The sequence below is a fragment of the Pseudomonas sp. PSPC3-2 genome (assembly GCF_049897085.1).
Lineage (GTDB): Bacteria > Pseudomonadota > Gammaproteobacteria > Pseudomonadales > Pseudomonadaceae > Aquipseudomonas > Aquipseudomonas paraveronii.
In genome coordinates, this window is record NZ_JAFCVO010000020.1 from 1 (window position 1) to 57,671 (window position 57,671).

Sequence of the window (57,671 nt, forward strand, 5' to 3'; positions counted from 1 at the left end):
TACGCGCGCGACACCATGCCACGCGGAGTACTCGGCATGAACGCGGCGATGATGGAGGACTACCTCAAGTTCATCGCTAACCGTCGTCTGTCGCAGATTGGCTTGAAGGAAGAGTATCCAGGGACGACCAACCCGTTCCCATGGATGAGCGAGATTATGGATTTGAAGAAAGAGAAGAATTTCTTTGAGACTCGTGTGATCGAGTATCAGACTGGCGGCGCGTTGAGCTGGGACTGATTGAAAAAACGGCCCCTGCAGGGGCCGTGTTGTTTCACCTGCCGATGTTTTTTATGCCCAATCAAACCATCAAGACCCCCTGCGTCGGCCTGTGCTCCACCGTTTACGGTGACCTGGTCTGCCGCGGGTGCAAGCGTTATCACCATGAAGTCATCCAGTGGAATGGTTACAACGCCGAGGAAAAGCACGCCGTGTGGTTGCGCCTTGAGCAACTGCTGGTGCAGGTGATGACCTCCAAGCTGGACGTGTTCGACCCTCAGCGCCTACGCCAGCAACTGGAAAGCCGCAAGATTCGCTTTATGCCGCACCAGTCGCCGTATTGCTGGGCCTACCAGTTGATTGCCCGGGGTGCGCGGGTGATTACCAAGCTTGATGCATATGGCCTGGTGTTGCTGCCGGAGTTTCGCGAGCACAGCCTGGCGGATTTGCGCGATGGGATTGACCGCGAGTTTTTCCTGCTGTCCGAGGCGCATTACCAGCGGTATATCGCCCCCGTGTTCTTGAAAGAGGCCTTTGGGCCAGCCCTGGTCGCCACGTTCTAAAACACACCACAACACTAAAATGCGGGAGGGGGCTTGCCCCCGATAGAAGTGTGTCAGTCAGCTTATGGGGCACTGACCCACCGCAATCGGGGGCAAGCCCCCTCCCACATTTAGACCCAGGAAGCTGCAGGCTCCGCCTGGAGGCCATAGCTCTCAATCGCCGCCCGCGTATCACTGCGACCGAAGCCGTCAGCGCCGCCATTCGTCCCGCTCGACTTGATCACCAGCGAGCTGATCCGTTGTGGTGTGATTCACTGCACTCGCGAAACCATTCATGGGCACCTCCAGGCTTTTTTTTCAGTTTATGTCGATGGCTGAGGATTTTTTGCCTGATGTAAGGCGCGACAAAGCGTATTTTGAGCATGAATCGCTGCCAATCAGACGTTTCCCAGCACGTTGTGCTCCAACCCCCCGAAACCCCGCCATTGTGTTTAAAATGCCGCCCGCTCAATGAACGACGCTCAACGATGAACCCAGACTCCCTCGCCACACTGCACGCCCACCTGCTGACCGCCCTGGCCAACGCACCAACTGAAACCCGGCGCCTGTTCCACGGGCGCGGCCGTTGCTGGCCGGGCCTGGAGCAACTGACCGTGGACTGGTTGCAGGGCGTGGTACTGGTCGCGCTGTTCAAGGAACCGGAGGCAGCGCAACTGGAAGCGTTGAAACAGCTGCTGGTTCAGTTCGAATGGGCGCAGTACGGCGCCCACACGGTGGCCCTGCAACACCGCTACCTGCCACAAAGCACCACCGAGTGGCTGGTGGGCGACGCCATCGATGAGCTGACCATTACCGAAGGTGGCCTGCGCTACCTGATCGACCTCGGTAAAAAACAGAACAGCGGGCTGTTTCTCGACATGCGCTACGGCCGCAACTGGGTGCGCGAACAGGCCAACGGGCTGCGGGTACTCAACCTGTTCGCCTACACCTGTGGTTTTTCCGTGGCGGCCATCGAAGGCGGCGCCGAGCATGTGTTGAACCTGGACATGGCCCGTGGTGCCCTGAGCCGCGGTCGCGACAATCATCGCCTGAATGGTCATGATCTGAGCCGCGTGACCTTTCTTGGCCACGATTTATTCAAGTCCTGGGCCAAGGTCATTCACAGCGGCCCTTATGATCTGGTGATCATCGATCCGCCGTCCTTCCAGAAAGGCAGTTTCCTGCTGACCAAGGACTACCAGCGCGTGCTGCGCCGCCTGCCGGAGTTGCTCACGCCACAAGGCACAGTGCTGGCGTGCATGAATGACCCGGCGTTTGGCGAGGACTTCCTGATCGACGGCGTCACCCGCGAAGCACCGGGCCTGCGCTTTGTCGAACGGCTGGAAAACCCGCCGGAATTCCCGGATATCGATCGGCAAAGTGGCTTGAAAGCCTTGGTATTCCGCCAGGGCTGATGCCGAAACGTCCCACGCTTGCTACGCTAAGCAATTACCGGGATGGTGAACCTTATCCCCCCCTTCCCGGTCGATACCTGCATTCCCTGGCCAGACTCGACGCTGTCACAGCGTCGGCTGGCCCGTTTCACCCTTTGGAGAACCGCCCGTGATATCGACCCTGCATGTAGCCAGACTGAAAGCCTGGGGCGCCCACGGCTTTACTGCCACCGGTGTGGTATTGGCCTTCCTCGCCACACTGGCGCTGCTGGAAAACTCGCCCAAGGCTTGCCTGCTGTGGCTGGGCCTGGCGCTGGTGGTCGATGGCGTCGACGGTTCCCTGGCCCGCCGCGTGAATGTCAGCACGGTGCTGCCTAGCTTTGACGGCTCGGTGCTGGACCTGGTGATCGATTACCTGACCTACGTGTTTATTCCGGCACTGTTTATCTACCGCTATATCGACCTGCCGGACTTTACCCACCTGTTCACGGTGTCGGTGATCCTGGTGTCGTCGCTGTTCTGCTTCTGCAATGTGAATATGAAAAGCAAGGACAACTACTTCGTCGGCTTCCCTGCCGCCTGGAACGTGGTTGCCCTCTGCGTGTATATCATCCAGCCCACCGCGTGGGTGACATTGCTGACGGTGATTGGCCTGGCGCTGCTGACCGTGACGCCGATGAAGTTCCTGCACCCGTTCCGGGTCAAGCGCTTCATGCCGATCAACATCGCGGTGACCACGATCTGGTTGCTGTGCAGCTTTTTGATGGTGGTGGATTACCCGAACACCAACCCGTGGACGTTTGGGTTGTGGTCGATGATGTCGGCGTACTTCCTCGGGATCTGCATCTGGCGCACCGCGCTGGAGTGGCTGGGCACCCAAAAATAGCCAGGCCGGCACCGTTTGAATGTGGGAGGGGGCTTGCTCCCGGTAGCAGTGTGTCAGTCAGCTAATGTGTAACTGACCCACCGCCATCGGGAGCAAGCCCCCTCCCACATTTGGATCTGCATACATCAGGCAGTAAGATGGCGGCCTCTCGCATAGCGCCCTGCCAACTATAAGCCCTGCCAAATGCCCTTCGAACTCAGCGTAGACCTCACCACCCTCGCCATCCTGGCCGTCGTCGCGTTCATCGCCGGTTTCATCGACGCCATCGCCGGCGGTGGTGGCTTGCTCACCACCCCGGCCCTGCTCACGGCCGGCATGCCGCCCCACCTGGTGCTGGGTACCAACAAACTCAGCTCCACCTTCGGCTCGGCCACCGCCAGCTTCACGTTCTACCGGCGCAAGCTGTTCCACCCGCGCCAGTGGGTACATGCCATCGTCGGTACGTTTGTCGGCGCCCTGGCCGGCGCCATCGTCGCCCACTACCTGCCTGCCGAAACCCTGAACAAGATGCTCCCGGTGATCGTCTTCGGTTGTGGCCTGTACCTGTTGTTCGGCGGCACGCCCAAGGCGCCGCTGGAGGGCGACGCACCGATCAAGAAGAAATGGCAAGCCACCCAAGGCTTCGGCCTGGGCTTCTACGATGGCGTGGCCGGCCCCGGCACCGGCGCGTTCTGGACGGTCAGCACGATGCTGCTGCACCCCATCGACCTGGTCAAAGCAAGCGGCGTGGCGCGCAGCATGAACTTCGTCAGCAACGCGGCGGCGCTGTCGGTGTTTATCATCAACGGCTCGGTGGACTGGATCGTCGGGCTGGCCATGGGCGTTTCGGTGATGGGCGGCGCGTTCTTTGGCGCACGCAGCGCAATCAGCGGCGGCGCCAAATTCATTCGCCCGGTGTTTATCACCGTGGTCCTCGGCCTGACGGTGCGCCTAGCCTGGCAGCACTGGTTCAGCGTGGCCTAAGCGGCGGGCCACGTAGAGGTCGATCAGGTAACGCGCAATCGAGCGTGACGCCGGCAGCGGCGGCAGGTCGTGGATGTTGAACCACTGCGCGTCCTCGATCTCATCGGCCTGGGGCACGATATCGCCACCGGCGTACTCGGCATGGAAGCCCAGCATCATCGAATGCGGAAACGGCCAACATTGGCTGCCCATGTACTGGATATTCCTGACCTCCACCTGCACTTCTTCGCGCACCTCGCGAATCAGGCAGTCTTCGGCCGACTCGCCCGGCTCGGCAAACCCCGCCAGCGTGCTATAGACCCCGGCGACAAAGCGCGGCGAACGCGCCAGCAGGACCTCATCGCCACGGGTAACCAGCACAATCATGCTCGGCGAGATGCGCGGGTAGCTGCGCAGGTCACAGGCCTCGCAGAACATCGCCCGCTCCCGGGGCACCTGGACCATGGCCTGGCCGCAACTGCCGCAAAAACGATGCTCCCGCGCCCAGGTGCCGATCTGCGCGGCGTAGCCCAGCACTTTGTACACGGTGTGATCACCTTGCAGCAGAAAGCCGCGCAGGCCCTGCCAACTGCAACCAGACACGTCACTGGCGGCGTTGAGTTCCAGCAGGTACACCGGCTCGCCGTCGAGATGGCCAATGCCGTGTTCGGCGAACACGGCCAGGTCCTGGCGCTTGAGCCATTCGCGGGGGAACAGCGGGCCGTTGGCGTCGTGTAAAAAGCCGTCGCGGCTACGGGCGACGGCCAAGCCGCCGGGAGTGTCGGTGTCCAGCAGTGTGGTGGTAATCCAGCCTGGGGTCATGTCAGTCAATCCACGAATTCGGGTTTCTGCTTGCTCATATGGGCCGCGATGGCCACGCGCAGGTCGTTGGATTGCAACATAGCTGCGTTCCAGGTGGCAACGTATTCCAGACCATCATTGACTGTATGGTCACGCATGTAGCTGATCATAGCCTTGGTGCCGGTCACGGCAATCGGCGACTTGGCGGCGATTTCCTGCGCGATTTCCAGTACACCGGCCAACAGGCTTTCCTGATCGGGGTACACGCGATTGACCAGGCCGATGCTGCGCGCTTGCTCGGCGCCGAACTGGCGGCCGGTGTAGGCCAGCTCGCGCAGCATGCCATCGCCGATGATGCGCGGCAGGCGCTGCAGGGTGCCGACGTCGGCGGCCATGCCGATGTCGACTTCCTTAATGGAAAACTGTGCGTCTTCGGCGGCGTAGCGCATGTCGCAGGCGCTGATCAGGTCGATGGCGCCGCCGATGCAGTAGCCCTGGATCGCCGCCAGCACCGGTTTGCGGCAGTTGTCGACGGCGTTGAACGAGGCTTGCAGTTCGAGGATCTTGCGCCGCAGCAGGCGCGCGTTGCGGCCCACGTCCTTACCTAAATCGTTGGCCACCGAGGCCAGCAGCATCAGGTCGATGCCGGACGAGAAATGCTTACCGGCACCGCTGAGCACCACGGCACGCACAGCGTCGGTGTCGTCGACCCACTGGAAGATATCGATGATCTCGGTCCAGAACGCCGCGTTCATGGCGTTGATCTTCTCCGGGCGGTTGATCTGCACATGGGCAACGTTGCCAATGAGTTCGACGACGAAGGCTTGGTATTCGGACATGGCAGTGATCCCTGACTGGCGACTGATAAGGCCCGAACTATAACAAGGGTGAGCAACGGCGCATCAGCCAAAAACGGGACTGGCAACAATCCTGCGCGGCGGGGTGCCGGCCTTGAAAACGCTGGATAAAAACCGCTTCAGGCGCCATCCTTCGCGCTTTAAGCCGCTGCAGCAGCGGCGCTCGACGTTTAAAGGATACGCCCCATGCTCACCCAACCTCTGGCCCCCGCCGATTTCGACCTGATCGAAGAAACCCTGCTCAAGTACGGTGACGACCACTCGGTACTGAACCTCGCCGAACTCGACGGCTACTTCTGCGCACTGGTGTCCAGCCCGGCACAAGTGGATATCGCCGAGTGGTTCCCGGCCATCTGGGGTGGGCAGAACCCGCAGTGGGAAAGTGCCGAGGAGGCCGAACAGTTCCTCGACCTGTGCGTTCGCCATATGAACAGCCGTGCCGCCCAACTGGCCACCGATGCCGAGGGTTTCCGGGCGCGCTTCGACGACACTGAACATCAGGGCCAGGCCCTGACCCTCGCTGAAGAATGGTGCTTTGGCTATATCCGTGGCGCCGCGATTGGCAAATGGCCTGAACTGCCCGCCGAACAGGCCGCACAGCTGGAGAAAATCTCCTGGTGCGCCGAACAGGACAACTTCGAATTGCCGGCGGACCTCGACGTGCAGGCGCATCAGCAGCGCGTCAGCGAAATCGAACCGGCGGCGCGCGCGCTGCATGATTACTGGCTCGCCAAGCGCTAAGCCTCGACAAGCCTGGCGTATATGCCCGATTATTCGGGTCCGCCCGTCGGCCACTCCGTACCACCTTGCCTTGAATCAGGAGCCTTGTACCTTGAGTTCGCAGAAAACCGTGACCGTTACACCGCCCACTTTCCCCCTCAATGGCAAGGTCGCGCCCCCCGGCTCCAAATCCATCACCAACCGCGCCCTGTTGCTCGCCGCCCTGGCCAAGGGCACCAGCCGCCTCAGCGGCGCACTGAAGAGCGATGACACCCGGCATATGTCGGTGGCCCTGCGCCAGATGGGCGTGACCATCGATGAGCCGGACGACACCACCTTCGTGGTCACGGGCCAAGGCAAGCTGCAATTGCCCGCGCAGCCGCTGTTCCTCGGCAACGCCGGCACCGCGATGCGCTTCCTCACGGCCGCCGTGGCCACCGTGCAAGGCACCGTGGTGCTGGACGGCGACGAGTACATGCGCAAACGCCCGATCGGCCCGCTGCTCGCCACACTCGGCCAGAACGGCATCCAGGTCGACAGCCCGACCGGTTGCCCGCCGGTCACCGTGCACGGTACGGGCAAGGTCCAGGCCAAGCGCTTTGAGATCGACGGCGGTTTGTCCAGCCAATACGTATCGGCCTTGCTGATGCTCGCGGCCTGCGGCGAAGCGCCGATTGAGGTGGCGCTGACCGGCAAGGACATCGGCGCCCGCGGCTATGTGGACCTGACCCTTGATTGCATGCGGGCATTCGGCGCGCAGGTCGACGTGGTCGACGACACCACTTGGCGCGTCGCCCCAAGCGGCTACACCGCCCATGACTACCTGATCGAACCGGACGCCTCCGCCGCCACCTACCTGTGGGCGGCTGAAGTGCTGACCGGCGGCCACATCGATATCGGCGTCGCCGCGCAACACTTCACCCAGCCGGACGCCAAGGCCCAGGCAGTGATCGCGCAGTTCCCGAACATGCAAGCCAAGGTGGTGGGTTCGCAAATGCAGGACGCGATCCCAACGCTCGCCGTTCTGGCCGCGTTTAACAACAGCCCGGTGCGCTTCACCGAACTGGCCAACCTGCGGGTCAAGGAATGTGACCGCGTGCAGGCACTGCACGACGGCCTCAACCAGATCCGCCCAGGCCTGGCCCGCATCGAAGGCGACGACCTGCTGGTGGCCAGCGATCCAGCATTGGCAGGCACCGCGTGCAATGCCCTGATCGACACCCACGCCGACCACCGCATCGCCATGTGCTTCGCCCTGGCTGGGCTGAAGGTCTCGGGTATTCGTATTCAGGACCCGGACTGCGTGGCCAAGACCTATCCTGACTACTGGAAGGCACTGGGCAGCCTGGGTGTTGCCCTGACCTACTGAGTCCACGGCGTCGAGATGGGGAGGGCTTGATTATGACCATTCGCCAACCCTGCCCACCCGGCGCCTGTGTCTGTGATCGCGAACAATTGCTGCAAACCCCAGGCGCGGACCTGCGCATCCTCAACCTGACGCGCCAGGAAGAAAAACGCCTGATCGAACGCCTCGAAGACCTGCAAAGCCTGCAGGATCTGGAACGCATGCAACAGCGGATGTATGCACTATTGGGTATCCGCGTGCATGTCGCGCCGGGGCACACCGAGGTCAAGAGCATGCGCGGGATTCAGATCGTCATCGACGAACTGCCCGGCCTGTGCCGCAAGACCCGGCAATCGATCCCGGCGGCAATTCGCCGAGGCCTGGAGAAACGGCCGGAGATTGCGTATCGCTTGCTCGATGCCCATGACCTGTTTCGCGAAGGGTGAATCACCCGGCGACCGCCGCCCTCTCGAACAACCCCTGCCCCAAGGCATTCGCCGTGCCCAAATGGGCCTGCGCGCCGCCACTCTCCGACTCCAGCAGCAACGCTGACGTCAGCACCTTCGCCCCACAGTAATCAAAGATCCCGTAGTCGATCTGCGTGTGCATGGCCTTGGCATAGCCATGGCGTTCAAACGCGCTTTGATCGGCGGCACCGAGTGCCAATAGGTGGACCTGCAAGTGCCGCAGTTTTTTCACCACCGGAGTGTCAGGGCCGTAGTCGATCGCCCAGCCGTTGACGAACACGCGGTCAACCCAGCCCTTGAGCAGGCCCGGCAGCGACCACCAGTAAATGGGGAACACCAATACCAGGGCGTCGGCGCGGTCGATGCGGGCTTGCTCGGCGAGGACGTCGGCCGGTGGTGCAGCGCGGGTACGGTGTACGCGCTGGTCGGCGGCGCTGTAGCGCGGGTCGAAGCCTTCGGCGGCGAGGTCGGCGATTTCGCACGTATGGCCGGACGCGCTCAGCCCTGCGGCGACTTGCGCGGCCAGGCCGTGGGTGAGGGATTGCGGGTCGTGATGAGCTACAACGATCAGTGCGTGCATGACAGTGACTCCCATTGGGTTTATGCTGGGCTTAAGTTACCTTTGGTAAGTTACTTTTGGTATATAAGCATGTCAAGCAGTCAATCCCCTGCCCCACGTCGCCGCCTGTCGCGTGAAGATCGTCTGCGTCAATTGTTGGACGTGGCCTGGCAACTGGTGCGTGAAGCAGGCACCGAAGCCCTGACCCTCGGCCACCTGGCGGAACGGGCGGGCGTGACCAAGCCGGTGGTCTATGACCATTTCGTTACCCGCGCAGGGTTGCTGGCGGCGCTGTATGAGGATTTCGACGGGCGCCAGAACCAGGTGTTTGCCGACGCGATCGAAGCCAGCAGCCCGACCCTGGAGAATCGCGCGTGGGTGATCGCCTCGTCCTATGTCGATTGCGTGTTACTGCAAGGTCGGGAAATTCCGGGGGTCATTGCAGCGCTGAGCAGTTCGCCGGAGTTGGAAACCCTCAAGCGCAAGTACGAAGCGATCTTTCTCGATAAGTGCCGCAATGCACTGGCCCCGTTTAGCTCCAGCGGTAGCGTGTCCCAGGCAGGTCTGCGGGCCATGCTGGGGGCGGCAGAAGCCCTGTCCCACGCGGCGGCCAGCGGTGAGCTCAGCCGTGAAGAGGCGCAGCAGGAGTTGCTGGCGACCATTCTGGCGATGGTCAATCGTGGGGCACGCAGCGGCAGGTGAAAGGCTTTTTTCAGCCTCGCCCCTGCACAAACAGCCGGACCTTATGCGCCAGTTGATCCAAGTGCCGGTCGCGCTGCTTCTCGGCATCCACCATGGCGCGTTTGCCGTGTTTTTGCAGCAGGTAGGTGTGAATCTGCCGCACTTCCAATGAGCTATAGATGGAGGCCACGTCCAGCACGCCCATCAAACCATCGGTGCCGTAGTCGCGGGTGTTCATCAGCACCTGCGTGCCGCGTGCGCCGCGCACCTGAAAGCCCATCGCCGCGAAGGCCGGGACTTTTTCCACGGCGCACGCCAATTCGGCGTGAGGGTAACGCGCCAATAGGTCTTGCATCATTCCCCGCGCCACGCCCTGGCGCCTGAAGCCTGCCTGTACGGCCATGAACGCCACACCACAGGCTTCAGGGTCGTCCTTGACCGGCAAGTACAGCAAAAAGCCAATGACGTGGTCCGGGTCTTGCGCAGACGTCGCGACGATCAGTTCGACCGCGATCCCCTTCGACCCGTCCAGCGCCTGCAGGTACAAATGCACCTCAAAGCCGATGGCATATTGGTAGACGTTGTAGAGCAGGTTACTCGGCGGCAAAGCGACGCTGCTGATGTCGGTGAGGTTGTCCACCACCATCTGCAGGATCTGGCTGTTGATCGGCTCGGGGCACGGCGTGGTGTAGCGGGTAAGGCTGAACATGCAAATTCCTGGGGTTTCGCGTCAAGACAGGCGCGATTGTACCTGTTGCAGCAGGTTCGGGATCGATAGGCTGCCATCCACCCGCACAGACGGCGGTCGCAACTGTGCAAACCACGCTTCATGGCGCGGCCGGCTGCGCCCGGCAAATGCGGCTGTTTCATAACCGGCGACCCATGCCATAAACGCCTGGTGGGTCGCATACATATCGCCCTGAGGCAGAATGCGCGCACCAAAGCGCTGGGTTTCCCGCGCCTTGACCCGCGCGAGCCGCACAGCGGTGGCGGTGTCGACAAACACCACCAACCCAACGTCTTTAATCACGTCATCGCCCCAGCCATCCAAAGACCCCGACACCACCCAGGGTCCTGCGGCCAACGCCTGGTTGAGCCGGCTGACACGCTCGTTCGGCGGACGTGCTTGCGTATACGGCGGATCGCTGGGGTACCAGTAATAGTCGTCGACATCAAAATGCGGCAGTTGCAGGGCAGACGCCAGCGCCCTACCCAAGGTGGTGACACCCGCGCCTGCTGCGCCGGTCAGATAGATTCGCAACGTCATTGCCCACAGACCTCGCGCAAACAGCCGCGCAGCCAACGATGGGCCAGATCGGCGTCCAACCGTGGGTGCCAGAGCATTGCCACGGTGAATGCGGGTAACGACACCGGCAGCGCAAAACAGAACAGATCGTGCCGGTCTGGGGTATAGCGTTCGGGCACTGAGGCAATCAGGTCGGTGTTGCGGGCCAAGGCGATGGCGGTGGAAAAGCTCGCGACGATGCTGCCGATCTGCCGCGTCAGGCCTTGGGCTTCGAGGGCGTCGTCGATCTGACCACGGTCCTGGCCGCGACGGGACACGTAGAGGTGTCGGCCCTCGGCAAACCGTGCAGCGCTGACGTCGCCCTGGCTCAGGGGATGGTCGCTGCGCACTACGCCGATCAGGCGATCGCGAAACAGCGCCTGGGTCAGCACTTCGGGGCTGGCCGCGGGGTCGACCACGCCGACTTCCAGGTCGACGCTGCCTTCGCGCAGCGGCGCATTGTCTTTGTCGGTCTTATTGACGAAACGCAGGCGCACGCCGGGGGCGTCCTTGGCAATACGGTCGAGCAGCGCCGGGCCGAAGCGTTCAACGAATTCGTCGCTGGTGCGCAGGGTGAAGGTACGCAACACCTGGGCCATCGCCAGAGCTTGCGCCGGGCGCAACACGGCCTGGGCGTCCTGCACCAGCCGACTGACCTGTTTGCGCAACTCCAACGCCCGTGGCGTCGGCACCAGGCCACGGCCAGCGCGTACCAGCAACGGGTCGCCGGTGGTGTCACGCAAGCGCGCCAGCGCCCGGCTCATGGCCGAAGGGCTCAACCGCAAGCGCTTGGCCGCGCGGGCGACGCTGCCTTCGGCGAGTAATACATCCAGGGTAATCAGCAAGTTGAGGTCGGGCATCAGCGCTCCATATAAGGCGTCACATGCAGGTATTTAGTGCAACTCATGCGCCTTCCGCCATGTTAGGCGACACCGTAGATTTGTGACAGTTGCGTTCATTCAAGGAATCTCCATGCACACATCCTCACGCGGCGGTCTTGTCAGCCTGTCCCTGTCCATGCTGCTGGCCGCCCTTGGCACCAGCATCGCCAATGTCGGCCTGCCTAGCCTCACGCAGACATTCAATGCGTCCTTTCACGCGACGCAATGGGTGGTGCTGGCCTACCTGCTGGCGATCACGGCGGTCATTGTCAGTGCGGGGCGCTTGGGCGATCGGCTGGGGCGACGGCGGCTGTTGATTGCCGGGTTGCTGCTGTTTGCGTTGGCCTGTGGGTTATGCGGTGCCGCGCCGTCCCTGCCTTGGCTGATTGCAGCGCGCACCCTGCAAGGCCTGGGTGCAGCGATCATGATGGCGATGACATTGGCGATGGTGGGCGACACCGTCACCCGAGCGCGTACCGCACGCGTGATGGGTTTGCTCGGCACGATGTCGGCCGTCGGCACCGCCATGGGCCCCGGCGTGGGCGGCCTGCTGCTCAGTGCGTGGGGCTGGCGGGCGCTGTTTCTGGTGGGTGCGCCTTTGGGGTTGCTGGCGGCCGCCCTCGCCTGTCGTTACTTACCCGTTGATCAGCCACCGGTACCGTTAGCCACCGGCGCGCGCTTTTGGCGGTCATTGCAGTCGGCATCATTGCGCGCCGGCCTGGCGATGAGCGCGTTGGTGTCTGCGGTCATCATGGCCACCTTTGTGGTCGGGCCGTTCTACTTGTCCCGTGGATTGGATCTCGATCCGGCCGCGATGGGCCTGGCAATGGCCGTCGGCCCCGGTGTGGCGGCGGTCACAGGCATTCCGGCGGGGCGCCTGACTGAGCGGCTTGGCAGCCAACCCGCGACGCTCACGGGGCTGGCCGTCATGGCCAGCGGCGCCCTGTCGCTGTGCCTGACATCCGGGCTGGTCACTTACCTTGGCTCACTGATCACGCTGACGGCGGGCTACAGCCTCTTCCAGGCCGCCAACAACACGGCGGTGATGAGCGCGGTCGATGCAGCACACCGAGGCACGGTCTCGGGCGTGTTGAACCTGTCACGCAACCTTGGCCTGATTTTCGGAGCGTCGGTATTGGGCGCGATGTTCGCCTGGACAACCCCCGATCTCACCCAGGCCACGCCTCAATCCGTGGCTGATGGCCTGCACGCCACCTTTGCCCTGGCATTCGGTTTGATCCTGCTTGCCACCGCCATGGCGTGGCAGCGACAGAACCGGTGTCGGCCGACGTGAACCGAACATCGTCGGCTATGGCACGGTGATCATCTTCACCTTATCCGCGCGGCAGTGGGTGGCCTTCGCCTTGTGCGACCAGGTCCGTAAACATTCGCCATTCATGAACTGAGGAAAAAAGTTCGGACCAACGGGTGCATGGACGCACCTACATCGCGCATCATGGGCGCTTTCAAGCTCAAGGGTAACGTCCATGCGCGTGCTGTCACTGATGATGAGTCTGACGACGCTGGCCGCCAGCCTGGTGTACTGCGCCAGCGCAATGGCGAATGAAGAAAGTCAGTTGGTGCAACAGATCAACACTTACCGCAGCCAGGTACAACGCTGCGGCGACCAAGGCTCTCAGGAACTGCCACCGCTGGCCAGCGATACGCGCCTGGTGCTGCCGGCCAGCAACGTCGGCGACTTGCAGCAGGCCTTGGCACGGGCGGCGTACCCGATGGTCAACGTACAGGCAATCAGCCTGTCCGGCCCCAAGGATGCGCTGGCCGCCATGAAAGCCGTGCGCGAGAGTTTCTGCCGCGTGGTGCTGGACCCGCAATTCGTCGATATCGGCGTGAGCAACAGCGGCCAGGACTGGCGCATCGTGCTCGCCCGCCCGCTGTTATCCAGCGGCCTGGGCGATTGGCAGACCGAAGGCAAGCAACTGCTGAACCTGATCAACGCCGCCCGTACACAACCGCGCCAGTGTGGGCCCCAGGCGTTTACCGCCACCACGCCACTGTCGTGGAGCGACACCTTGGCCAGCGCCGCCAACAGCCACACACGCAACATGGCCAATGGCAATTTCTTCGACCATCTGGACCACGACGGGCGCACCCCAGGTGACCGCGCCGAGCTGGCCGGGTACAGCGCGAAGAACATCGGCGAAAACATCGCGGCCGGCCTCGACACCCCGCGCAAGGTGGTGGACGGCTGGCTCGCCAGCCCCGGCCATTGCGCCAACCTGATGAACCCGCAGTTTCGTGAATTGGGCGCCGCCTATGCCATGGACCCGAAAAGCGATGCCGGCATTTATTGGACGGGGGTCTTCGGCACACAACAATAAGTGGACACCGGCGATGGATATCTATCCAGATGGATGGAGCATCAAAATGCCATCTCAGGGATAATTGCGCTGAACTGGGAGCAATCATTCCGGTCTGTAGCTTGTTAGCTTGACCGCTTCAGGTATCCAAAACAGACCGTGGCAAACAAGGTGTTCACCCGATGATGAATTGGCTGCAAAGCAGCAGCGACATGGCCGAGCGGGTACGCCAGCACGATTGGGCCAATACGCCCCTGGGGCCGCTGGAACACTGGCCGGATGTGCTCAAGACCACCGTGGCGCTGTGCTTTGCCTCAAGTTTCCCCCAGGCCATCGTGTGGGGGCCTCAACTGACGACCCTCTATAACGACGCGTTCATCCCGATCCTGGGCAATAAACCCAATGCCCTGGGCCGTCCGTTCAGCGAGATCTGGAGCGAAGTATGGGACGCCATCAGCCCCATCGCCGATGCGGCCTTCCAGGGCCATGCGACCTACATCGAACACTTCCCCCTGATAATCGAACGTGGCGCGGCGCCGGAACAGGCGTACTTCACGTTCTGCTATAGCCCGATCCGCGACCCGCAGGGCCAGGTCGTCGGTCTGCTCGACACCGTGACCGAAACCACGGCCACGGTGTTCCTTTCGCGCCGCCTTGCCGTGCTGGATACCATCAGCAGCACGGTGGCGAACGCCGCCGATGCCGAAGCCATCATGACCGCCACCACCCGCCTGCTGGCGCAGCATCTGCAGGTGTCCATCTGCGCTTACGCCGATATGGACGCCGATGAAGACGGCTTTACCATCCGTGACAACTGGACGGCCCCCGGCTCCCCCAGCATCGTGGGCCACTACCACCTGCAAGCCTTCGGGCAAACCGCAGTCAACTGCCTGCGAGCAGGTGAGCCGCTGGTGATCGGCAACAACCTGCTCGAACTGCCTCCGCAAGAAGCCATGACGTTCCAAGCCCTGGGCGCCACCGCCACGATCTGCATGCCGCTGATCAAAGACGGTCGCCTCACCGCACTGATGACGGTTCACAGCAAAACGCAGCGGACCTGGTCGCCGTATGACCTGGCACTGTTGGGTGAAGTCACCGAACGGTCCTGGGCCCACATCGAACGGGTGCGCGCCAACGCCGCCGTGCGCGAGGGGTTGGCGGCCTTTACCGAATTGAACGCCACCCTCGAGCAGCGCGTGGAGGAACGCACCACGGCGCTGGCCCAGGCCGAAGCGGCACTGCGTCAATCGCAGAAACTCGAAGCCATCGGCCAATTGACCGGCGGCGTGGCCCATGACTTCAACAACCTGCTGACCATCATTCGTTCGTCGGTGGATTTTTTGCGCCAACCCGGGCTGTCCGAAGAGCGGCGCCAACGCTACATGTGCGCGGTGTCCGACACCGTCGAGCGCGCCAGCAAGTTGACCAGCCAGTTACTCGCGTTTGCGCGCCGCCAACCGCTGAACCCGGAAGTCTTCGATGTGGCGCAGCGGGTCAAAAACATTGGCGAGATGCTCGACAGTGTCACCGGCGCACGCATTCAGGTGCAGGTCCAATTGCCCGAGCGGCCGTGCCACGTCCGGGTCGACTCAGGCCAGTTCGAAACCGCGCTGATCAATATCGCGCTCAACGCCCGCGATGCCATGGACGGCCAGGGCACCCTGACCCTGCGCGTCGCCACGGCGGACGCGCTGCCGCGTATCCGTGGTGATGCCGAAGCTCGCCAGCCGTTTGTCACGGTGGTCCTGGCCGACACCGGCAGCGGTATTGCGGCTGAGACGTTCGAACGCATTTTCGAGCCCTTCTTCACCACCAAGGCCATGGGCAAAGGTACCGGCCTGGGGTTGTCGCAGGTGTTCGGCTTCGCCAAGCAGTCCGGCGGCAACGTCGACGTGGCCAGCCGTCTTGGCCAGGGCACGGTGTTTACCCTGTACCTGCCCGAGGTTGAACCGCAGGACACCCGGTGCGAGCCCTGCCCCAGGGACCAGGCACCTGTTCACGGTACGAGCCTGCACAACATCCTTGTCGTGGAAGACAACCTGGAGGTAGGCCGTTTCGCCAACCAGATTCTCCAGGACCTCGGTTACCAGACCACCTGGGCGACCGATGCCGAACAGGCACTGGCGCTGGTCGGTCCGGACGCCACGGGGTTCGACGCGATTTTCTCAGACGTGGTGATGCCGGGCATGACGGGCGTGGCGATGGCCAAGGTTCTACGCCAACGTCGCGCCGACCTGCCGGTGGTGCTCACTTCAGGCTATAGCGAAGAACTGGCGGAAAGCGGCTACGAGGGGTTCGAGTTCCTGGCCAAGCCCTACTCCGCCGACCAGGTGGCGCGGGCGCTGGCGAAGGTCTTGTTGAGGGACTGAGCCTTACTGCGCCACGGCCACTTGATTGCGGCCAAGGGCCTTGGCGCGATAGAGCGCCTTGTCGGCGCTATTCATCAGCGCGTGCAAGTCCTCATCCTGAGTATGCGTCGACGCCACGCCGAGGCTGGCGGTCAGGCCCTGTACAGGTTCGAACACCATACCGGAGATAGCCTTGATCAGTTCCTCAGCGATACTCCGAGCGGTTTCCAGCGACGTATTGGGCAGCAACACCGCAAACTCCTCGCCCCCCAAGCGGCCAAACACATCGGCCTGGCGAAACGACGCGCAGATCACTCCGCCGATCTGCCGCAGCACCTGGTCACCGGCCTGATGACCGTAGGTATCGTTGATTTGCTTGAAGTGATCCATGTCCATCATCAACGCGCACAGCGGTTGTTGGTTGAGGCGACACTGGGTGTACAACGACTGCGCATGCTCGAAAAACGCACGGCGGTTCATCAGCCCGGTGAGTTCATCGGTCTGTGCGGCATGCGTTGAAATAGTGTGGGCGCGTTCCATTTGCCGAGTCAGGCGGAAGGCTGTTTCCAGGGCATCGGATAACTTGCGCGTGGCGCTGACCACAAACGAAGAAAACACCAGCACTGCAATCGCCACCCCGCCCAGCATCGACGACGGCTGAAACAGCAGCCACAGCGTGCACGGCAGCAGCACCAGGCCCATGGACACCATCGTCATGTAGCGATAGGCCGAATAGCACGACACAGCGCTGACAGACATGCCCACGGTAAACAGTATCACCAGCACTTGGGACATCCGGTCGTCACTGGGCATCACCGCAAACGCACCAGCGCCCCAGATGCTGGCGGACAGCATCAAGGTGATCCAGTAACGGCGCTCCCAGCGTTCCGGCGTGCGCTCGCTGTTGGGGCTGCGAAACCACTCCAGGAACATTTTCACCCGCAGCAGCGATGATGCACCCAGCAGCACCAGCCATACCTGCATGACGTGGTGGTCAAAACGATCCCAGCACAGCCAGCAGAGCATGGCCGCCGCAAAAAAGCTGCCGAGAATGGCGGCAAATGACTGACGAAACAACTGGTGCAAACGGTCGGTTCGCACCTGCTCTTCTATAACGCAATCCTGGTCTTGCTTGTGCCCAAGGCCATTCATGAAATCCGCCTGATTCGACTGCCGCGACAAAGGCGCCATTGTGGCACCCTGCCACTAGCGCGGACAATAGAATCCAGCACCTTAGCGCGCTTAACTGTCTTGGGGACGTAAAATCAGCACGCCCAATGGCGGCAAATTCAACGACAGCGACACCGGCTGCCCATGACGCGGCTCATCTTCGGTGAACACCCCCCCGCCATTGCCATAGTTGGAACCGGCATACGTGTCCGCATCACTGTTGATCACCTCGCTCCAACGCCCGGCAAACGGCACGCCGACCTTGTAGGCTTCACGGGGCACCGGCGTGAAGTTGGCCACCACCAGCACCGGCCGGCCGTCCTTGCTCCAGCGCAGCCAGGCATAGACGCTGTTGATCGCATCGTCGCCGATCAGCCACTGGAAACCCTGGGGCGCGTCGTCCTGCTCATACAGCGCCGGTTCCTCGCGGTACAGGCGATTCAAGTCACCGACCAGCTTCTGTACCCCACGGTGTTCGGGGTATTGCAGCAGGTACCAGTCCAGTTGCTGGTCGTGGTTCCATTCGCGCCATTGGCCGAACTCGCAGCCCATAAACAGCAGCTTCTTGCCCGGGTGCATCCACATGAAACTCAGATAGGCACGCAGGTTGGCGAATTTCTGCCAGCGGTCGCCGGGCATCTTGTCGATCAGCGAGTGCTTGCCATGGACCACTTCATCGTGGGAGATCGGCAGGATGAAGCGCTCGGACCAGGCATACACCAGGCCGAAACTCAGTTCATTGTGGTGGTGGGCGCGGTAGACCGGGTCTTGCTGGATGTAATGCAGGGAATCGTGCATCCAGCCCATGTTCCACTTGTAGTTGAAGCCCAGGCCCCCCTGTTGGGTCGGCTGGCTGACGCCCGGCCAGGCCGTGGATTCTTCGGCGATCACCAGCGCGCCGGGTGCTTCCAGGGCGACCACGTCGTTCAAGTGCCGCAGGAAGTCGATGGCTTCCAGGTTCTCGCGGCCGCCATAGCGGTTGGGCACCCATTCGCCGGCCTTGCGCGAATAATCGCGGTACAGCATCGAGGCCACGGCATCCACGCGCAGGCCATCGACATGGAAGTGTTTGAGCCAGTGCAGCGCCGAGGCCAGCATAAAGCCATGCACTTCGGTGCGGCCCAGGTTGTAGATCAACGTGTCCCAATCCTGATGGAAGCCTTCCAGCGGGTTGGCGTATTCGTACAACGCTGTGCCATCGAATTGCGCGAGACCGTGGGTATCGGTGGGAAAATGCGCCGGCACCCAGTCGAGGATCACGCCGATGTCGGCCTGGTGACAGGCATTGACGAACTCGGCGAATTCTTGCGGCGAACCGAAGCGCGCAGTCGGCGCGAACTGGGACAACGCTTGATAGCCCCAGGAGCCGCCGAACGGGTGCTCCATGATCGGCATCAGCTCGATATGGGTGAAACCCAGTTGCTGCACATACGGAATCAGCCGCTCGGCCAGTTCGCGCCAGCCGTACTGGCGCGCAACCTCACCGGCCTCGTCCAGCTCGCACTGCCAGGAGCCGACGTGCAGTTCATAAATCGACAGCGGCGCGGTGGGCTTCTGCTTTTCGGTGCGCGCCTGCATCCACGCGTGGTCCTGCCAGTCGACCTGCAGCGGCGCAGCGACTTTCGACGCGGTGTCGGGTGGCATCTGGGTGGCCAGGGCCATCGGGTCGGCCTTGAGCGGCAAGATGCCGTTGGCGCCGAGGATTTCGTACTTGTAGGCCGCGCCCGGTTGCAGGCGCGGGATAAAGATCTCCCACACGCCGGATGGATGCCGCAGGCGCATCGGGTGGCGCCGGCCATCCCAGATATTGAAGTCGCCCACCACCGAAACACGCCGGGCGTTGGGCGCCCATACGGCGAAGCGCACGCCCTGCACGCCATCGACCGTGGTCACCTGGGCACCCAGGCAGTTGCTGAGGTCGCGGTGATTGCCTTCGGCAAACAGGTACAGGTCCATTTCCCCCAGCAGCAATTGCTGGAAGCTGTAAGGGTCTTCCGTGATCTGTTCGCCACCGGCCCATTGGATCTTCAACACGTAGGCCTGGCGACTGCTGAAATGCCCGATAAACAAGCCCGGCACCGAGGTCGCATCGAGGCTGCCGATCGGCTCGCCACCGTCGCGACTCAGCACCTGGACGCTCAAGGCCTCCGGCAGGAACGCACGGATAAACTGGCCGCCGTGCTCATCATCATGGGGCCCGAGAATCGAGAACGGATCATGGTGCTCGGCGCGCACCAGCGCTTCGACGTCCTTGGACGCCGGCATTGCAGTCAGTTTTGGCTGCAGCGGTTCTTTATTTGTAAAGCTCATGACGTCTCCCCACCGCGTACAGATTTCGATCCAGGTATGAGCCCGCTCAGCAAACCGTGTAAACCCTGCAAGGGCACCGGCAGCCAGGTCGGGCGGTTTTCCGCTTCATAGGCCACTTCGTACGCGGCCTTCTCCAGGCTGAACAACGTCAGCGCTGCGTCTTGGCCTTTGGCATCCTGCCAGTCATGCGCCAGTGTAGCCGTCGTCGCGTGATAACCCTTGATAAATGCCAGACGCGCCTCACTTAGGTAGCGCTCGGTCACACGCTGACGTGCGGCGTGCGCTGCGGGTGATTGGTCCACGCCCTGCACATTCAAGGCCATGGCCGCCGCGTAATCAAAGGAACGCAGCACACCGCTGACATCTTTATACGGGCTGTGCTTGCCGCGCCGTTCGTGCAGCGGCCGCGCCGGTTCCCCTTCAAAGTCGATCAGGTAGGCGTCGCCTTTCACCACCAGCACCTGGCCCAGGTGCAAATCACCATGGACGCGAATGCGCAGCCCGCCCAACGTGGCGTTCGCCAATGCCTGAACATGACTGGCGATGGCTTTTTTCTGATCCAGCAATTCACTGACCCGCGCCTGATCGGCCGGGTTCAATTGGTTTTGATGCAGTTTGAGCAATTGGAGGGCGCGTTCGATCTGCGCACCGACATCCTTGGCCCAGGCCTGGGCATCCTTGGCCGTGGTGACTTCGGGGTTGAAATCCTGGTTGGCCGTTGACGCCGCCAGCACGCCGTGCATTTCACCCAGGCGCTGCCCGAGCAAACCGGCGAAGTCCGCCAGCTCGCCCAAGGCGTTGTAGTGCTGCTCCTGTTCGGAGATGGCTTCGGCCAGTTCGTCGCGTATGGCGCGTTCCAGGTTGTTCTGGGTCCAGCCCCAGGCGTCGCCCTGGTTGCTCAGGTAGCCCTGGGCAATCATCAACAGGTTGTCCTGACCTTCGGCGTCACGCCGAATCATCGAACCGAGCAACGGCGAAATGTTCGGGTAACCGGCTGCGGTCAGGTAGGCACTCATCTCAAGCTCCGGGTGTACCCCGGCGCTGACTTTACGGATCAGCTTGAGCACCAGGCTCTCGCCCACCACCACCGAGCTGTTGGACTGCTCGGCGGCCAGGTAACGCACTGCCGATTCATCGCTCAGTTGCAGGTTGGCCAGGTGCGGCGTGGCTTCAAAACGCAACTCGCCTTGGCTGGTGGTCAAGACTGTGCCCACCTGCAAGGCCTGGATCACTGCACGGATGAAGTGTTCCAGGCTGAACGCATCGGTCACCAACCCAACCTGGCGCACGCGTCGCACACGGGCCAGGGCCAGTTGTTGCGGCAAGGCGCTGGTGAACTGGTCTTCGCCGAGGAAGCCGAACGGCAGTTGATAGCGGCTGACCTGGCCACCGGCGCTCACGTCGATTTCGCTGAGCAGCACCGGGTGTTGCGGGTCGCCGAACCGTACACCATAGGCAATATGCACGCTGTCGATGGCCGTGTCCTTGCCGGCGAACCAGCGGCGCTTGGGCAGCCAGCTCGGCAGCGACGTGTGCTCCAGGGCGTTGCGACACGGTTCGTCGAGCAGCTCTTCCATGCGCTTTTTCAATACCAGGGTGGTGAAGTCCGGCATGCTTTGCGCCGGTTCCACATGCCAGCTGGGCATCTGGTTTTCCGCCGCCAGCACAAACCAATAGAAGCCATACGGCGCCAGGGTCAGCAGGAAATTCAACTGACCGATGGGCGGGAACGCATTACCGCCGAGCATCTCCACCGGCACCATCCCGGCGAAGGCCGAGAGGTCCAACTCGGCCGCCTGGGCGCTGCGCGAGACGTTGGCCACGCACAGGATGATTTCAGTGCGGCCATCGTCCCCGGTGTATTCGCGGGTATAGGCGAGGATGCGGCGGTTGCTCGGCGAAAGCATTTTTAAACTGCCCCGGCCAAACGCCTTGGACTGCTTACGCACCGCGAGCATGCGGCGGGTCCAGTTCAGCAGCGAATGCGGGTCCTGGGCCTGGGTTTCGACGTTGACCGACTGGTAGCCGTATTGCGGGTCCATGATCGGCGGCAGCACCAGGCTGGCCGGGTCGGCGCGGGAAAAGCCGCCGTTGCGGTCGATGGACCACTGCATCGGCGTGCGCACGCCGTCGCGGTCGCCGAGGTAAATGTTGTCGCCCATGCCGATTTCATCGCCGTAATACAGGGTCGGCGTACCGGGCATCGACAGCAGCAGGCTATTGAGCAGCTCGATGCGACGGCGGTCACGCTCCATCAACGGCGCCAAGCGCCGGCGAATGCCCAGGTTGATGCGCGCGCGCCGGTCAGCGGCGTAGTAGTTCCACAGGTAGTCGCGCTCTTTGTCGGTGACCATTTCCAGGGTCAGTTCATCGTGGTTGCGCAGGAAGATCGCCCATTGGCAATTGGCCGGAATTTCCGGGGTCTGGCGCAGGATGTCGGTGATCGGGAAACGGTCTTCCTGGGCCAGCGCCATGTACATGCGCGGCATCAGCGGGAAGTGAAAGGCCATGTGGCATTCATCGCCGTCGTCGCCCTTTTTGTCGCCGAAGTACAACTGCGTGTCTTCCGGCCACTGGTTGGCTTCGGCCAGCAACATGCGGTCGGGGTAGTGGGCGTCGATCTCGGCGCGGATCTGCTTGAGGACGTCGTGGGTCTCCGGCAGGTTTTCGTTGTTGGTGCCGTCGCGCTCGATCAGGTAAGGGATCGCGTCCAGGCGCAGGCCGTCGATGCCCATGTCCAGCCAGTAGCGCATCACCGACAGCACGGCTTTCATCACTTGCGGGTTGTCGAAGTTGAGGTCGGGCTGGTGCGAATAGAAACGGTGCCAGAAGTACTGGCCGGCCACCGGGTCCCAGGTCCAGTTGGACTTCTCGGTATCGAGGAAGATGATGCGGGTGCCGTCGTATTTCTGCTCGTCATCGGACCACACGTAGAAGTCCCGCGCCGCCGAACCGGGCTTGGCCTTGCGCGCCCGCTGAAACCACGGGTGCTGGTCGGAGGTGTGGTTGATCACCAGTTCGGTGATCACCCGCAGCCCGCGTTTATGGGCTTCGGCGATAAAGCGCCTGGCGTCGGCCATGGTCCCGTAGTCGCTGTGTACGCCGCGGTACTCGGAGATGTCGTAGCCGTCGTCGCGACGTGGCGAGGGGTAGAACGGCAGGACCCAGATGGTGTTCACACCAAGGTCGGCGATGTAGTCGAGTTTGGCGATCAGCCCGGGAAAGTCACCGATGCCGTCGTTGTTGGAGTCGAAATAGGATTTGACGTGAACCTGGTAGATCACCGCGTCCTTGTACCAGAGCGGGTCTTTGATAAAGGTGGCAGCCTTGGGTTTCTTCGCCATTGGAAGCTCCTGAAAACTCGAAAATCTTGCAGACTGAACCGGGTCAATGTGGGAGGGCGCTTGCCCCCTCCCCCATGTCGATCCCCACTACGCTTAGGATGCAGTGATCCGCCAAATCCCAAACGGCATCTGCGGTTCCAGCCGCATCCATTGGGTCTTGCCGTACCAGGTCCAGCGATGGCCGTTCATCAAATCTTCGCCCTGGGTGTGGGCGTCGTCAGGCAGGCCCAGCTCCCACAGCGGCAATTCAAAGTGGGCTTCCTGGGCATTGAACGGGTCGAGGTTGACCGCCACCAGGATGAAATTGCTGCCGTCCACGCTGCGCTTGCCGAAGTACAGAATGTTGTCGTTCCATGCGTTGTAGAGCGTCAACCCCAGGTGTGTCTGCAACGCCGGGTTTTGCCGGCGGATGCGGTTGAGTTGGGCGATCTCGGCAATGATGTTGCCGGGCGCGGTGAAGTCCCGTGGGCGGATCTCGTATTTCTCCGAGTCCAGGTACTCTTCCTTGCCCGGCACCGCCGCGGCTTCGCACAGTTCAAAGCCCGAATACATGCCCCACAAGCCTGAACCCATGGTCGCTAGCGCGGCGCGGATCAAAAAGCCAGGGCGCCCGGATTGATGCAAGAAGCCGGGATTGATGTCCGGGGTATTGACGAAGAAGTTCGGTCGGAAGCACTCGCGCCACGGCGACTCGTTCAATTGCGTCAGGTACTCGCCCAGCTCGGCCTTGGTGTTGCGCCAGGTGAAATAGGTGTAGCTCTGGGAGTAACCGACCTTGCCCAAGCGCGCCATCATCGCTGGCGTGGTGAACGCTTCGGCGAGGAAGATCACTTCCGGGTACTTGGACCGCACGTCGCCGATCAGCCATTGCCAGAATGGCAGCGGCTTGGTGTGCGGGTTATCGACGCGGAATGTCTTCACGCCCTCTTCCACCCAGCCCACCACAACGTCACGCAACTCGGTCCACAGGCTGGGGATCGCATCGGCGGCATAGAAATCGACGTTGACGATGTCCTGGTACTTCTTCGGCGGGTTTTCCGCGTATTTGATCGTGCCGTCAGGGCGCCAGTTGAACCATCCCGGGTGCTGCCTGAGCCACGGATGGTCCTGGGAACACTGAATGGCGAAGTCCAGCGCGATTTCCAGGCCGTGCTCGGCGGCGGCCTTGATCAGGCGGCGAAAGTCGTCGCGGCTGCCCAGTTGCGGATGAATCGCGTCGTGGCCACCCTCCTCGCTGCCGATCGCGTAGGGGCTGCCCGGATCGTCCGGGCCGGCGTTCAACGCATTGTTCTTGCCTTTGCGGTGGCTGCGGCCGATCGGATGGATCGGCGGGAAGTACAGCACGTCAAAGCCCATGTCATGGATCATCGGCAAGCGCGCGTGCACGTCGTTGAACGTCCCGTGACGCGCGGGATCGTCGGTGATCGAGCGGGGAAACAGCTCGTACCAACTGGCAAACTGCGCCCGCTCGCGCTCCACGTCGATCGGGTAGACGGTGCTGATGCTCAAGTAGGCGTGGTGATCGGCCTGGGTCATCAAGTGTGCACTGTCGTCGTGCAAGAACAGGGCAACCTGCTCGGTTTCCAGCAGGCCGGAAAGCTCGTGGTGCAACAGCATCAGGCGCTCGCGCAACGGATTATCACTGCGCTCGGCGGCCTGCAGCACCAGGCTGCGGCCTTCCTGCAACTCGAGGCTGACCGGTACGCCGGCCTCATGTTTCTTGCGCAGTTCGTAGCAGAAGCTGGCAAAGGTATCGATCCAGGCTTCGATGCAATATTCATGGGGGCCTTGGGCGGTAACGGTAAACGCGCCCTCCCAGCCGTTGTTGCCGACATCCGCCATGACCACGCGGTGCCAGCTTTCATCTTGCAAGGCGCGCCAGCGGATCACCACCGCGAGCGTGTCGTGGCCATCGGCGAACACCTTGCTGGTGACGCTGATGCGCTGGCCGACCACGGCCTTGACGGCAAATTCGCCGCCGTCGATCACCGGCATGGTGCTTTCAATGGCTATGCGAGGCAGCAACAAAGCCTGGGACAGCGGCAGTACGCGATCGTCTGGAGTCAGTGTTTCAGCAGTCATCGAGCATCTTCCCCTTACGCCCTGTGGACGCTCTTTGCTTGATCCGAATTCTGATACGGCACCGCTCTCCCTGAGCAGGGCCACATAAGGTCCGAGCCCGGGTGAAGGTGAAAAGTTCAGGTGGATGTGCCGCCATCGGCGGGGGAATCAATTCCCCCAGGCGGCTGTCCACCGATAGAGCAAAGCACAAAGGAGGCCACACCGATGAATATCCCGATCCCCGCTGAAACCCCCGACCCGAATATCGACAAGCCAACCCTGCCGCCCACCGAACCAAACCCGGCGCCGCCTCCCGAGGAAGAACCGCCGCAAGACCCGCCCGTGCGGGTGGAGGAGCCGCTGGCCGGAGGCTACCCCCCAACCATCACCAAACGATGACAAGGAACTCACCATGCCTGTACGTATCGAAAACCACACCTGCTACTTCAAGGTCGATGACAACGGCCAGGAACAAAGCCTGGCCGCGACTCAAGTCACCCTCAGCACCGACAGCGAAAAATCCATGTCTTTCGTGGCGCTGAACGGCGACCGGATCTACATCACCGAAGTCGAGGCCGACGCACTGACCGTCGCCGGCGCCAAGGACGGCCGTAAACACCTGAGGGCGAGCGACAGTGATTCGGTGATTTGATTGATCTGTATCAGCACATGCTGAACCGAGCTGCGCCCCACGCGCCACGGGGTGCAGCACATTGTCGCAGGCGCGCTTGAATGGCGCATCTGATCCGCTTTTTATCGCCACACCTGAGTCTGTTATGCAAACAGCACGGCGAGCATAGTTCGTCGGCCTGATGGAGGCTGATGAGCGAACGACCATGAGCGAAATAATCCCCGTCCGAACCGTGGAAATCCACGAGCCTGCACACCCGAAGAAGGTGAAGGCCCAATCCAGCGACAACCTGATCCATACCCGTAGTTTTACCGGCCTGTTCCGCACCTTGCGCGTCGCCGGTGCAGGCTTTCTGTTCCTGGCGTTTTTCGGCACCGTGTGGCTGAACTGGGGCGGTCGCCAGGCCGTACTGTGGGACTTGGCCGAAAGCAAGTTCCACATTTTCGGTGCGACCTTCTGGCCGCAGGACTTCATCCTGCTGTCGGCGCTGCTGATCATCTGTGCCTTCGGCCTGTTTGCGATCACCGTGTTCGCCGGCCGGGTGTGGTGCGGTTACACCTGCCCGCAAAGCTCGTTTACCTGGCTGTTCATGTGGTGTGAAAAAGTCACCGAAGGAGAGCGCAACCAGCGCATCAAGCTGCAAGCGGCGCCCTGGAGCCTGAACAAACTGGCGCGGCGCTCGGCCAAACATACGCTGTGGTTGGGCATCAGCGTGCTGACCGGGCTGACCTTTGTCGGTTACTTCACGCCCATACGCCCGCTGGCCGCCGAACTGCTGACCTGGCAACTGGGTGGCGTAAGCCTGTTCTGGGTGGTGTTTTTCACCGCAGCCACTTACATCAATGCTGGCTGGCTGCGCGAAGCGGTGTGCATGCACATGTGCCCGTATGCGCGGTTCCAGAGCGTGATGTTCGACAAGGACACCCTGACCATCTCCTACGATGCGGCCCGTGGCGAACACCGTGGCCCGCGCAAGCGTGAGGCCAAACCGGCGGACGTCGGCCTGGGCGACTGCATCGATTGCCACGTGTGCGTGCAGGTGTGTCCCACCGGCATCGACATCCGCGATGGCCTGCAAATGGAATGTATCGGCTGCGCGGCGTGCATCGATGCCTGCGATTCGATCATGGACAAAATGGGCTACGCCCGCGGCCTGGTGAGCTATACCAGCGAACATCAACTACAAGGCGGCAAGACCCACCTGCTCAGGCCACGCCTGATCGGCTACAGTGCGGTGCTGCTGCTGATGATCGCCGCGCTGGTCGTGGCGCTGGTGCAGCGGCCAATGGTGTCGCTGGACGTGACCAAGGACCGTGGCATGTTCCGCGAGAACAACCAGGGCCAGATCGAAAACATCTACAGCCTCAAGGTCATCAACAAGACCCAGCAACGCCAGGACTACCGCCTGGAGCTGGTGGATGCCGAGGGCTTCCAGTTGCAAGGCAAGACCCAGATCAGCCTGGCACCGGGGGAAATCAGCGATGTGCCGGTGTCGGTGGCCTTACTGGCGGACAAGCCGGCGAGCAGTTCGCAGACCCTGCGTTTCAAGGTCACGGACGTCGACGAACCGTGGGTCTATAGCGCTGCCGACAGCCGTTTCGTGGCGCCGTTGAACCGCTGAGGGTTCGCCTGAATAAGCGATAAAATGTGGCCGCTGGCTTGCCGGCTGCCACATGTCGCCCTGCGTACATCCCGAGAAGATTAATTTGGCCACCCTGAAACGCTACGAAAAATTCGCCGACGACATTGCCGAACTGATCCGCTCCGGCGTGCTCGGCCCTGGCCAGCGAGTGCCCTCGGTGCGCTATGCCAGCCAGACCTACGGCGTCAGCCCGTCCACGGTGTTCCAGGCGTATTACTTGCTGGAACGCCGCGGCCTGATCCGGGCGCGGCCGCGTTCCGGCTATTTCGTCAACACCCATGCGCCGAGCCCGTTTTCCGAGCCGGTGGTGAGTGAACATGTACATGCGTCCACCGAAGTCGATGTGAGCGAATTAGTGTTCTCGGTCCTCGACTCCATCAAAGACCCGAATACCGTGCCGTTCGGTTCGGCCTTCCCCAGCCCGATGCTGTTCCCGCTGCCCCGCCTGGCCCGCTCCCTGGCCAGTGCCGGCCGTGAAATGGACCCGCGCCTGGTGGTGACCGACATGTCGCCGGGTAACCCGCAACTGCGCCGGCAGATTGCCCTGCGTTATATGGTCGGCGGCCTGATGCTGCCGATGGAGGAGCTGCTGATCACCAACGGCGCCCTCGAAGCGTTGAACCTGTGCCTGCAGGCCGTCACCGAGCCGGGCGACTTGGTGGCCATTGAAGCGCCGGCGTTTTATGCCTGCCTGCAAGTACTGGAACGCCTGAAACTCAAAGCGGTGGAAATTCCCGTGCATCCGCGTGACGGCATCGACCTCAACGCCCTGGCGCAAAGCCTGGAGCGCTACCCGATCAAAGCCTGCTGGACCATGACCAGCTTTCAGAACCCCATCGGCGCCACGCTGCCGGAAGCGAAGAAACAGGCACTGGTGGAACTGCTGCGCCGCCACCAGGTGCCGTTGATCGAGGACGACGTCTACGCAGAGTTGTACTACGGGCAACAGGCGCCGAAACCCGCCAAGGCCTTCGACACCGAGGGCCTGGTGATGCACTGCGGCTCATTCGCCAAGAGCCTGGCACCGGGCTATCGCATTGGCTGGGTGGCGGCCGGGCGCTATGCGCAAAAGGTCGAGCGCCTCAAGCTGATGACCTCGCTATGCCCATCGATGCCTGCTCAGGCTGCGATTGCCGACTACCTGCAACACGGCGGCTATGACCGGCACTTGCGCAAGTTACGCTATGCACTGGAAGAACAGCAAAGCGCGATGCTCGCGGCCATTGCCCGATATTTTCCGGCGCAGACGCGGGTCAGCCAGCCAGCCGGCGGGTATTTCCTCTGGCTGGAACTGCCGGAACAAACGGACTCGCTCAAGTTGTTCCAGATGGCGTTGGCCCAAGGCATCAGCATCGCGCCGGGGCCGATTTTCTCGGCGACCCAGCGTTTCAGGAACTGTATCCGCTTGAACTACGGCAGCCCGTGGTCCGACGCATCGGAAAAAGCGATGGAGACCTTGGGACGGATTGTGCGGTCGTTTTGAACCGGAACCAGACGGCCGAACGGACCACATAGGAGGCGCCTTTCCTGGTTCGAATCGGAGATTCCTTATGCGCGTTGCTTTACCCGCAGGGCTTACACCCTTGCCCATTCCACCCAACTACATGCAGGCGGCCGAACAAAAACAGGTCCGCGCAATGCGCGGTCCGACAGGCCGACCGGCCGGCGACCATCGCTCGGCAGAGCAAATCATCGAACAGAGCGCGGTCATGAGGCGTTTCCTGCAGGGCCGCGACAGTTACGCGATCGCTGATGACCTTAAGACGCAGATCGGTGATTGGACCCCATCCAACGCAGCCCCGGATGCACGCGCTGACGCGGCCCACAACATGGAAAAAGTGCTGCGGTTTCTCGATAACCTGAACGACAGCACCTTGAACGGCAGCCATGCCCGCAACGGGCGTATCGATGGGTTCTTCAACGACGGCTACAGCACTCTGGATAACTCCGAAGCCAGCCTGCTCAAGGCGTTCTCGCTTAAAGGCTATGACGTGCTGCGCCCTCTGCCAACCTGATGGCCGGGGGTCTCAACGACCGCCGCCCAGGTCAACGAACGTCCCGGTGGCATAGGAGGCCTTGTCTGACAACAGCCAGACAATCGCCTCCGCCACTTCATCCGGTCGGCCGCCACGCGCCATCGGAATCCCGGACTCCAGCTTGCTGACCCGGTCCGGGTCACCGCTCAGGGCGTGGAAGTCGGTGAAGATATAGCCGGGGCGCACCGCGTTGACACGAATGCCCTCGCCCGCCACTTCCTTCGCCAACCCCACGGTAAAGCTGTCCAGCGCGCCCTTGGAGGCGGCGTAGTCGACATATTCACCCGGCGAACCGAGACGCGCCGCCACCGACGACACATTGACGATACTCCCGCCCTGCCCACCATGCCGGGGCGACATACGCAGCACCGCGTGCTTGGCGCACAAAATCGGCCCGAGTACGTTGGTCTTCAGGACCTTCAGGATGCGGAACTCGGACATCTCATCAACGCGAGATTTATGCCCCACCGTGCCTGCATTGTTGACCAACGCCGTAACGCGACCCAGTTCAGTGTCAACGCGGTGGAACAATGCGATCACTTCATCCTCGATGCTCACATCGGCGCGCACCGCAATGGCTTGGGCGCCTAGCGCGCGGACCTGTTCGAGAACGCGGTGAGCGGCTTCTTCATCCGACTGGAAGTTGATGCAAATGCGATAGCCCTGGCGAGCGGCCAGCAATGCCGTCGCCGCGCCAATCCCGCGACCGCCCCCGGTGATGATGAGGACTTTGTCCATGCCTACAGTCTCCTGAATCAACCAAATGTTTAGCGTTGGCGCCAAGAATACCCGTCAAGTGCTGTGCTTGTCAGGCGTCAGCGCTGCTTCTGCGCGATGGATGTCCGCCATGAAGCCATCCGCCGGTAACGGATGCCGGCATCATGCGCATCGCGGCCATGCCGGTGTAATGCATGCTGCTGATGCCCACGCCCATGATCAACGCGGTAATGTCCAAGTCAAAGCCGAGGGTGGGCGGCAGCCTGAGCGCCAACATGCCGACAAAAGTGCTTGGGCCACACGCCCTCTCCCATCGCCAATACCCCGCCCAGCATCCACAAACAGATGGCGCGGCCCTTGGCCTTGGCAATGCGTCCAGCGAGGAGAAGTCACTACCGATAAGCATGGGCCGACGCTAGACCGACTGGCTGAAAAAGCCCGTGCCAGATGGAAAAGTCGCGGATTGTAGCGAGACTGCTTCTTGAACAGGTGATTATTTATCCTAGGACCATCACCGGCATTTTGACGCCAATCCACCGTCTCAAAACAGGCCCGGCGTCACTCCTTTTCAACCGCCTGAGTCTGCCCATCCCAACCGCCACCCAACGCGGCGATCAGTTGCACACTGGCCACCAATCGTGTCTGCAGCAAGGTCAGCACGGTGCGTTCGTTGCTCAGGGCGGTGGCTTGTACGGTCACCACATCCAGATAAGCGATCAGCCCCGCCTTGTACTGGTTCTGGGTCAAGCGCAGCGACTCGCGCGCGGCCTCCAGCGCTTCATTGCTGACCACGGCTTCGTCTTCCAGCACCTTGAGCTGGACCATGTAGTTTTCCACTTCGCGGAAGCCATCCAGTACGGTCTGGCGGTACTTGGCCACGGTTTCATCGTAACTGGCCACGGTGCGGTCGACTTCCGCCGAGCGCTGGCCGCCGTCGAACAGGGTCATCGCCAGCTTCGGCCCGACCGACCAGAAGCGGTTCGGCAGGCTGATCCAGTCGGCGTAGGTGCTGCTGGAATAACCACCGGCCAGGCTCAGGCTCAGGTCCGGGTAATAGGCCGCCTTGGCCACGCCGATATCGGCGTTGGCGGCGATCACCGAGCGCTCGGCGGACGCGATGTCGGGGCGGCGTTCGAGCAATTGCGACGGTAGGCTCACCGGGATCTGCGGCAAGGCCGGGATGTCCTTACTAACGGCCAGGTTGAAGTTGGCTGGCGCCTCGCCGATCAACACGGCGATGGCGTTTTCCAGTTGCGCGCGCTGCCAGATCAGGTCGATCAGGCTGGCCTGGGTGGACTTGAGCTGGGTTTGCGCCTGGGCCACGGCGTCCTTGCCGGAAACGCCGGCGCGGTATTGGTTCTCGGTCATCTGCAGGGAGCGCTGGTACGTGTCCAGCGTGGCTTGCAGCAACCGGGTCTGCTCATCCATGACGCGCAGTTGCAGGTAGCTCTGCACCAACTCCGACTGCTGGCTCAAACGCATCGCGGCCAGGTCCGCCGAGCTGGCTTCGGCGCTGGCTTCTTTGGCTTCCAGGCCCCGGCGCAACTTGCCCCAGACATCAGCTTCCCAGCTCACGCCCAACTGCGCGTTAAGGGTATCGCGGATGCCACTGCTGGAACTGCTGAGGCTGGCACTGCTGCTGCCGGTGCCCTGACTGGCGCGGGTTTTCCCGACACTCAGGTCCACCGTCGGGTAAAACGCCCCACGGGAACTGCTCACCAGCGCCTGGGCCTGACGGAAGCGCGCTTCGGCCTGGGCCACGGTCTGGTTGGCGTTGTTCAGCCGGAGCACCAGGTCATTGAGCTGACGGTCGCCGTACAGTTCCCACCAGGCGCCACGGGCCAGGGCATCGCTCGGCGTGGCCTGGCGCCAGCCCTCGGCTTGTTTGAACTGCGCAGGCTCGATGACGGCCGGACGTGTGTAGTCGGGGCCGACGGCGCAGGCGCTGAGCAACACCCCGCAGAGCAGCAAGCTGGCGACGCGGGAACCACGGGTCATGGCCAATGTGGCAAAGGTCGAATCGGTCATAGCGCAGAGTCCAGGGCAGCATCGGTACGCACGCCGCGCCAAGCGTTGAAACGATGGCGCGCGCGGTCGAGATAGAGGTAAACCACCGGGGTGGTGTAAAGGGTCAGGATCTGGCTGAAGATCAGCCCGCCGATAATGGTCAGGCCCAGGGGCTGGCGCATTTCCGCGCCTTCGGCTCTGCCGAGCAACAACGGCAAGGCGCCGAGAATCGCCGCCAGCGTGGTCATCAGGATCGGGCGCAACCGCAACAGGCAGGCGCTGCGAATCGATTCCAGCGGGCTCAGGCCGTCATTGCGCTCCAGTTGCAACGCCAGGTCGATCATCAGGATCGCGTTTTTCTTCACCACCCCGATCAACAGGAACAACCCGAGCAAGGAGATCAGGCTGAACTCACCGCCCAGCAGGTAGATGGAGAGCAAGGCCCCGACGCCAGCCGACGGTAAGGTCGAGAGGATCGTCAGCGGGTGGATGTAACTTTCATACAGAATGCCCAACACCAGGTACACCGCCACCAGTGCGCCAAGGATCATGAACGGCTGGCCCTTCTGGGTCGCCGCGAAGGCATCGGCGGTGCCGGCCATCTTGGCGATCACGTCCTCCGGCAAGCCCACCTTGGCAATCGCCCGCTCGATGGCTGCAGTGCCCTGTTCCACCGTCACGCCGGGCGCCATGTCGAAGGCGATGTTTTCCGAGGCGAACTGGCCTTCGTGGCTGACGCGGTCGTCTGCCAGGCTGCTCTCATAATGGGCAATGGTCGACAACGGCACCCGCGCGCCCGTGGAGGTGATCACCTGCATCTGCTTCAGGGTGATTGGGTCCTGGGCGTATTTCGGGTCGACCTCCATCACTACCTGATACTGGTTGAGGCTGTCATAGATCGTGGAGATCTGCCGCTGGCTGTAGGCGTTGTTCAGCACGGCGGTGACCATGTTCATGTCGATGCCCAGACGCTTGGCCTGGTCGCGGTCGACGATCAGCGTAACCTGGGCCGCGCCCCGGCCTTCGCGGGCGTCGATGGCGGTGAGTTCGGGTAACGCGCGCAGAGCGGCCACGACCTTCGGGTACCACAGGCGCAGCGCAGCCAGATCACCGCTTTGCAGGATGTAGGAATACTGCGCACTGGTCTGGTCACGGCCACCACCGAATTGCAGGTCCTGGTCAGCCATCAGGAACAGTCGCCCGCCCGGCACCAGTGGCACGCTCTTGCGCAGACGCTCGATCACCGCCTGAGCGGAGACCTTGCGTTCGCTGATGGGTTTGAGTCGAACCAGCATCACCGCGTTGTTGGTGCCGCTGTTGCCGCCGATGAAACCGGCCACGCTGAGCACCGCTGGGTCTTGCAACACGGCTTTGCGGAAAATTTCCATCTTCGGCTGCATCACGCTGAACGACAGCCCGTCGTCGCCGCGCACAAAGCCAATCAATTGCCCGGTGTCCTGCTGGGGCATGAAGGTTTTTGGTACCACCACATACAGCGCAACATTCACCCCTACCGTGATCAGCAGGCTGAGCAAGGTCAGGCGCCGATGGCGCAGCACCCAGTCCAGGCTGGTGGCGTAGGCCGATACCATGCGGTCATTGACGTTCTGGCTCCAACGCTGCAAACCGCTCAGTTGCCCTTTGATATGAGGCTTGAGCCAACGGGCGCAGAGCATCGGGGTGAGGGTCAGCGAGACCACCAGCGACACGATGATCGCCGCCGACAACGTGATCGAGAACTCACGGAACAGGCTGGTGACGATCCCGCCCATGAACAGGATGGACAGGAACACCGCCACCAGCGACACGTTCATCGACAGCAAGGTAAAGCCGACTTCCTGGGCCCCCAGGTACGCTGCCTTCATCGGCGGCACGCCCTCGTCGATATGCCGGGAAATGTTCTCCAGCACCACGATGGCATCGTCCACCACCAGGCCGGTGGCGAGGATCAGCGCCATCAGCGAGAAGTTGTTCAACGAGAAGCCGAACAGGTACATCACCGCGAAGGTGCCCACCAGCGACACCGGCACCGCCAGGGTTGGAATCAGCGAAGCGCGGAAGTTACCGAGGAACAGGTACACCACCAGGATCACCAGCCCTACGGCAATCAGCAAGGTCATTTCGGCCTCGTGCAAGGTGGCGGTGATCACCGGCGAGCGATCCATCGCCAGGCTCAGCTTGACGCTGGACGGCAGCACCGCCTGCAACGCCGGCAACTGCGCCTTGATCTGCTTGACAGTCTCGATGATGTTGGCGCCGGACTGGCGGTTGATCACCAGCAGCACGGCTGAATCATTGTTGAAGAAACCGCTGTTGTAGCGGTCTTCGACGCCGTCGCTGATCTTGGCCACATCGCCCAGGCGCAGGGCCGCGCCGTTCTGGTAGCGAATCAGCAGCGGCTCATAGTCCTCGGCTTTTTCCAACTGATCGTTGGCCTGGATCTGCCAGTTGCGCTCGGCGTCTTCCAGGGAGCCCTTGGGCCGACGCTGGTTGGCATTGGCGATGGTGTTGCGCACATCGTCGAGGGCAATGCCGTACTGGTCGAGAGCCTTGGGTTCAAGTTCGATGCGCACCGCCGGCAGGGAACTGCCGCCGATCTGCACTTCGCCCACGCCCGGCACCTGGGACAGGCTTTGCGACAGGATGGTCGAGGCCAGATCGTACAACTGGCCCTTCTGCAACACGTCCGAGGTCAGCGACAGCACCATGATCGGCGCCTGGGACGGGTTGATCTTCTTGTAGGTCGGCATACTGCGCATGCCGCTGGGCAACAGGTTGCGCGAGGCGTTGATTGCCGCCTGCACTTCCCGCGCCGCACCGTTGATATCACGGTCGGAATCGAACGCCAGGATCACCCGGGTCGAACCCTGGCTGGACGAACTGCTCATGGTGGTAATACCGGCAATCGCGCCGAATGAGCGCTCCAGCGGCGTGGCCACGGTAGACGCCATCACCTCCGGGCTGGCGCCGGGCAAGCTGGCCGACACCACGATCACCGGGAAGTCGATCTGCGGCAGCGGCGACACCGGCAGCAGATTGAAGCTGACGCCGCCCAGCAGCATGATCGCCAGGCTCAGCAGCATGGTCGCGACCGGCCGGCGAATGAAAGGTCCGGACAGGTTCATGACTCAACCGGCTCCAGGCGTTGCGGCTCTTTGCGCCAGCGCCGACCCAAGCGATCGAAGTACAGGTAGATCACCGGTGTGGTGAACAGGGTCAATACCTGGCTCACCAGCAAACCGCCGACCATCACCAGGCCCAGGGGTTGACGCAGCTCCGCACCGGAACCGGTGGCCAGCATCAACGGCACCGCGCCGAACAGTGCGGCCAGGGTGGTCATCAGGATCGGCCGGAAGCGCAACAGCGCCGCCTGGTAGATCGCGGTCTGCGGGTCGAGGCCCTGGTTGCGTTCGGCGTCGAGGGCGAAGTCGATCATCATGATCGCGTTTTTCTTGACGATACCGATCAGCAAAATGATGCCGATGATCGCGATCATGCCCAGGTCATTGCCGCTGAGCAGCAACGCCAGCAACGCCCCCACCGCCGCCGAAGGCAGGGTCGAGAGGATGGTGACGGGGTGGATGTAGCTCTCGTAGAGCACGCCGAGCACGATGTACATGGTGACCACCGCCGCCAGGATCAGCAGCAAGGTGCTCGACAGCGAGGCTTCGAACGCCTGGGCCGCGCCCTGGAACTGAGTCTGCACGCCCACCGGCATGCCGATGTCTTTCTGGGTCTGGTTGATCAACTCCACGCCTTTGCCCAGCGCGACACCCGGGGCCAGGTTGAACGACATCATCACCGCCGGAAACTGGCCGATATGCGCAATCGCCAACTGCGCCTGGCGCTGTTCCACGCGGGCCAGGCTCGACAGGCGCACCTGGCCGCCGGCGGTGGTCTTGACGTGGATCTGGTTCAGCGCATCCGGCCCCAAGGTCTCGCCCGACTGGGCCTGCAACACCACGCGGTATTGGCTGGCCTGGGTGTAGATGGTGGAAATCTGCCGCTGACCGAAGGCGTCGTACAACGCATCAGTGATAGTCGACACGTTGACGCCCAGGCGCGAGGCGGCATCGCGGTCGATCACCAGGTACACCTGCAGGCCCTTGTCCTGCAGGTCGCTGGCGACGTCGGTGAGCTGCGGCAACTGGCTCAAGGCATGCACCAGCTTTTCGCTCCACAAGGCCAGTAACTCGGCGTCGGGTGACGACATGCTGAACTGGTACTGGGTGCGGCTGACGCGGTCTTCGATGGTCAGGTCTTGCACCGGCTGCATGTACAGGCGAATGCCCACCAGCTTGTCGATTTCCGGCTGCAGGCGGGTGATCACCTGGGCTGCGCTCAAATCCCGCTGCCCGTGAGCCTTGAGGTTGATCAGCAAGCGACCGCTGTTGAGGGTGGCGTTATCGCCATCCACACCGATGTAGGACGACAGGCTTTCCACCGCCGGGTCGGCCAGGATGATCTTCGCCAGTTCCTGCTGACGCTGGCTCATTGCAGCGAAGGAAATCGACTGCGGTGCCTCGGAAATGCCCTGGATCACCCCGGTGTCCTGCACCGGGAAAAAGCCCTTGGGCACCACCAGGTACAGCACCACGGTGAGGCCCAGGGTAGCGATGGCCACCAACAAGGTCAGCGGCTGGTGCTTGAGCACCCACTGCAACTTGCGCCCGTAGGCTGCGATCAACCAATCGATCCAGGCCCCGCTGGCCTTGTAGAAGCGGCTCTGCTCTGCTTCCTTGGGTTCACGCTTGAGCAGGCGCGCGCACATCATCGGCGTCAGGGTCAGGGACACCACCAGGGAAATCAGGATCGCCACCGCCAGGGTGATGGCGAACTCGCGGAACAGGCGCCCGACCACATCGCCCATGAACAGCAACGGAATCAATACGGCGATCAGCGACAGGGTCAGGGAAATCAGGGTGAAGCCAATCTGTTTGGCACCCTTGAGCGCAGCGGCCAGCGGGGTTTCACCTTCCTCGATATAGCGCGAGATGTTTTCCAGCATCACGATGGCATCGTCCACCACAAACCCAGTGGCGATGGTCAGGGCCATCAGCGTCAGGTTGTTGATGGAGAAACCCGCCAGGTACATCACGCCAAAGGTGCCTACCAGCGACAGCGGCACGGCGATGGACGGGATGATCGTGGCGCTGACGCGGCGCAGAAACAGGAAGGTCACCATCACCACCAGGGCAATGGCGATCAGCAATTCGTGTTGCACGTCGGTGACCGAGGCGCGGATGGTCTGGGTACGGTCGGTCAACACCGTCACATCCAGGCCAGCCGGCAGGTTATCGGTGATGCTCGGCAGCAGCGCCTTGATGCGGTCGACCACCTCGATCACGTTGGCGCCGGGCTGGCGCTGGATATTCAGCAGCACGGCCTGGTTTTCATTGGCCCAGGCGGCGAGGCGTTCGTTTTCGGCGCCGTCGACGATCTGCGCGACGTCCTTCAGACGCAGCGGTGCGCCATTTTTGTAGGCCAGGATAAGTTCAGCATACTGCTGCGGCGACACCAACTGGTCGTTGGCGTCGAGCATCGACACGCGGGTCGGGCCGTCGAAGTTGCCCTTGGGCTGGTTGACGTTGGACGCGGCGATCAGCGTGCGCACGTCCGACAGGTTCAAGCCGTTGGCCGCCAGGGCCTCGGGGTTGACCTTGATGCGCACGGCCTGGCGCTGGCCACCGGCGATGCTGACCATGCCGACGCCGCTGATCTGCGCGATCTTTTGCGCCATGCGCGTATCGACCAAATCATTGAGCTTGGGCAGCAGCATGGTCTTGGAGGTAATCGCCAGGGTCAGCACCGGGGTATCCGCCGGGTTGACCTTGTTGTACACCGGCGGCGCCGGCAAGTCCTTGGGCAACAGGTTGGTCGCGGCGTTGATTGCGGCCTGCACCTGTTGCTCGGCGACATCCATATTGATGTCGAGGTTGAAGCGCAGGGTCAGTACCGACGCACCGCCGGAGCTGGTCGAGGCCATCTGGGTCAAGCCGGGCATCTGCCCGAACTGGCGCTCCAGGGGCGCGGTGACGGCGCTGGTCATCACATCCGGGCTGGCGCCGGGGTACAGGGTCATCACGCGGATGGTTGGGTAATCCACCTGGGGCAAAGCCGAGACCGGTAACAAGCGGTACGAGATGATCCCTGCCAGGACAATCGCCAACATGCTCAGCGTGGTGGCGACCGGGCGAAGGATAAACAGCCGCGACAGGTTCATGAACCGACCTTTTGCGCCTTGCCGGCGTCAGCGCCGGTCTCCCCTTTTGCGGCGGGCTTGCCTTGCAGGTGCTCGGTCGGGGTGGTCGGGACTTGACTGCTGTCGTTGACCACTTCGATTTCGCTGCCGTCTTTCAGGCGGTCGGTGCCTTCCAGCACCACGCGGTCGCCGGCGACCAGGCCTTGCTTGATCACCGTGTTGTCGCCGTCGGTATCGCCGACCACCAGGGGCTGCACCTTGACCTTCTTGTCGCCATCGAGCTTGTAGACAAACGTACCGGCGTTGCCGAACTGGATAGCGGCAGACGGCGCCAGTACGACGTTATGCAGGGTGTCGGCGAGCAAATGCACGTTGACGAACTGATTGGGGAACAGCCCCTGGTCCTTGTTATCGAAGCGTGCCTTGAATTTCAGGGTGCCGGTGGTGACGTCGATCTGGTTGTCCAGGCTCTGCAGCACACCGGTGGCTTGGCGCTTGGCGTCACTGCGGTCCCAGGCTTCCACGGGCAGTTTGTTGCCGGCGTGGTAACGGGCGAGCACGGTTTCCAGCGTGCTCTCCGGGAGGGTGAAGGCCACGCTGATCGGTTGGGTCTGGGTGATCACCGCCAGCGCTGTGGTGTCGTTGGCGGCCACCAGGTTACCGACGTCGAGCTGACGCAGGCCGACGCGCCCTGCGATCGGCGCGCGGATCTTGGTGAATTCGAGGTTGAGCTTGGCGTCGTCCACTGCGCCCTGGTTGGTCTTGACCGTGCCCTGGTATTGCAGGACCAGCGCTTCGGCGGTGTCCAGGGTTTGCTTGGCGATACTGTCCTGGGCATACAGGCCGCGATAACGCTCGACGTCGACCTGGGCGTTTTTCAACTGGGCCTGGTTCTGCATCAGCGTGCCCTGGGCCTGGAGCAAGGCGTTCTGGTAGCTGCGCGGGTCGATTTCCGCCAGCAGGTCGCCGGCCTTGACCGTCTGCCCTTCTTCAAAGGCGATCTTCACCAACTCGCCGCCCACCCGGCTGCGCACATTGATGGTGTTGAGCGCGGTGACCGTGCCCAACGCCTTGTAGTACACCGGGAATTCCCCCAACACCGCCGGCGCCACACGCACCGGCACCGGGCCGGTGGAGCCGCCGAAGCCCGGGCGCGCCATGCCCGTTTTACCGGTACGGCCGGCTGGCGCGTCAGGATGGGTAGCGCCGGTGGGCCAGAATTTCCAGCACAGGCCGGCGATAACCAGCAGCACAAGCAGGCCGAACAGCCAGCGACGGGAATTGCGGGGGGAGGATTGCATGGAGTGATCAACCATTGGGCGCGAGAGCTTCTTCTTTGGGAGGCTGAAAGATAAGCACTGGGGCGCTTTAAGAAAAGCGCATTTACCGGCTATTTACCTTGGGCTTACAACTTTTAACTGTTGAGCTTAGTCCGCCGGCTATTTCGCTAAACATCTGACCAGCAAATAAAAACGGCCTGGACTAGGCCAGGCCGCAATCATGTACCACGCGTGTTACTGCAAAACGACAGTAATGCGCCGAAACAGTTACTTCAAAACAGCCAGGGCTGCATCGTAGTTTGGCTCTTGGCCGATTTCAGGCACCAGTTCGCTGTGCAGTACGTTGTCGTTTTCATCCAACACGACGACGGCACGGGCGGTCAGAGCCCGGAGTGGGCCGTCGGCAATCGAAACGCCGTAGTCAACGGCGAAATCAGCGTTGCGAAAGTCCGACAGGTTCTGCACGTTGTCCAGGCCTTCAGTGCCGCAAAAACGCTTCTGGGCAAACGGCAGGTCAGAGGAGATGCACAGTACGACCGTGTTGCTCACATTGTTGGCCTGGGCGTTGAACGTGCGCACCGACGTGGCGCAGGTCGGGGTGTCGACGCTTGGGAAGATGTTCAACACTTTGCGCTTGCCGGCGAAGGTGGCCAGGGTCACTTCCGACAGATCGCCGGCGGTCAGGGTGAAGTCTGGCGCTTTGGAGCCAGTTTGCGGCAGTTCGCCTTCAACTTGGACTGGATTACCACGAAGGGTGACTTGAGCCATGAACGGAATCCTTATGCTGGGTTTGATTAAACGAATTCGAGAGGCGGAAGTTAACCACAAAGTGCCGTGGCGACCTACCGCCTGACACAAATTGTCATGCCACGCCGGGCACGCGGGCGGTTGTGGTTTAATTGCGCGGTTTTCGTCCCCGCTCAAGGAATCCGTTGTTGATGACTCAGCCCGCCACCAAAGTCCTGGTCATTGGTTATGTCTGGCCGGAACCGCGTTCCTCGGCCGCCGGCGGGCATATGATGCAGATTCTCGAAACTTTTCTGACACAAGGTTGGGATATTACCTTCAGCAGCCCGGCGACCATTGGCGAACACAAAGCCGATCTACCGGCACTGGGAATCGCCGAATGCGCCATCGAACTCAATAACAGCAGTTTCGATGACTTTATCTGCGAACTGGCCCCAGACATCGTGCTGTTCGACCGTTTCATGATGGAAGAACAGTTCGGCTGGCGCGTCGAAAAGCACTGCCCCGCGGCCCTGCGGGTGCTGGAAACCTCCGACCTGCAAAGCCTACGCGACGCACGCCAGCAGCGGTTCAAGGACCACCTCAAGGCCCAGCCGGACAACGACGACTTCAGCGCCTTGTTTGCAACGGGCCTGGAAGACGAGTTCCGGCGCATGGCCGACACCGACCTGGCCAAGCGCGAGATCGCAGCCATCTATCGCTGCGACATCAGCCTGATGATCTCCGACATGGAGATCCGCCTGCTCACCGAGCAGTTCAAGGTACCCGCCGCCCTGCTCCACTGGTGCCCGTTGATGCTGGAGCCGCCGACCGAGGCGTTCGCACCGTTTGACGAGCGCGCGCACTTCCTCAGCATCGGCAACTTCCGCCACGCGCCCAACTGGGATGCGGTGCTGTGGATGAAGAACAGTGTCTGGCCGTTGATCCGCCAGCAACTGCCGGGCGCCCAATTGCATGTCTACGGTGCCTACACCCCGCCCAAGGCCACCGCGCTGCACAACCCGGCCCAGGGCTTTCATGTGATGAACTGGGCCGAAGATGCGCTGCAAGTGATGACGGCTGCGCGCATCTGCCTGGCGCCGCTGCGCTTTGGTGCGGGGATCAAGGGCAAACTGGCGGACGCCATGCTCTGCGGCACACCAAACATCACCACGCCGGTCGGCGCCGAAGCCATGGGCGACGAGCAGCCGTGGCCGGGGGCAATCGCCCACAGCGCCACGGCGTTGGCCGATGCCGCCGTGAGCCTTTACCAGGACCGCGAACGCTGGACCCAGGCCCAGGAACACGGCCGCCAACTCCTGGCCCGTCGCTATGACCTGCACCGCCACGGCCCCGCACTGGTGGAGTGCCTGGAACACTGTCGCAGCCGCCTCGATGCCCATCGCCGGGACAATTTCACCGGCAGCATGCTGCGTCACCACGCCCACAAAAGTACGCAATACATGTCTCAGTGGATCGAGGCAAAAAACCGTAACCTTTAGGGAATCGCGCAGCCTGAAGCGCATAAAAATCGTAATTTCGACGTGCCGCCTCTGCGCGACACGTCGGCAGGGGCTTCCCTAACCCTTAACTTCCCCAAACATACCTCACCTCATCCAGCGACACGCCACCACGGACGAGCGTGCGACGGCTACCAGGCTCTTCTCTTCCGCCGAGCCCCTGATAGAAGCGAACAGCTCTTTCGTTTGCAGATAAAACCCACAAAGTAATATCTTTATAGCCCTGATCAAACAGGCGTTTTAAACCTGACTTCCACAACTCAGCGCCTATTCCTTTACCCCAATACTCTGCCAAAACGTAGATGGCCATGACCTCTCCCGATGCCGCAGCGGGCTTATCTTCATCACGACAAGGACCCACTGAAATCCAACCAATAACGTTTCCATCTACCTCTGACACTAAAACGTCAGCCTCTTTGCTTTCAATTGCATGAGCCCAATGAGCCGCTCTTTTAGGCAATGTCGCAGTAAGCGAGCCCAAAAAATCAGCCGGCATCAAATTCACATAAGCGTGTTGCCAGCTACTGACATGAACATCAGCGATGCTCTTCGCGTCCTTGGGTAGTGCATCACGAATCATAACCAAGCCCTCGTTCGTGTTCTGTTTCAGATAAAAACCTTCTTTGATTCCAGCGACCATGCCCTCTCGACTGGCACGACGCCTGCCTGCAAACGCATTTGTTGATAGCACAGACCAGTTAAATATATTGAAGAGCAGACAGAAAAAATGGCATGCAGGGATGCTCCAACCAACTTGCCGCTGGCAGCGGTCGCACACAAGGGGGCATTATTCAAATCGCAACCACAATAAAGCGACGGCAGCATGACCCGAGCAACGCGAATCACCGACCCTTCCTACGAGCTGATGGACGATCACAACGGTCTGTCTATCATCTATCGCCAGCATGGTTTCCCTTGTCCCCTGGTGCGCTGGCATTTCCATAAGGAGTACGAGCTGCACCTGATCGTCGCCAGCTCCGGCAAGGTGTTTATCGGTGACTATATCGGCAATTTCTACCCGGAAAGCCTGTTCCTCACCGGCCCGAACCTGCCCCATAACTGGATCAGCCAGGTCGAGGAAGACGAAGTGGTGCCCAAGCGCGACATGCTGGTGAATTTCACCGATGAGCTGCTGGAGAACGGCAGTCACATTTTTGCCGAACTCAAGACCCTGGCGCCGCTACTGGAGCGGGCGCAGTCCGGCATCGAGTTTCGCTGCAAAAAGACCATCGCCCAGGCCATGGCCCTGATGCAACGCATCGAGGACGCCCAGGGCATGGCGCGCCTAGGGCACTTCTTTATCCTGCTGGAGGTGTTGAGCGCGTGTGAGGACTACCAACTGCTGTCCGGCGTGACCACGCCGCAACTGGCCGACGAACACAGCATCGACCGCACCAACCGGGCGGTGGACTACATTTTTGCGCATTACGCGCGGGAGTTGTCACTGGAGGAAGTGGCCGACTACCTAGGGATGAAACCGACGTATTTCTCGCGGGTGTTCAAGCAGGCCACCGGGCGCACGTTTATCGAATTCGTCAATCGCCTGCGCATCAGCAAGTCCTGCGAACTGCTGGCCGATGGTGACAAGGCCGTCACCGATGTGTGCTTCGAGTCGGGGTTCAACAATATTTCCAACTTCAATCGGCGCTTCCAGCAGCTTAAAGGCATGACCCCTTCCCACTACCGGCGCCTGGCGGTGCAGCGGCTCACCGAACAGAACCTGGCTTAATCGTTTCGGCTTTTTGTGGGCGAGTGCAAAAAAGTATCAGTCCCAGTGCGCCCAAGGATTTGTCACACCCCCCGCTTGAGGGCTGTAATCAACGCACACTCTTCCTGGCTCAGCGTGGGAAGACACAACAACAATAACTGTCCTTCTGCAGCCCCTGGGCGCAGAAAAGGAGTGCGCGATGAAGTTCACAGCAAAAACACTGCTTGCCTGTTCTTGCATGACGGCATGCATGACCCTCAGCGCCGTCAGCCTTGGCGCGCAAACCCTGACCATTGCCACCGTCAACAACAGCGACATGATCCGCATGCAAAAGCTCTCGAAAACCTTCGAGGCCGAGCATCCGGACATCAAGTTGAATTGGGTGGTGCTCGAAGAAAACGTCCTGCGCCAACGCCTGACCACCGACATCGCGACCCAGGGCGGGCAGTTCGACGTGTTGACCATCGGCATGTACGAAGCTGCACTCTGGGGCGCCAAGGGCTGGCTGGAACCGATGAAAGACCTGCCGGCGTCCTACGACCTCGACGATGTGTTCCCTTCCGTGCGTGACGGTTTGTCCGTCAAGGGTTCGCTGTACGCCCTACCGTTCTATGCGGAAAGCTCGATCACCTATTACCGCACCGACCTGTTCAAGGACGCCGGGCTGAGCATGCCCGAGCACCCGACCTGGACGCAGATCAGTGAATACGCGGCAAAACTCACCGACAAAACCAAAGAGCAATACGGCCTGTGCCTGCGCGGCAAAGCCGGTTGGGGTGAAAACATGGCGCTGATTACCACCCTGGCCAACGGCTACGGGGCGCGCTGGTTCGACGAGAAATGGCAGCCTGAATTCAATGGCCCTGAATGGAAGGACGCGCTGAACTTCTACGTCGACAATATGAAGAAATCCGGCCCGCCCGGCGCGTCGAGCAACGGTTTCAACGAAAACCTCGCGCTGTTCAACAGCGGCAAGTGCGCGATCTGGGTCGACGCCAGCGTGGCCGGTTCGTTCGTCACCGACAAGACCCAAAGCAAGGTGGCGGACCATGTCGGCTTCACCTTCGCCCCGCACGAGAAGACCGACAAAGGCACCTCGTGGTTGTACTCCTGGTCCCTGGCCATCCCGACCAGCTCCAAGGCCAAGGAGGCCGCCAAGCTGTTCAGCAGTTGGGCGACTTCCAAGGAATACGGCGCTTTGGTCGCCAAGACCGACGGCATCGCCAACGTCCCGCCGGGTACGCGTAAGTCGACCTACAGCGACGAATACATGAAGGCCGCGCCGTTCGCCAAGGTCACCCTGGAATCGCTGAAAGTCGCCGATCCGACCAAACCAACGCTCAAACCGGTGCCGTATATCGGTATCCAACTGGTGACCATTCCTGAGTTCCAGGCGATCGGTACCCAGGTCGGCAAGTTCTTCTCGGGTGCGCTGACCGGCCAGCAAACGGTGGATCAAGCCTTGAGCGCCGCGCAGACCACCACCGAGCGTGAAATGAAGCGGGCCGGTTACCCCAAGTAACCCTGGCTCACCACAGTCAAATGTGGGAGGGGCTTGCTCCCGATAGCGATCTACCAGTTGATGGTTCTGTGACTGACACTCCGCTATCGGGGGCAAGCCCCCTCCCACACTGACCGCGCTTCGACTCTCGTTCTGCATGTACCTGACTGGTTCTGACCCTATGAATACCACCACTGCCAAAGTGCAAACCGCCGCGTCTGAAAAGCCGCGCAAAAGCCGCCTGGCCAACCCCGGCTGGTTTCTCGTCAGCCCCTCGGTAGCCTTGCTGCTGCTGTGGATGATCGTGCCGCTGGGCATGACCCTGTACTTTTCGCTGATCCGCTACAACCTGCTCTACCCCGGCGAAAACCAGTTCGTGGGGCTGGAGAACTTCACCTACTTCATCACCGACTCGGGCTTCCTGCCCGGCGCCACCAATACCCTGTTGCTGGTCGGCAGCGTGCTGTTGATCAGCGTGGTATTTGGCGTGTTGATCAGCGCCCTGCTGGAGGCCAGTGAGTTCTTCGGGCGCGGCCTGGTGCGGGTGTTGTTGATCTCGCCATTTTTCATCATGCCCACCGTCGGTGCGCTGATCTGGAAGAACCTGATTTTCCACCCGGTGTCGGGGATTCTCGCCTACGTGTGGAAGCTGTTCGGCGCCCAGCCAGTGGACTGGCTGGCGCATTACCCGCTGCTGTCGATCATCATCATTGTCTCGTGGCAATGGCTGCCCTTCGCCATCTTGCTGCTGATGACCGCCATGCAGTCTCTTGACCAGGAGCAAAAAGAAGCCGCACGCCTCGACGGCGCCGGCGCTATTGCGATTTTCTGGCACCTGACCCTGCCCCACCTGGCGCGCCCGATTGCCGTGGTGGTGATGATCGAAACCATCTTCCTGCTCTCGGTATTCGCCGAAATCTTCACCACCACCAACGGCGGCCCCGGCTACGCCTCGACCAACCTCGCCTACCTGATCTACAACCAGGCGCTGGTGCAGTTCGACGTGGGAATGGCCTCGGCCGGCGGCTTGATTGCCGTGGTCATCGCCAATATCGCGGCGATCATCCTGGTGCGGATGATCGGCAAAAACCTGACTGATAAGCCTTGAGGGCCGCGCCATGACGCTTCAACAATCCCGCCGCCTGCAAAGCCTGTTGCTCGGCACCCTGGCCTGGGCCATCGCGATCCTGATCTTCTTCCCGATCTTCTGGATGGTGCTGACCAGCTTCAAGACCGAGATCGATGCGTTCGCCACGCCGCCGCAGTTCATCTTCACGCCGACGCTGGAGAACTACCTGCACATCAACGAGCGCAGCAACTACTTCAGCTATGCGTGGAACTCGGTGCTGATTTCGTTCAGCGCCACCGCCTTATGCCTGCTGATCTCGGTGCCGGCGGCCTACTCCATGGCGTTCTACGAGACCAAACGCACCAAGAGCACGCTGCTGTGGATGCTGTCGACCAAGATGCTGCCGCCGGTGGGCGTGCTGATGCCGATCTACCTGCTGGCCAAGAGCTTCGGCTTGTTGGATACGCGTATCGCGCTGATCATCATCTACACCCTGATCAACCTGCCGATCGTGGTGTGGATGGTTTACACCTACTTCAAGGACATCCCCAAAGACATCCTCGAAGCGGCCCGCCTGGACGGCGCCACCCTGTGGCAGGAAATGGTCCGCGTACTGCTGCCGATCGCCAAAGGCGGCCTGGCGTCCACGGTGTTGCTGTCGCTGATCCTGTGCTGGAACGAGGCGTTCTGGTCGTTGAACCTGACCTCCTCGAATGCCGCGCCGCTGACCGCGCTGATCGCCTCCTACTCCAGCCCCGAAGGCTTGTTCTGGGCCAAATTGTCGGCCGTCTCGACCCTGGCCTGCGCGCCGATCCTGATCTTTGGCTGGATCAGCCAGAAACAGTTGGTGCGCGGGTTGTCCTTCGGCGCCGTGAAATAACGGCTTTCCTATAAAAATTCCAAGCGGAGGCCCATCCCATGGCCAACCTGAAAATCAAGAATCTGCAAAAAGGCTTCGAAGGCTTTTCCATCATCAAGGGCATCGACCTGGAAGTGAACGACAAGGAATTCGTGGTCTTCGTCGGCCCGTCGGGCTGCGGTAAATCCACGTTGCTGCGGCTGATCGCCGGCCTGGAAGAAGTCAGCGAAGGCACCATCGAACTGGATGGCCGCGACATCACCGAAGTGACCCCGGCCAAGCGCGACCTGGCGATGGTGTTCCAGACTTACGCGCTGTACCCGCACATGAGCGTGCGCAAGAACATGTCGTTTGCCCTCGACCTCGCGGGCGTCGACAAAAAGCTGGTGGAAAGCAAAGTCAACGAAGCGGCGCGCATCCTCGAACTGGGCCCGCTGCTGGAGCGCAAGCCCAAGCAACTGTCCGGCGGCCAGCGCCAGCGCGTGGCGATCGGCCGGGCGATCGTGCGTAACCCGAAGATCTTTCTGTTCGACGAACCGCTGTCCAACCTCGACGCCGCGCTGCGCGTGCAGATGCGCCTGGAACTGGCGCGCCTGCACAAAGAGCTGCAAGCGACCATGATCTACGTGACCCACGACCAGGTCGAAGCGATGACCCTGGCCGACAAAGTGGTGGTGCTTAACAGCGGCCGCATCGAGCAGGTCGGCTCGCCGCTGGACCTTTACCACCAGCCGGCCAACCTGTTTGTCGCGGGGTTTCTTGGCACGCCGAAGATGGGCTTCCTCAAGGGCAAGGTCACGCGGGTCGAGGGCCAGGGCTGCGAGGTGCAACTGGACGCCGGTACGCTGATCAGCCTGCCGCTGAGCGGCGCCACCCTGAGCGTGGGCAGCGCGGTGACCCTGGGTATTCGCCCCGAGCACCTGGAACTCGCCGCACCGGGCCAGACTAGCCTGACCGTCACCGCCGACGTCGGCGAGCGCCTGGGCAGCGATACCTTCTGCCACGTCATCACCGCCAACGGCGAGCCGCTGACCCTGCGCATTCGTGGCGACATGGCCAGCCAGTATGGCGAGACGCTGCACCTGCACCTGGACCCGGCGCACTGCCATCTGTTCGACACCGACGGCGTGGCCGTTACCCGCCCACTGCGCGCCGCCGCCTGATTTCGCGAGATTTGTGATGAAACTGAATAAACAGAACCTCACCCAACTGGCGCCGGAAGTGAACATCCCGGCCTACGCCATTGCCGATACCCGCCAGGGCATCGCCCATATCGGCGTCGGCGGTTTCCACCGCGCGCACCAGGCGTATTACACCGATGCGCTGATGAATACCGGCGAGGGCCTGGACTGGAGCATCTGCGGCGTCGGCCTGCGCGCCGAGGACCGCAAGGCCCGCGATGACCTGGCCGGTCAGGATTACCTGTTCACTCTGTATGAATTGGGCGACAGCGACGACACCGACGTGCGCGTAATCGGCTCGATCAGCGACATGCTGCTGGCCGAGGACGGCGCCCAGGCGCTGATCGACAAACTGGCCAGCCCGCAGATCCGCATCGTCTCGCTGACCATCACCGAAGGCGGCTATTGCATCGACGACAGTAACGGCGAGTTCATGGCCCACCTGCCCCAGATCCAGCACGACCTGGCGCACCCGAAGGCACCGAAAACCGTGTTCGGCTTTATCTGCGCGGCGCTGACCCAGCGCCGCGCCGCCGGTACTCCGGCGTTCACCGTAATGTCCTGCGATAACCTGCCGCACAACGGCGCCGTCACGCGCAAGGCACTGCTGGCCTTCGCCGCCCTGCACAATGCCGATCTGCATGACTGGATCAAAACCAACGTGACGTTCCCCAACGCCATGGTCGACCGCATCACGCCAATGACCAGCACCGCGCATCGCCTGCAATTGCACGATGAGCACGCTATCGACGATGCCTGGCCGGTGGTGTGCGAGCCCTTTGTGCAGTGGGTCCTGGAAGACCAGTTCGTCAACGGGCGCCCGGCCTGGGAAAAGGTCGGCGTGCAGTTCACCGCCGACGTAACGCCCTATGAAGAAATGAAGATCGGCCTGCTCAACGGCAGCCACCTGGCGCTGACTTACCTGGGGTTTCTCAAGGGGTATCGGTTCGTTCACGAGACCATGAATGACCCGCTGTTCGTAGCGTACATGCGCGCGTACATGGACCTGGACGTCACGCCGAACCTGGCGCCGGTGCCGGGCATCGACCTCACGCAGTACAAGCAGACCCTGGTGGACCGCTTCTCCAACCAGGCGATTGCCGACCAGTTGGAGCGCGTGTGTTCCGATGGCTCGTCGAAGTTTCCCAAGTTCACCGTGCCGACGATCAATCGCCTGATCGCCGATGGCCGCGAGACCGAGCGCGCCGCGCTGGTGGTGGCGGCCTGGGCGTTGTACCTCAAGGGTGTCGATGAGAATGGCGTGGCCTACAAAATCCCGGACCCACGCGCCGAGTTTTGCCAGGGGCTGGTGAGTGATGACGGGATGATCAACCGGCGGTTGCTCGGGGTGGAGGAGATTTTTGGCACGGCTATTCCCAAGTCGGCTGAGTTTGTGGCAGCGTTCGAGCGGTGCTATGCGAGCCTGCGCGACAACGGCGTCACAAAAACACTGCAGCAACTCCTGAAGAAACCGGCTTAAACCTGTGGGAGGGGGCTTGCCCCCGATAGCGGTGGGTCAGTAAAGAACACTTACACTGAAACACCGCTATCGGGGGCAAGCCCCTCCCACATTTTGACTGTATTGCCAATCCGAAAAATAAGACTGCTGAGCAAATCATCATGACCCAGCAAAACCTGTTCCTCGGCATCGACTGCGGCACCCAAGGCACCAAAGCCATCGTCCTCGACGCCTCCAGCGGCAAGGTGCTGGGTTTGGGCGCCGCTGCACACACGCTGATCAGCGGCGCCAATGGCCGTCGCGAGCAGCACACCCAGGAGTGGCTGGACGCCTTTACCGAAGCCACTCACCGCGCCTTGCAACAGGCCGGTGTGGACGGCCAGGCCATCCTCGGCATCGGCGTGTCCGGCCAGCAACACGGCCTGGTGCTGCTCGATGACCACGGCCAGGTGCTGCGCCCGGCCAAACTGTGGTGCGACACCGAAACCGCAACGGAAAACGACCGACTGTTGCAGTACCTGGGTGGCGAAAGCGCTTCGCTGGAGCGTCTCGGCGTGGCAATTGCGCCGGGCTACACCGTGTCCAAACTACTGTGGACCCGCGAGCAGCACCCCGAGGTGTTCGCGCGCATCGCGCATATCCTGCTGCCCCATGACTACCTCAATTACTGGCTCACCGGCCGCGCCGTCGCGGAATACGGCGATGCCTCGGGCACCGGCTACTTCAACGTGCGCACCCGTGACTGGGATGTGGCGCTGCTCCAGCACATCGACCCCAGTGGCCGCCTGCAAGCCGCCTTGCCGACGCTGATCGAAGCCGACCAAGCCGTCGGCACGATCCTGCCGGCCATCGCCGAACGCCTGGGGATCAACCCCGACGCCATCGTGTCCAGCGGCGGCGGCGACAACATGATGGGCGCCATCGGCACCGGCAATATCGCCCCCGGCGTGATCACCATGAGCCTGGGTTCATCGGGCACCGTGTATGCCTTTTCCGACCAGCCCAACGTGAGCCCCGAGGCGTCGGTCGCGACCTTCTGTTCCTCCAGCGGCGGCTGGTTGCCGTTGATCTGCACGATGAACCTGACCAACGCCACCGGGGTGATTCGCGAGCTGTTCGACCTCGACCTTAACGCCTTCAACGCCCTGGTCGAGCAGGCGCCGATCGGTGCAGACGGCGTGAGCATGCTGCCGTTCCTCAATGGCGAACGCGTGCCCGCCCTGCCCCACGCCACCGGCAGCCTGCATGGCTTGACCATGACCAACCTCACCCGCGCCAACCTGTGCCGCGCCGTGGTCGAGGGCACCACCTTCGGCTTGCGCTACGGCCTGGACCTGTTGCGCCAGACCGGCCTGCACAGCCAGAGCATTCGCCTGATCGGCGGCGGTTCGAAAAGCCCGGTGTGGCGGCAGATGGTTGCCGATATCATGCACACCGAAGTGATCTGCACCGAACAAAGCGAAGCGGCGGCCCTGGGCGCGGCGATCCAGGCCGCGTGGAGCCAGTCCGGCGAATCCCTGGCCAGCCTGTGCGAGAAATGCGTGAGCGTCGACCCGGCCAGCCGTACCCTGCCGGTGGCCGACAATGTCAGCGCCTATCAACACGCCTACGAGCGCTATCAGCAGCACGTGGCAACCCTTTAAGAGCGAACGACTATGTATCTGGTGTGTGGTGAAGCGCTGTTTGATTTTTTCAGTGAGGAAGATCCCAGCGGACAGGCGTCGAAGATCAATTACAAGGCGATTGCCGGTGGCTCACCGTTCAACGTCGCCGTCGGTCTACGCCGGCTGGGCATCGACGCTGCGCTGTTCGGCGGTGTGTCCACCGACTTCCTCGGGCGTCGCTTGTTGCAGGTGCTCAGGGACGAAGGCGTCAACGCGCAGTTCCTGGTGGAATTCGCCGCGCCGACCACCCTGGCAATGGTTGCCGTGGGCGCCAATGGCTCGCCGCAATACAGCTTTCGCGGCGAAGGCTGTGCCGACCGCCAATTGACGCGCGCGCACCTGCCGACCCTGGGCGATGAGATTCGTGGGCTGCATGTGGGTTCGTTTTCCCTGGTGGTGCAACCGATTGGCGACACCCTGCTGGCCCTGGTCCAGCGCGAAAGCGGCAAGCGTCTGATCAGCCTCGACCCCAACGTGCGGCTCAACCCGCAGCCGGATATCCAGCTGTGGCGCGACCGCGTGGCCGAACTGGTCAAGCATGCCGACCTGATCAAGGTCAGCGATGAAGACCTGCACCTGCTCTACCCCGACCAATCGCCGGAAAGCGTGCTTGAGGGCTGGTTGCAACACCGCTGCCAGTTGGTATTCCTCACCCGTGGCGGCGATGGCGCCAGCGTATTCAGCCGCCAGCACGGCCACTGGTCGCAACCGGCGGTAAAGGTGGTGATGGCCGATACCGTGGGCGCCGGGGATACCTTCCAGGCCGCGCTGATTGCCTGGCTGACCGAGCAGCAGTTGGATTCGGTCGAGGGCCTGCAACACCTGACCCGCGAACAGATCGACGCGATGCTGGGCTTTGCAATTCGTGCGGCAGCGCTCACCTGCGGCAAGACGGGCCCGGACCTGCCGTATCGTCAACAACTGGAATGAACCCGCGATCACAGGCGGCAGCGGGCATAAACGACATTGGGCCTGGTATTGACCAGGCCCACCCATCGACGATACCAACAGCCTCTATTTAATAGAGGGAGCGCCCTGCTGCTTTTTGCAGCGCGGGCGCATGCGATTGCTTAAGGTCCTCGCGCAACCCGGTGATCAGGTTGCAAATGGCTCGACTGCTGTCGAGTCTGTCAGCGTTGATACCTTTAACTTCCAGATGCACGCGATCACGATCAAGGTCGTCATACACCTTGATCGTCAGCGAGGCATCTTCAGCTTTGGTGCATTCACACCGTTTAGGCAGGAAACTTCCTTCAATGATACTGCGAAGTTCTAATTCCGAAAGCATGGTCAACCTCTCCTTTCCAGACTGCCAATCGATTGTTATAAGTCTTGCAGGCGCTCGCCTGCCACGTCCTACCAACCCTGGAAGACGCTTACAATCAATCAGCCTACTCGGCAAAATCCGTTCTTGTTGTAACTTTTCCTCATAAGCAATACACAATCTTGTATAAATTTGCCCCACCTTAATTCACTCGACGCCCATCATCGGCGAACAACTCCGATTAAACGTTTAACCCTGGCCTTGGGAGTTAACCAGCACTGTGCGCCGCCGCTCTTTCAGCAACATGTCGCAAACTATCAAAGTTGATATTCGCCCCCGAGTTGATCGCCACCAGCGTCTGCCCGCGCACACGGTTTTGCGCGACATAGCTGCGAATGCCCGCCACGGCCAATGCGCCGGAAGGTTCGACGATGGAGCGCGTATCGTCGTAGATCAGCTTGATGGCACTGCACAGTTCGTCGTTGCTGACGGTGACGACGTCATCCACCCATTCCCGGCAGATTTCAAAGCCATAGGCGCCGATCTGCGCCACCGCCGTGCCATCGGCAAACCCGTCCACACTGGGCAGCACCACGCGCTCGCCGGCACGCAAGGCCGCTAACAGGCAACTGGAGCCCTCGGGTTCGACGCCAACGATGCGCACCTCGGGCCGCAGGTATTTGACATAGGCGGCGATCCCGGCGATCAGGCCACCGCCGCCCACCGGCACGAAGATCGCGTCCAGCGCGCCCGGTTGCTGGCGCAGGATTTCCATGCCCACCGTGCCTTGGCCGGCGATCACGTCCGGATCGTCGAATGGCGAGACAAAGGTGCAACCGCACGCTTCGGCCAGTTGCAACGCATGGGCCAGGGCAAACGGAAAGCTCTCACCGTGCAGCACCGCGTGCGCCCCTCGCGAGCGCACGCCGAGCACCTTCAACTCCGGCGTGCTGCGGGGCATGACGATCGTCGCCTTGATCCCCAACTCCCGCGCCGCCAGCGCCACGCCTTGCGCATGGTTGCCCGCCGACGCGGTGATCACGCCGCAGGCCTTCTGCTCGGCGCGAAGCTGCATCAGCTTGTTGTAGGCGCCACGAATCTTGAAGGAAAAGGTCGGTTGCAGGTCCTCGCGCTTGAGCAGCACGTGGTTGTCGAGCAACAGTGATAGCGCCGGGGCGACTTGCAAGGGCGTGCGCACGGCCACGTCGTAGACCGGCGCGGCAAGGATTTTTTTTACGTAGTGCTCAAGCAGTCCCGGGGCAGCGGTCAGTGGGACGGGGCAAGTGCGCATGAGTGTCTCCTGGCTTGGGTAAGGGCACCTGGAGACGGAAAAACAAAACCCGCCTCTAGGGCGGGTGTGGGTGCAGCCGAGCGCTATCCCGCCAAATGAGGAATGGCGGTAATAATGCTTGGCTGGCGATGCAAGGTTTGAAATGTCATGTGACGAAATTACCCGGCGGGCGCCCGGCAAGTCAATGGCCAGGGGCCATTTAGCTGATGGGGCTTTACGGGCGATATACGAAACGCATACGCTTCGTATATCAATCTAACACAGTGAAGCACATGGGCATCGTCAAGATCAGCGACCAACTACACGAACAACTGCGCCTGGCCAGTGCGGCCATGGACCGTTCCATCAACGCCCAGGCCGAGTTCTGGATCAAGATCGGCTTGCTCGCCGAACTCAACCCTCACCTGCCCTACAACGAGCTGATCAACAAGCTGTTGCTGGACAAACCCGACCTGATCCGGGGGCGCAGCTGATGATCAAAACCACCGCACAGCTCGCCGTGATGCGCGAATCCGGGCGCCTGCTGGCCCAGGTGTTCAGCATGCTCGACGGCTTTGTTGCCGCCGGGCGCTCCACCCTGGAACTGGACAGCGCCGTCGAAGCCTTCATCCGCCACGAGTTGAAAGCCCGCCCGGCGAGCCTCGGGCAATACGACTACCCCTTCTCCATCAACACCTCGGTCAACGAAGTGGTGTGCCACGGCATGCCCAGTGCCACGCAGATCCTCAAGGACGGCGACATCATCAATATCGACATCACCCTGGAAAAAGGCGGCTTTATCGCCGACTCCAGCAAGATGTACATGATCGGTGCCGTCTCGCCGAAGGCACGTCGCCTGGTGGAGATGACCTTCGAGGCCATGTGGGCCGGTATCCGCCAGGTCAAACCCGGCGCCCGCCTGGGCGACGTCGGCCACGCGATCCAGAGCCATGCGCAGGCCAATGGCTACAGCGTGGTGCGCGAATACTGCGGCCACGGTATCGGCCGGCAGATGCATGAAGAACCCCAGGTCCTGCACTTCGGTCGCCCCGGCACCGGGCTGGAGCTGCGCGAAGGCATGGTGTTCACCATCGAACCGATGCTGAACCAGGGCAGCGCCAAGGTGCGCAGCCTGAAGGACGGCTGGACGGTGGTGACCAAGGACAACAGCCTGTCGGCGCAGTGGGAACATACCGTGGCGGTGACGGCGGACGGGTTCGAGGTGCTCACCCTGCAACCCGCTTCCTGAGCCAGCGCCCACAGGCGTGGGGCTTCACATCACATTCGCGCCGCCTGCCATCCGCTTGAGCCCGAGCACCATCAACCCGGCGCCCAGGCCCATCGCCAACAGAAACAGCGGGTACGACACCCACCACGACGTACCCGCCGTCATCATGCTGAACTCCGACATGCCGCCAATGCTGGCGATCAGGTTGAGCGGCAGGAACACCACGTTGATCAACGTCAGCTTGCGCAACAGGTTGTTCATGCTGTTGTTCATCAGGTTGCCACGCGCGTCGATCAGCCCGGAGAACACGTTGGAATAGATCTCGGCCTGTTTGTAGCACTGGTGGTTCTCGATGATCAGGTCGTCGATCAGGCCGAGAATCTCGGCGCTGAAATGCTCCTTCTCCCCATGGTTGCGCAGCCGCGACAATACGGCGCCGTTGCTGTGCAGCGCGTTGATGTAATAGATCAGGCTTTCGCTGAGGTTGAACATCTGCATCAGATGATGGTTACTCATGGACGCGTTGAACTGTTGCTGCAGCTCCCGCGCGACCAGCTTGATCACCTTGAGGTGACCGAGGTAGTGGTGAATATTGTTGAGCAGCAGATCGAGCAGCACATCCAGCGGCGTGTGCAACGGACGGCGCGCGCCGAGCCCGGACAGCGGGGTTTCATCGGTGGCGATCACCAACAGCCGGCCGGGTGAAAACAGCAGGCCGCAGGACGACACTTCAAACACCAGGTTGCCACCGCCGGAGTAGTTCTCCGGGCGCTTCCAGATCAGAAACAGGTTGTCGGGGTGAAATTCGATGCGCGAGACTTCGTCCGGGTCGAGCGCCGAAGCCAGGGCGTGTTCATCCAGCTTGTGGTGCTCACGCAGCCAGTTGCGCTCGGCATGGTCAGGGTTGCTGAACAACATGATCGGGGCCTCGTCACTGTCCCCGCTGCGCAACTTTCCATCGATCAATTCAAAGCGCTGGATCATCGCGACTCACCAGACCTGACCCTGACGCTTCAACTCCAGGCGTCGGACGAACTCCTCCAGCACCAGGCCATACAAGTCGTCCTGCAAGTAGGCATCTTCAATACCGGCATCCAGGTTGGGGTTGTCGTTGACCTCGATCACCACCACCTTGTCGCCCGATTGCTTGAGGTCCACGCCGTAGAGGCCGTCGCCAATCAGGTTGGCGGTCTTGACGGCCAACTCCACCACGGCCTTGGGGGCTTCGTGGACCGCCAGGGTGCGGCATTCGCCGTTGATGTCCTGGCCGATGGCCTTGTGGTTGTAGATCTGCCAATGGCCCTTGGACATGAAGTATTGGCAGGCAAAGATCGGCTTGCGGTTGAGTACGCCGATGCGCCAGTCGTACTCGGTGTAGAAAAACTCCTGGGCCAGCAGCAGCACCGAATGCTCGAACAGTTCAGCGGTGGCCTTGAGCAAGGCCTCCTGGCTTTCGACCTTGATCACCCCGCGGGAGAAACAGCCGTCGGGGATTTTCAGCACCAAGGGAAAGCCGAGGCGCTCGCCGACCCGTTCGAAGTCTTCCGGTCGCTCCTTGTAGAGAATCTCGGTGGCCGGCATGCCCAGTTGATGGCTGTTGAGCAGGTCGGTGAGGTAGACCTTGTTGGTACAGCGCAGGATCGATGCAGGGTCGTCCATCACCACCAGGCCCTCGCTTTCGGCTTTTTTGGCGAAGCGGTAGGTATGGTTGTCGACGCTGGTGGTCTCGCGGATCAACAAGGCGTCGTATTCGGCCAAACGTGCGTAGTCCTTGCGCTCGATCAGTTCCACATCGATGCCCAAACCTTTACCGACCCGGACGAAGTTTTCCAGGGCCTTGGCGTTGGAGGGCGGCAGTTGCTCCTGGGGGTCGTGAAGGATCGCCAGGTCATAGCGGGCCAATCGGCGCGAGCGCGGCTGACGCCAGATCTTGCGGCTGAAGTTGTCGAGGGCGTGGGCGAATTGATCTTCCTGGTCATCACGTAGTTTGTGTAATACGCCGGACTTGACCCCTTCGATATGCCAGCCGTTATTCTTCTTGAATTCAACTAACAAGATCGGACACGGGAACGCTTCAAATAATTGGCGCGCCAACTCCTGCAACGGATCAATATTGGTTCGACCAAAGTAAAGCGTCAGCGTAAAGCCTTCGGTATTGCTGTAAAGATGATGACTCAAGGCTTTATCGAGGGTTTTATCGAGGTCGTCCAGGGCCAGACCATACAGTGATTTCTTGGTCAGCTCACTGATGGTGCGCACCGATGGAATCACCTTGTGCCCGCGAGCTTCGGCCAGCAGCGAACAGTAGTAACCGTGCCCCAGGTACTTGTAGCTGCGGCACAGGTTGATCACCTGCACGCGCTTGCCGGTCTCGCTTTCGCGGGTTTGTTCGAGGTACTCCTGGGCAGTGACGATGTCTTCGCTGGGGAAGTAGGAGGCCCAGTCTTCCTTGCGTTCGACAATAATCACTACTTGACTTGCCCCTCTGGGCGGAGCAGAAAAATAACCTTTGGAAGTTATTGTCGCCGCGACGCTTTGCTCGGATACTTCACGCCAATGACTTTGTACCGCAGACAT

49 protein-coding genes and 1 pseudogene are annotated in these 57,671 nt (G+C 61.7%); 28 read left to right on the top strand and 22 right to left on the bottom strand.

What is annotated here, in order from left to right:
- The 5 genes from ACP7CJ_RS24845 to ACP7CJ_RS24865 all read left to right on the top strand — a co-directional run.
- Positions 1-237, top strand: a 237-nt coding sequence (locus ACP7CJ_RS24845) for a ribonucleotide-diphosphate reductase subunit beta (protein WP_177067331.1), incomplete at its 5' end; no start/stop codon positions are given.
- Between the two features lie 53 nt (positions 238-290).
- Positions 291-779 (top strand): DUF1289 domain-containing protein, encoded by a 489-nt coding sequence (locus ACP7CJ_RS24850; protein WP_426102490.1) that lies wholly within the window; start codon positions 291-293, stop codon positions 777-779.
- A gap of 467 nt (positions 780-1,246) precedes the next feature.
- A complete protein-coding gene (locus ACP7CJ_RS24855; protein ID WP_426102492.1) occupies positions 1,247-2,173 on the top strand; it encodes a class I SAM-dependent methyltransferase in 927 nt (308 codons plus the stop codon).
- Positions 2,174-2,321: 148 nt separating this feature from the next.
- Positions 2,322-3,038 carry a phosphatidylcholine synthase gene (pcsA, locus tag ACP7CJ_RS24860; protein WP_426102494.1) on the top strand — a complete coding sequence of 239 codons (717 nt, stop codon included), beginning with the start codon at positions 2,322-2,324 and terminating at the stop codon, positions 3,036-3,038.
- A gap of 183 nt (positions 3,039-3,221) precedes the next feature.
- Positions 3,222-4,001 carry a TSUP family transporter gene (locus tag ACP7CJ_RS24865; protein ID WP_247406856.1) on the top strand — a complete coding sequence of 260 codons (780 nt, stop codon included), beginning with the start codon at positions 3,222-3,224 and terminating at the stop codon, positions 3,999-4,001.
- Here the strand turns inward: ACP7CJ_RS24865 and nudC are convergent.
- Positions 3,969-4,802, bottom strand: coding sequence for an NAD(+) diphosphatase (nudC, locus tag ACP7CJ_RS24870; RefSeq protein WP_426102496.1), 834 nt, complete (start codon positions 4,800-4,802; stop codon positions 3,969-3,971). The genes ACP7CJ_RS24865 and nudC overlap by 33 nt on opposite strands.
- Positions 4,803-4,807: 5 nt before the next feature.
- Entirely contained in the window at positions 4,808-5,620 is an 813-nt protein-coding gene (locus tag ACP7CJ_RS24875) for a crotonase/enoyl-CoA hydratase family protein (protein WP_276193226.1), read from the bottom strand.
- Between the two features lie 204 nt (positions 5,621-5,824).
- Here ACP7CJ_RS24875 and ACP7CJ_RS24880 point away from each other — a divergent pair, with 204 nt between their 5' ends.
- From ACP7CJ_RS24880 to ACP7CJ_RS24890, 3 genes are all read left to right on the top strand, one after another.
- Positions 5,825-6,379: a UPF0149 family protein gene (locus ACP7CJ_RS24880; RefSeq protein ID WP_276193228.1), complete on the top strand. Its 555-nt coding sequence runs from the start codon at positions 5,825-5,827 to the stop codon at positions 6,377-6,379.
- A gap of 91 nt (positions 6,380-6,470) precedes the next feature.
- Positions 6,471-7,727: a 3-phosphoshikimate 1-carboxyvinyltransferase gene (locus ACP7CJ_RS24885; RefSeq protein WP_426102498.1), complete on the top strand. Its 1,257-nt coding sequence runs from the start codon at positions 6,471-6,473 to the stop codon at positions 7,725-7,727.
- A gap of 32 nt (positions 7,728-7,759) precedes the next feature.
- Positions 7,760-8,149 carry a hypothetical protein gene (locus ACP7CJ_RS24890; RefSeq protein WP_247407964.1) on the top strand — a complete coding sequence of 130 codons (390 nt, stop codon included), beginning with the start codon at positions 7,760-7,762 and terminating at the stop codon, positions 8,147-8,149.
- Position 8,150: 1 nt separating this feature from the next.
- Here ACP7CJ_RS24890 and ACP7CJ_RS24895 read toward each other — a convergent pair whose 3' ends face one another.
- Positions 8,151-8,750 (bottom strand): NAD(P)H-dependent oxidoreductase, encoded by a 600-nt coding sequence (locus ACP7CJ_RS24895; RefSeq protein WP_276193230.1) that lies wholly within the window; start codon positions 8,748-8,750, stop codon positions 8,151-8,153.
- A gap of 69 nt (positions 8,751-8,819) precedes the next feature.
- Here ACP7CJ_RS24895 and ACP7CJ_RS24900 point away from each other — a divergent pair, with 69 nt between their 5' ends.
- Complete coding sequence (locus ACP7CJ_RS24900; RefSeq protein WP_276193231.1) at positions 8,820-9,431, top strand: TetR/AcrR family transcriptional regulator; 612 nt, start codon at positions 8,820-8,822, stop codon at positions 9,429-9,431.
- A 10-nt stretch (positions 9,432-9,441) separates the two neighbouring features.
- On the opposite strand, the gene ACP7CJ_RS24905 is transcribed toward ACP7CJ_RS24900, so the two are convergent.
- From ACP7CJ_RS24905 to ACP7CJ_RS24915, 3 genes are read right to left on the bottom strand one after another with little or no spacing between them, the layout of a single operon-like run.
- Positions 9,442-10,119: a GNAT family N-acetyltransferase gene (locus tag ACP7CJ_RS24905; RefSeq protein ID WP_426102500.1), complete on the bottom strand. Its 678-nt coding sequence runs from the start codon at positions 10,117-10,119 to the stop codon at positions 9,442-9,444.
- A gap of 21 nt (positions 10,120-10,140) precedes the next feature.
- A complete protein-coding gene (locus ACP7CJ_RS24910; RefSeq protein WP_426102502.1) occupies positions 10,141-10,677 on the bottom strand; it encodes an adenylate kinase in 537 nt (178 codons plus the stop codon).
- The gene (locus ACP7CJ_RS24915) at positions 10,674-11,555 is read right to left on the bottom strand and encodes a LysR family transcriptional regulator (protein WP_426102503.1); all 882 of its coding nucleotides are present in this window, start codon (positions 11,553-11,555) and stop codon (positions 10,674-10,676) included. The genes ACP7CJ_RS24910 and ACP7CJ_RS24915 overlap by 4 nt, the downstream gene beginning before the upstream one ends.
- Positions 11,556-11,667: 112 nt before the next feature.
- On the opposite strand from ACP7CJ_RS24915, the gene ACP7CJ_RS24920 reads away from it, so the two are divergent.
- The 3 genes from ACP7CJ_RS24920 (at position 11,668) to ACP7CJ_RS24930 (ending at position 16,266) form a co-directional block, all read left to right on the top strand.
- A complete protein-coding gene (locus ACP7CJ_RS24920; protein ID WP_276193235.1) occupies positions 11,668-12,870 on the top strand; it encodes an MFS transporter in 1,203 nt (400 codons plus the stop codon).
- A 193-nt stretch (positions 12,871-13,063) separates the two neighbouring features.
- Positions 13,064-13,918 carry a CAP domain-containing protein gene (locus ACP7CJ_RS24925; RefSeq protein WP_276193236.1) on the top strand — a complete coding sequence of 285 codons (855 nt, stop codon included), beginning with the start codon at positions 13,064-13,066 and terminating at the stop codon, positions 13,916-13,918.
- 161 nt (positions 13,919-14,079) lie between these two features.
- On the top strand, positions 14,080-16,266 hold the full coding sequence (locus tag ACP7CJ_RS24930) for a GAF domain-containing protein (protein WP_426102505.1): 2,187 nt from the start codon (positions 14,080-14,082) through the stop codon (positions 16,264-16,266).
- 3 nt (positions 16,267-16,269) lie between these two features.
- On the opposite strand, the gene ACP7CJ_RS24935 is transcribed toward ACP7CJ_RS24930, so the two are convergent.
- From ACP7CJ_RS24935 to ACP7CJ_RS24950, 4 genes are all read right to left on the bottom strand, one after another.
- Positions 16,270-17,436: a GGDEF domain-containing protein gene (locus tag ACP7CJ_RS24935; RefSeq protein ID WP_276193238.1), complete on the bottom strand. Its 1,167-nt coding sequence runs from the start codon at positions 17,434-17,436 to the stop codon at positions 16,270-16,272.
- A 51-nt stretch (positions 17,437-17,487) separates the two neighbouring features.
- Positions 17,488-19,725, bottom strand: coding sequence for a 1,4-alpha-glucan branching protein GlgB (gene glgB, locus ACP7CJ_RS24940; protein ID WP_426102507.1), 2,238 nt, complete (start codon positions 19,723-19,725; stop codon positions 17,488-17,490).
- Complete coding sequence (treS, locus tag ACP7CJ_RS24945; RefSeq protein WP_426102509.1) at positions 19,722-23,069, bottom strand: maltose alpha-D-glucosyltransferase; 3,348 nt, start codon at positions 23,067-23,069, stop codon at positions 19,722-19,724. The genes glgB and treS overlap by 4 nt, the downstream gene beginning before the upstream one ends.
- 93 nt (positions 23,070-23,162) lie before the next feature.
- Positions 23,163-25,151, bottom strand: a complete 1,989-nt coding sequence (locus ACP7CJ_RS24950) for an alpha-1,4-glucan--maltose-1-phosphate maltosyltransferase (RefSeq protein WP_247399484.1) — start codon at positions 25,149-25,151, stop codon at positions 23,163-23,165.
- Between the two features lie 204 nt (positions 25,152-25,355).
- Here ACP7CJ_RS24950 and ACP7CJ_RS24955 point away from each other — a divergent pair, with 204 nt between their 5' ends.
- The 5 genes from ACP7CJ_RS24955 to ACP7CJ_RS24975 all read left to right on the top strand — a co-directional run bounded on the left by ACP7CJ_RS24955 (position 25,356) and on the right by ACP7CJ_RS24975 (position 29,418).
- On the top strand, positions 25,356-25,529 hold the full coding sequence (locus tag ACP7CJ_RS24955; protein ID WP_247399487.1) for a hypothetical protein: 174 nt from the start codon (positions 25,356-25,358) through the stop codon (positions 25,527-25,529).
- A 13-nt stretch (positions 25,530-25,542) separates the two neighbouring features.
- Positions 25,543-25,782 carry a DUF3203 family protein gene (locus ACP7CJ_RS24960; protein WP_426102511.1) on the top strand — a complete coding sequence of 80 codons (240 nt, stop codon included), beginning with the start codon at positions 25,543-25,545 and terminating at the stop codon, positions 25,780-25,782.
- 184 nt (positions 25,783-25,966) lie between these two features.
- The gene (gene ccoG / locus ACP7CJ_RS24965) at positions 25,967-27,382 is read left to right on the top strand and encodes a cytochrome c oxidase accessory protein CcoG (RefSeq protein ID WP_426102513.1); all 1,416 of its coding nucleotides are present in this window, start codon (positions 25,967-25,969) and stop codon (positions 27,380-27,382) included.
- Between the two features lie 94 nt (positions 27,383-27,476).
- Complete coding sequence (mapR, locus tag ACP7CJ_RS24970) at positions 27,477-28,886, top strand: GntR family transcriptional regulator MpaR (protein ID WP_426102577.1); 1,410 nt, start codon at positions 27,477-27,479, stop codon at positions 28,884-28,886.
- Between the two features lie 67 nt (positions 28,887-28,953).
- Positions 28,954-29,418, top strand: coding sequence for a hypothetical protein (locus ACP7CJ_RS24975; protein WP_276193242.1), 465 nt, complete (start codon positions 28,954-28,956; stop codon positions 29,416-29,418).
- A gap of 12 nt (positions 29,419-29,430) precedes the next feature.
- Here the strand turns inward: ACP7CJ_RS24975 and ACP7CJ_RS24980 are convergent, their stop codons facing one another.
- The 7 genes and pseudogenes from ACP7CJ_RS24980 to tpx form a co-directional block, all read right to left on the bottom strand.
- Entirely contained in the window at positions 29,431-30,177 is a 747-nt protein-coding gene (locus tag ACP7CJ_RS24980) for an SDR family oxidoreductase (protein WP_426102515.1), read from the bottom strand.
- Between the two features lie 136 nt (positions 30,178-30,313).
- A pseudogene (locus ACP7CJ_RS24985) lies at positions 30,314-30,539 on the bottom strand (MHYT domain-containing protein); the annotation flags it as partial.
- A 175-nt stretch (positions 30,540-30,714) separates the two neighbouring features.
- Positions 30,715-32,184, bottom strand: coding sequence for an efflux transporter outer membrane subunit (locus ACP7CJ_RS24990; protein ID WP_276193244.1), 1,470 nt, complete (start codon positions 32,182-32,184; stop codon positions 30,715-30,717).
- Positions 32,181-35,288 carry an efflux RND transporter permease subunit gene (locus ACP7CJ_RS24995; protein WP_426102517.1) on the bottom strand — a complete coding sequence of 1,036 codons (3,108 nt, stop codon included), beginning with the start codon at positions 35,286-35,288 and terminating at the stop codon, positions 32,181-32,183. The genes ACP7CJ_RS24990 and ACP7CJ_RS24995 overlap by 4 nt, the downstream gene beginning before the upstream one ends.
- The gene (locus tag ACP7CJ_RS25000; protein WP_247405083.1) at positions 35,285-38,386 is read right to left on the bottom strand and encodes an MdtB/MuxB family multidrug efflux RND transporter permease subunit; all 3,102 of its coding nucleotides are present in this window, start codon (positions 38,384-38,386) and stop codon (positions 35,285-35,287) included. Before ACP7CJ_RS25000 ends, ACP7CJ_RS24995 begins: the two co-directional genes overlap by 4 nt.
- Complete coding sequence (locus tag ACP7CJ_RS25005; protein WP_426102519.1) at positions 38,383-39,681, bottom strand: MdtA/MuxA family multidrug efflux RND transporter periplasmic adaptor subunit; 1,299 nt, start codon at positions 39,679-39,681, stop codon at positions 38,383-38,385. The genes ACP7CJ_RS25000 and ACP7CJ_RS25005 overlap by 4 nt, the downstream gene beginning before the upstream one ends.
- 231 nt (positions 39,682-39,912) lie before the next feature.
- Positions 39,913-40,413 (bottom strand): thiol peroxidase, encoded by a 501-nt coding sequence (tpx, locus tag ACP7CJ_RS25010; RefSeq protein WP_426102521.1) that lies wholly within the window; start codon positions 40,411-40,413, stop codon positions 39,913-39,915.
- Positions 40,414-40,583: 170 nt separating this feature from the next.
- On the opposite strand from tpx, the gene ACP7CJ_RS25015 reads away from it, so the two are divergent.
- Complete coding sequence (locus ACP7CJ_RS25015) at positions 40,584-41,873, top strand: glycosyltransferase (protein ID WP_426102523.1); 1,290 nt, start codon at positions 40,584-40,586, stop codon at positions 41,871-41,873.
- Between the two features lie 85 nt (positions 41,874-41,958).
- Here the strand turns inward: ACP7CJ_RS25015 and ACP7CJ_RS25020 are convergent, their stop codons facing one another.
- Complete coding sequence (locus tag ACP7CJ_RS25020) at positions 41,959-42,471, bottom strand: GNAT family N-acetyltransferase (protein ID WP_276197944.1); 513 nt, start codon at positions 42,469-42,471, stop codon at positions 41,959-41,961.
- A 243-nt stretch (positions 42,472-42,714) separates the two neighbouring features.
- Between ACP7CJ_RS25020 and ACP7CJ_RS25025 the strand changes: the two genes are divergently transcribed.
- The 8 genes from ACP7CJ_RS25025 (at position 42,715) to ACP7CJ_RS25060 (ending at position 52,262) form a co-directional block, all read left to right on the top strand.
- Positions 42,715-43,620 (top strand): AraC family transcriptional regulator, encoded by a 906-nt coding sequence (locus ACP7CJ_RS25025; protein ID WP_276193250.1) that lies wholly within the window; start codon positions 42,715-42,717, stop codon positions 43,618-43,620.
- A 178-nt stretch (positions 43,621-43,798) separates the two neighbouring features.
- A complete protein-coding gene (locus ACP7CJ_RS25030; RefSeq protein ID WP_276193251.1) occupies positions 43,799-45,121 on the top strand; it encodes an ABC transporter substrate-binding protein in 1,323 nt (440 codons plus the stop codon).
- A 160-nt stretch (positions 45,122-45,281) separates the two neighbouring features.
- Positions 45,282-46,208 (top strand): carbohydrate ABC transporter permease, encoded by a 927-nt coding sequence (locus tag ACP7CJ_RS25035; protein WP_276193252.1) that lies wholly within the window; start codon positions 45,282-45,284, stop codon positions 46,206-46,208.
- Positions 46,209-46,218: 10 nt separating this feature from the next.
- Positions 46,219-47,049, top strand: coding sequence for a carbohydrate ABC transporter permease (locus tag ACP7CJ_RS25040; RefSeq protein WP_027606403.1), 831 nt, complete (start codon positions 46,219-46,221; stop codon positions 47,047-47,049).
- Positions 47,050-47,087: 38 nt separating this feature from the next.
- Positions 47,088-48,191 (top strand): ABC transporter ATP-binding protein, encoded by a 1,104-nt coding sequence (locus tag ACP7CJ_RS25045; RefSeq protein ID WP_276193253.1) that lies wholly within the window; start codon positions 47,088-47,090, stop codon positions 48,189-48,191.
- Between the two features lie 16 nt (positions 48,192-48,207).
- The gene (locus tag ACP7CJ_RS25050; protein ID WP_276193254.1) at positions 48,208-49,689 is read left to right on the top strand and encodes a mannitol dehydrogenase family protein; all 1,482 of its coding nucleotides are present in this window, start codon (positions 48,208-48,210) and stop codon (positions 49,687-49,689) included.
- Positions 49,690-49,829: 140 nt separating this feature from the next.
- Positions 49,830-51,311: a xylulokinase gene (xylB, locus tag ACP7CJ_RS25055; protein WP_276193255.1), complete on the top strand. Its 1,482-nt coding sequence runs from the start codon at positions 49,830-49,832 to the stop codon at positions 51,309-51,311.
- A 12-nt stretch (positions 51,312-51,323) separates the two neighbouring features.
- A complete protein-coding gene (locus ACP7CJ_RS25060; RefSeq protein ID WP_426102525.1) occupies positions 51,324-52,262 on the top strand; it encodes a carbohydrate kinase family protein in 939 nt (312 codons plus the stop codon).
- 88 nt (positions 52,263-52,350) lie between these two features.
- Here ACP7CJ_RS25060 and ACP7CJ_RS25065 read toward each other — a convergent pair whose 3' ends face one another.
- Complete coding sequence (locus ACP7CJ_RS25065) at positions 52,351-52,620, bottom strand: DUF1652 domain-containing protein (protein ID WP_276193257.1); 270 nt, start codon at positions 52,618-52,620, stop codon at positions 52,351-52,353.
- 244 nt (positions 52,621-52,864) lie between these two features.
- Complete coding sequence (gene ilvA, locus ACP7CJ_RS25070) at positions 52,865-53,887, bottom strand: threonine ammonia-lyase, biosynthetic (protein WP_426102527.1); 1,023 nt, start codon at positions 53,885-53,887, stop codon at positions 52,865-52,867.
- 272 nt (positions 53,888-54,159) lie between these two features.
- On the opposite strand from ilvA, the gene ACP7CJ_RS25075 reads away from it, so the two are divergent.
- On the top strand, positions 54,160-54,360 hold the full coding sequence (locus ACP7CJ_RS25075; RefSeq protein WP_247407098.1) for a ParD-like family protein: 201 nt from the start codon (positions 54,160-54,162) through the stop codon (positions 54,358-54,360).
- The gene (gene map, locus ACP7CJ_RS25080; protein WP_426102529.1) at positions 54,360-55,115 is read left to right on the top strand and encodes a type I methionyl aminopeptidase; all 756 of its coding nucleotides are present in this window, start codon (positions 54,360-54,362) and stop codon (positions 55,113-55,115) included. The genes ACP7CJ_RS25075 and map overlap by 1 nt, the downstream gene beginning before the upstream one ends.
- A gap of 24 nt (positions 55,116-55,139) precedes the next feature.
- Here map and ACP7CJ_RS25085 read toward each other — a convergent pair whose 3' ends face one another.
- Both ACP7CJ_RS25085 and ACP7CJ_RS25090 read right to left on the bottom strand, forming a co-directional pair.
- On the bottom strand, positions 55,140-56,078 hold the full coding sequence (locus ACP7CJ_RS25085; protein WP_276193261.1) for a magnesium transporter CorA family protein: 939 nt from the start codon (positions 56,076-56,078) through the stop codon (positions 55,140-55,142).
- Positions 56,079-56,084: 6 nt separating this feature from the next.
- A complete protein-coding gene (locus ACP7CJ_RS25090; protein ID WP_247407095.1) occupies positions 56,085-57,671 on the bottom strand; it encodes a RimK family protein in 1,587 nt (528 codons plus the stop codon).

Coding starts and splice junctions, on each gene's coding strand:
- ACP7CJ_RS24915 (WP_426102503.1), bottom strand. CDS start 11,555: ATGCCCGACCTCAACTTGCTGATTACCCTGGATGTATTACTCGCCGAA.
- ACP7CJ_RS24925 (WP_276193236.1), top strand. CDS start 13,064: ATGCGCGTGCTGTCACTGATGATGAGTCTGACGACGCTGGCCGCCAGC.
- ACP7CJ_RS24880 (WP_276193228.1), top strand. CDS start 5,825: ATGCTCACCCAACCTCTGGCCCCCGCCGATTTCGACCTGATCGAAGAA.
- nudC (WP_426102496.1), bottom strand. CDS start 4,802: ATGACCCCAGGCTGGATTACCACCACACTGCTGGACACCGACACTCCC.
- ACP7CJ_RS24855 (WP_426102492.1), top strand. CDS start 1,247: ATGAACCCAGACTCCCTCGCCACACTGCACGCCCACCTGCTGACCGCC.
- ACP7CJ_RS24975 (WP_276193242.1), top strand. CDS start 28,954: ATGCGCGTTGCTTTACCCGCAGGGCTTACACCCTTGCCCATTCCACCC.
- ACP7CJ_RS25035 (WP_276193252.1), top strand. CDS start 45,282: ATGAATACCACCACTGCCAAAGTGCAAACCGCCGCGTCTGAAAAGCCG.
- ACP7CJ_RS25050 (WP_276193254.1), top strand. CDS start 48,208: ATGAAACTGAATAAACAGAACCTCACCCAACTGGCGCCGGAAGTGAAC.
- ACP7CJ_RS24895 (WP_276193230.1), bottom strand. CDS start 8,750: ATGCACGCACTGATCGTTGTAGCTCATCACGACCCGCAATCCCTCACC.
- xylB (WP_276193255.1), top strand. CDS start 49,830: ATGACCCAGCAAAACCTGTTCCTCGGCATCGACTGCGGCACCCAAGGC.
- ACP7CJ_RS25085 (WP_276193261.1), bottom strand. CDS start 56,078: ATGATCCAGCGCTTTGAATTGATCGATGGAAAGTTGCGCAGCGGGGAC.
- ACP7CJ_RS25020 (WP_276197944.1), bottom strand. CDS start 42,471: ATGATTCGTGATGCACTACCCAAGGACGCGAAGAGCATCGCTGATGTT.
- ACP7CJ_RS25040 (WP_027606403.1), top strand. CDS start 46,219: ATGACGCTTCAACAATCCCGCCGCCTGCAAAGCCTGTTGCTCGGCACC.
- ACP7CJ_RS25000 (WP_247405083.1), bottom strand. CDS start 38,386: ATGAACCTGTCGCGGCTGTTTATCCTTCGCCCGGTCGCCACCACGCTG.
- ACP7CJ_RS24875 (WP_276193226.1), bottom strand. CDS start 5,620: ATGTCCGAATACCAAGCCTTCGTCGTCGAACTCATTGGCAACGTTGCC.
- ACP7CJ_RS25045 (WP_276193253.1), top strand. CDS start 47,088: ATGGCCAACCTGAAAATCAAGAATCTGCAAAAAGGCTTCGAAGGCTTT.
- ACP7CJ_RS24910 (WP_426102502.1), bottom strand. CDS start 10,677: ATGACGTTGCGAATCTATCTGACCGGCGCAGCAGGCGCGGGTGTCACC.
- ACP7CJ_RS24850 (WP_426102490.1), top strand. CDS start 291: ATGCCCAATCAAACCATCAAGACCCCCTGCGTCGGCCTGTGCTCCACC.
- ACP7CJ_RS25065 (WP_276193257.1), bottom strand. CDS start 52,620: ATGCTTTCGGAATTAGAACTTCGCAGTATCATTGAAGGAAGTTTCCTG.
- ACP7CJ_RS25025 (WP_276193250.1), top strand. CDS start 42,715: ATGACCCGAGCAACGCGAATCACCGACCCTTCCTACGAGCTGATGGAC.
- ACP7CJ_RS24920 (WP_276193235.1), top strand. CDS start 11,668: ATGCACACATCCTCACGCGGCGGTCTTGTCAGCCTGTCCCTGTCCATG.
- ACP7CJ_RS24960 (WP_426102511.1), top strand. CDS start 25,543: ATGCCTGTACGTATCGAAAACCACACCTGCTACTTCAAGGTCGATGAC.
- map (WP_426102529.1), top strand. CDS start 54,360: ATGATCAAAACCACCGCACAGCTCGCCGTGATGCGCGAATCCGGGCGC.
- ACP7CJ_RS24990 (WP_276193244.1), bottom strand. CDS start 32,184: ATGACCGATTCGACCTTTGCCACATTGGCCATGACCCGTGGTTCCCGC.
- ACP7CJ_RS25015 (WP_426102523.1), top strand. CDS start 40,584: ATGACTCAGCCCGCCACCAAAGTCCTGGTCATTGGTTATGTCTGGCCG.
- ACP7CJ_RS24900 (WP_276193231.1), top strand. CDS start 8,820: ATGTCAAGCAGTCAATCCCCTGCCCCACGTCGCCGCCTGTCGCGTGAA.
- tpx (WP_426102521.1), bottom strand. CDS start 40,413: ATGGCTCAAGTCACCCTTCGTGGTAATCCAGTCCAAGTTGAAGGCGAA.
- ACP7CJ_RS25005 (WP_426102519.1), bottom strand. CDS start 39,681: ATGGTTGATCACTCCATGCAATCCTCCCCCCGCAATTCCCGTCGCTGG.
- glgB (WP_426102507.1), bottom strand. CDS start 19,725: ATGAGCTTTACAAATAAAGAACCGCTGCAGCCAAAACTGACTGCAATG.
- ACP7CJ_RS24935 (WP_276193238.1), bottom strand. CDS start 17,436: ATGGCGCCTTTGTCGCGGCAGTCGAATCAGGCGGATTTCATGAATGGC.
- ACP7CJ_RS24955 (WP_247399487.1), top strand. CDS start 25,356: ATGAATATCCCGATCCCCGCTGAAACCCCCGACCCGAATATCGACAAG.
- ACP7CJ_RS24980 (WP_426102515.1), bottom strand. CDS start 30,177: ATGGACAAAGTCCTCATCATCACCGGGGGCGGTCGCGGGATTGGCGCG.
- ACP7CJ_RS25075 (WP_247407098.1), top strand. CDS start 54,160: ATGGGCATCGTCAAGATCAGCGACCAACTACACGAACAACTGCGCCTG.
- ACP7CJ_RS24890 (WP_247407964.1), top strand. CDS start 7,760: ATGACCATTCGCCAACCCTGCCCACCCGGCGCCTGTGTCTGTGATCGC.
- treS (WP_426102509.1), bottom strand. CDS start 23,069: ATGGCGAAGAAACCCAAGGCTGCCACCTTTATCAAAGACCCGCTCTGG.
- ccoG (WP_426102513.1), top strand. CDS start 25,967: ATGAGCGAAATAATCCCCGTCCGAACCGTGGAAATCCACGAGCCTGCA.
- ACP7CJ_RS24865 (WP_247406856.1), top strand. CDS start 3,222: ATGCCCTTCGAACTCAGCGTAGACCTCACCACCCTCGCCATCCTGGCC.
- ACP7CJ_RS25090 (WP_247407095.1), bottom strand. CDS start 57,671: ATGTCTGCGGTACAAAGTCATTGGCGTGAAGTATCCGAGCAAAGCGTC.
- ACP7CJ_RS24950 (WP_247399484.1), bottom strand. CDS start 25,151: ATGACTGCTGAAACACTGACTCCAGACGATCGCGTACTGCCGCTGTCC.
- ACP7CJ_RS25030 (WP_276193251.1), top strand. CDS start 43,799: ATGAAGTTCACAGCAAAAACACTGCTTGCCTGTTCTTGCATGACGGCA.
- ACP7CJ_RS24905 (WP_426102500.1), bottom strand. CDS start 10,119: ATGTTCAGCCTTACCCGCTACACCACGCCGTGCCCCGAGCCGATCAAC.
- ACP7CJ_RS25060 (WP_426102525.1), top strand. CDS start 51,324: ATGTATCTGGTGTGTGGTGAAGCGCTGTTTGATTTTTTCAGTGAGGAA.
- ilvA (WP_426102527.1), bottom strand. CDS start 53,887: ATGCGCACTTGCCCCGTCCCACTGACCGCTGCCCCGGGACTGCTTGAG.
- ACP7CJ_RS24995 (WP_426102517.1), bottom strand. CDS start 35,288: ATGAACCTGTCCGGACCTTTCATTCGCCGGCCGGTCGCGACCATGCTG.
- ACP7CJ_RS24930 (WP_426102505.1), top strand. CDS start 14,080: ATGATGAATTGGCTGCAAAGCAGCAGCGACATGGCCGAGCGGGTACGC.